This window comes from Sphingomonas sp. So64.6b (genome assembly GCF_014171475.1).
Classification (GTDB): domain Bacteria; phylum Pseudomonadota; class Alphaproteobacteria; order Sphingomonadales; family Sphingomonadaceae; genus Sphingomonas; species Sphingomonas alpina_A.
Window position 1 is genome coordinate 802574 of record NZ_CP048817.1, and the last position, 57484, is coordinate 860057.

Below are 57484 nucleotides of genomic sequence, written 5' to 3' on the forward strand. Positions count from 1 at the left end.
ACCTGCGGTCGCGACCGAAGCCTGCACTTGGCGCGGCCGCGTGCTGAAGGGGGAGGTGCATGACGAGAATTGCGCCGCGCTTGGCGGCGATGCGGGCCATGCCGGCCTGTTCGGCACCGTCGCGGGCGTACTCGATTTCGCACAAGGGCTGCTCGACGGCAGTGGCGCATCGCCTGCGATGCTCAAGGCGATCCGCGAGCCGGCAAATGGCGACCGCACCTGCGGCTGGGAACGCCGCTTCGCCGGCTGGCCCGGCGGTGATGCCTGCTCGCCCGAGACGATCGGCCATACCGGCTTCACCGGCACCGGCTTGTGGATCGATTTCGAGCGCGGCCTCGCCTGGACCCTGCTCACCAACCGCGTGCACCCGACGCGCCATCGCGACAGCGGCATCTTCGTGCTGCGACCCGAGGTCGGGGATGCGGTGGTAAACGCCTGGGACAACAGTATCTAGAGCCTTCTTTGGTTCACCCCTCCGTTCGTTTCGAGCGAACTCGAGAAACCTCACGCAGCACTTGGGCCTGTTTCTCGACTTCGCTCGAAACGAACGGGGAGTGATGGGTCAACTAAACGGAGAAGTCATCTAGTAACTGATATATAACGATATTATTCAGAATTTCTGCAGAGACGGGGGCCCGAGAGATGCGACACAACCGGTGTCCTATATCTCCGCCTCCTCTGCGCAATTCTGTCGCCACCGCCCCGTCGATGGTGGCGATTCAACCATCGCACGGGACCGGGCATATGGTCCCTTGCCGGACTTGTACCGGCGCGCTCTTTCTTAGCGTCGGAAAACAGGGTCGCCGCAGCGATGGCCTCTGGCACTCAATTCTCCGCCGCGATAAGCTCCAACGCGCGATCCACCAGCTTGGTCGCGCTGGTCCCGTCGGGCATGTCATTGGCATAGGCCGAGAAGATCAGCGTCCGCCCGCTCTTGCCGGTCATATAGCCCGAAAGCGCAGAACTTGCGTTGAGCGTGCCGGTCTTGGCGAACAATTTACGTTCGAGCATCGTGCCGTTGAAGCGCTTGGACAAGGTTCCGTCCACGCCGCCGATCGGCAGCGTTTCGCGAAATGCCACACCCCAGGGTTGGCTCGCGATCCAGCGCAGCAGGATCGTTACACCGCGCGGCGCGACGCGATTGTAGCTCGACATGCCGGAGCCGTCGGAGAAATCATAAGCGGTGCGCGGCACACCGGCGCGCTCCAGCATCGCGCGCACTTCGGCGGCGCCATCGGCGATCGATCCGCTGCCGGCGCGATGGCCGACCCGGCGCAACATCAGTTCGGCATGGAGGTTCTGGCTGACCTTGTTGATCAGCGTCAGGTCCTGGATCAGCGGTAGCGGGGTGAGCTGGGCAAGCGGCAGCTCGCGTGGCGGCTGCGGCGCCGGCGCACCCTGGCGTATCGCCGGGTCGTCGGTCGGGCCGAGCGGGCGATGCCGCGCCATCACCGCGCCCGTAACCCGCACGCCACGCGCCTCAAGCAAGCGTTTGAATGTCCAGGCGGTATAGTGCGCCGGATCGTCGATACCGAGGCGCAGCAATTCGGGCTTCGCATCGGCCAGGATCGTGCCGCTCAGGCGCAGCAGCGTGCCATTCGGGGCGCGGTCGAATTGCAGGTCTGTCTTGCCCTTGGCCACCGTCACGGCGCGGTTGTCGACGGTATAATAGGGTGGCAGGTCGAGCCGCGGTGCCGCACCGACTGCACCCGGCGTTACCTGCAATGGCAGCTCATTATCGTCGAGCGTCAGTGCCGATGTGGCCGTGCCCGAGCGCGTCGGGATGTTGTTCCAGCTCATCCCCGGACCCCAGCGCTGGTCGGGATAGATGCTGTCGTCGCCAATCACGTCATGCACCACGCGCGCCTTGGCAGCGACCGCATCGGCCAGCGTGGCGAGGCAGTCGGCGGCGCAATCGGTCGCATTGGACAGCCGCGCATCGCCACGACCTTCGAGTACTATGTCAGGCACAGTCTTGCCCGCCCGATCGAGCCGCACCGCGGTGCCGCCATCCGTATCGGGCTGGTCGAGGCCACTCAGTGTCGCGAAGGCGGCGGCGGTGGTGAAGATCTTGGTGTTCGAAGCGGGAATGAAGCGCTGGTCGGGATTGATCGCGACGATCTCGCGCCCGTCTTCGGTCGTGACGACCAGCCCGAACCGCGTGCCAGGCGCCGCTTCGGCCAGCGCCGTTTCGACGCGCTTCTTGAGCGACTGCGCGTCCTGCGCAGCAAGCGGCGAGGCGAGCGTCAGGACCAGAATGGCGGCGGTCAGTTTCGATGGCGTCATGATTGAAGCCTAGAAGGAATGGCGCGCGGAACAACCGGGTACCGCTCATACAGAGCGTTGGCGTGGCCATAACCGATGCGCATAGCCGCGGCGTTCCGCGCTTGTCGGCGGGGTGCGTGCGGGTCACAACAGGCGATATGGCATGGCAAACGGCTTTTCGACTGATCGCGTGTGCGGTCGCGTTCGCGCTGACAAGCGCCTCGACCAAACCCGACGATCTGGCGGTCGCGCTGGCGCTGCCCGTGGCTGGCGACCTGACCGGCGCGCGCGACGCGACGCGTTTCGCCTGGGTCGAGAATGAAGCGGGCGTGCGCAATGTCTGGATCGCCGATCGCGGCAAACCCGCTCGGCAGGTCACCGCCTTTGCCGGGGATGACGGGCAGCAGTTGTACGATGTCGCGCTCAACGGCGATGGCACGGGCATCGCCTTTGTGCGCGGCGGCGACGAGGAATTTCCCGACGGCTCGATCCCCAACACAAACGCCGCGACCACGCTGCCAAAACAGCTGGTCTTTGTCGGCAACGCTGACGGTGCCGCGCCGGTCGCGGTGGGCGAGGGGCATTCTCCGGTATTCACCCCAGACGGCACCCGCGTCGCTTATACTCGCAAGGGTGCGATCTGGCTCTGGGACGGGACAAAACCGCGTCAATTGGCGAGCGTCGCGGGGCAAGTGTCGCGGCTACAATGGTCGCCGGATGGCACGCGATTGCTGTTCGTCGACGATCGCGACGACCATAGTTTTGTCGGCCTGCTCGACATCGCCGGCACCTCGATCCGCTATCTCGATCCGTCATTCGGGTCCTCGGTCGAGCCGGTCTTCTCGCCCGATGGCAAGCAGGTCGCCTTCATCCACAACGTCGACCCGCCCGCAGGCGCGGCGGCGCAAAGCGGCCCTTACTGGTCACTCCGCGTCGCCGATGCCGCGAGTGGCGTGTCGCGCGTGGTCTGGAGCGCGCCCGCGGGCGAGGGCGCGCGCTTTTATGGCACGCGCAGCCGCAACCTGTTCTGGGGCGCGGACGGACAGCTTGTCTTCCCCTGGGAGCGAAATGGCTGGGTGCACCCATTCGCGATCGACGCGGCAAAGGGCGGCGAACCGCGTGACCTGACCCCGGGCGCGTTCGAAGTGCAGAGCTTCCTGCTCGGCAGGGACGGGCGGTCGCTGATTTATGCCGCCAATGCGGGCGACATCGATCGCAGGCATATCTGGCGCGTGCCGCTTTCCGGCGGCGCGCCGATCCGTGTGACGCAGGGATCGGGGATCGAAAGTTTTCCGACTTTAGGCGGTGATACGCTGGCGGCGATCGCGACCGACACGACACACCCCGCGCACCCCGTGCTGGCGGGCCGCACGCTGACGCCGCTGGGGAAGAGGGTCGAAGCACATGGTTTCGTCACGCCCGAACCGGTGCTGTTCAAGGCAGCGGACGGCGTGGAAGTCCATGCGCAGCTGTTTCGTGCCCGCGGCCCGGGCAAACATTCCGCCCTGATCTTCGCGCATGGCGGGCCGCGGCGGCAGATGCTGCTCGGCTTCCATCCCAGCGGCTATTATTCCAACGCCTATATCCTCAACCAGCATTTCGCTGCGCAGGGCTATGATGTGCTCGCGGTCAATTATCGCAGCGGCACGGGTTATGGCAGCGCGTTTCGCAACGCTGCCGACACCGGTCGCGGCGGGGCGTCGGAATATCGCGATATCCTCGCCGCTGGGCGCTGGCTCGCCGCGCAGCCTCACGTTGACCCGGCGCGGATCGGCATTTGGGGCGGCAGCTGGGGCGGTTATCTGACCGCGCTGGCATTGGCGCGGAACAGCGACCTGTTCGCTGCCGGCGTGGATTTCCACGGTGTGCACACCATGCTGCGCTCGGGCGAGAATAATCTCTCGCCTGATGCGCAGGCGGCCGCGCGCCAGCTGCAATGGAGTTCGTCGCCAATGGGCGCGATCGACCAGTGGCGCTCGCCGGTGCTGGTGATCCATGGCGATGATGACAAGAATGTCGATTTCGCCCAGTCGGTGCTGCTGGTGCGCGAACTGACCGCGCGCCGGATCCCGTTCCGCTCGCTCACCTTTCCCGACGAACGTCATGCATTCCAGCGCTACGCCAACTGGCTGGCCAGCTATCGTGCGACCGATGCGTTCCTGGCGCAGACGCTGATGCGCAAGGAATCGCTCCCCTGACCTGGCTGCGCAACACGATGGCGCTGGTCGCGGCGGTCGCCGGCGTTGGTGCGGCACGCGACCCTGATCCGCGGCGCTCGTGTATTCGACGGTACCGGTGCGCCGGCGCCGATCGAGAACGTGCTGATCAAGGGTGACCGCATCATCGCCGTCTCAATCAAAAGGCAAGCTCAGCCGATCGCTTCCAGCACCGCGGCACGCAGTTCGGGGATGCCCAGACCCGTTTCGCTCGATGTCTCGAGGATATCGGGATGCGCCGCCGGGCGCTTGCGTACCTCTTCCGCGGTTCTGGCGGCGACCTCGGCGAGTTCGGTCGGCTTGATCTTGTCCGCCTTGGTCAGAACCAGGCGATAGCTCACCGCCGCCTTGTCGAGCATCTCCATGATCTCGCGATCGACTTCCTTGATGCCGTGGCGCGCGTCGATCAGGACCAGCGCGCGCTTCAGCTCCTGCCGGCCGCGCAGGAAGTCGTTGACCAGGAAACGCCATTTCTTGACCATGTCCTTCGGCGCCTTGGCAAAGCCATAGCCGGGCATGTCGACCAGACGGAAGGCGAGCGGTTCGCCGACATCGAAGAAGTTCAGCTCCTGCGTCCGCCCCGGTGTGTTCGACGTGCGGGCGAGCGCGTTGCGTCCGGTCAGCGCGTTGAGCAGCGACGACTTGCCGACATTCGAGCGTCCCGCGAACGCGACCTCGGGCACGGTCGCGTCCGGAATGAACTGCAGCGTTGGCGCAGACTTCAGGAACGCGACCGGACCCGCAAAGGTCTTGCGCGCGGTCTCGATCAGTTCGGGGTCGAAGGCGCCGGTTTCAGGTTCTGGGGTCACTTGACCACCGCCTCCTTCAACGCCGGATGCCGCGAATAGAGCAGCTTCTGCTGCAGGATCGTCAGCACGTTCGACGTGATCCAGTAGACCTGCAGGCCAACCGCGAACGGCGCCATCACGAACATCAGCACCCATGGCATGATCGCAAAGACCTGCTTCTGTGTCTCGTCCATCGGCGCCGGGTTGAGCTTGAACTGGAAGTACATCGAGATGCCGAGCAGGATCGGGATAACGCCGATCGCCAGGAACGCCGGCGGCGTGAAGGCGAGATAACCGAACAGGTTGAGCGGCGTCAGCGGATCGTGCGCCGACAAATCCTTGATCCACAGCACGAACGGCTGGTGACGCATTTCGATGGTCAGCAGCAGCACCTTGTAGAGCGCGTAGAAGATCGGGATCTGCAGGAAGGTCGGCAGGCATCCGGCGAGCGGATTGACCTTCTCCGTCTTGTACAGCGCCATGATCTCCTGCTGCTGGCGCGGCTTGTCATCCTTATAGCGTTCCTGCAGCGCCTTCATCTTGGGCTGCAGTGCGCGCATCGACGCCATCGAGGCGAACTGGCGCTGTGCGATCGGGAACATCAGGCCGCGGATCGTGACCGTCAGCAGGATGATCGCGACGCCGAAATTGCCGACCATACGAAATAGCCAGTCGAGGTAGTAGAAGATCGGCTTCTCGACGATGCGGAACCAACCCCAGTCGATCGCCTTGTCAAAATTCTTAATACCCAAGCTTTTTTCATAGTCATCGGTAAGGCGCACTTCTTTGGCGCCGGCAAAGAAGTGCGCGCTTTGCGTGAGAATTTTACCCGGATTTAACTCAATTTCCTTTGTAGTGTAGTTGGCCTGATATGTTTTACCATTAGAAGCTGGAAAGCCGGAGTGAACAGCATTATTCTGATTCGGGACTAGAGCGGTCAGCCAATATTTGTCGCCGAAGCCGAGCCAGCCCCCGGTCGTATCGAAGTAATTTTCACCAGCTTTTGCGGTGCTTCCGAATATTTTTCCAAAGAAGCTGGGCTCCTGACCGGTAAGATTGGCATAACCAATGTCGTAGTTCGCGCCCGAGCCAAAGACTCCAATCGGACCGATGTGATTGGTCCAGGTATCAGCATCTTGTGTTATCCCCAGACGCGAGACGATGCCATAAGAGCGGATCGAGACGGGGATAGCTCCAGCATTTCCTACTTTTTGAACGATCGAGAACATATAGTTTTGGTCGACGCTAATGATGATCTGAAAGATCAGCCCTTGCGGACTCTTCCAGCTTAGCGTGACAGGTTGATTGGGTTTCAAATCTGCTCGATTGGAGGCCCATAAGGTGTCTTTATTAGGTGCGATAATCTTGCCGCCGGCCCAGCCGAACTCGGCGAAATAGTTGGCCGAGCTGCCAACCGGCGAAAGCAGGCGAATCGGCTGCGAATTTTTATCGATGGTCTCTTTGTACGTGACCAGCACCAGGTCATCGATCCGAGCGCCCCTCAAGTTGACCGATCCGTGTAGCTTGGGCGTATCGATGCGCACGCGCGGCGTCTCGGCGAGTACGACATTGCGACTGCGCACGGCGGCGGCGCCATCGGCGGCGGGGTCCGCGCCGGGGTTAGGCACGACCTTGGTCTGGCCGGCCTCGATCTTGGTGACCGGCGGGTTGGCCGCGGGGAAGAAGTGGCTCTGCAGGAATTGCGAGCCGAACAGGATCACCGCCGCGATCACCGCGAACAGGATGAAGTTCTTGTTGTCGTTGTTCACCGCGCCTGGATCCCGATCATGTTGGGGTGTTGTTCTGTGGTCAGTTCAAGGAACGGGGTCATAACCGGACCCGCCCCAGGGATGGCACCGCGAAATCCGCCGTGCCGCCAGCCACCCGCCCTTCAGCGCGCCATAGCGGCGAAGCGCCTCGATTGCATAGGCCGAACAGGAAGGGGCGTAGCGGCAGGTCGGCGGCAGAATCGCCGAAGGACCGATCTGCCAGGCACGCGCCAGCCCGATGAGCAACTTGGCGATCATCGCTTTATCTTTGCGAGAGCCTTGCCGAGGTCGGTGCGAAGCTGGGCGAAGTCGCGTTCGATGCCGCCATTGCGTCCGATCAGGACATGGTCGGCGCCGCGAATGCCCGATTCGGGAAGAAGATCGCGGGCCAGGGCACGCAAGCGCCGCTTCATGCGGTTGCGGACCACGGCGTTGCCGATTTTCTTGGTGACGGTGTAGCCGATTCGCATCGTCGCGTCGCCGTCGTCGCGATCGCGCACGAGCAGGACGAATCCCGGCATCGGTGCGCGTCTGCCAGCGTTCGCCGCGAGGAAATCGCGGCGAATCGCCAGAGTTTTCACTCCAGCGTCGCCAGCATCTATTGTCAGGCCGACAGCTTCTTGCGGCCGCGATTGCGGCGAGCGCGGATCACGTTGCGGCCGCCCGGGGTCGCCATGCGCGAGCGGAAACCGTGACGACGGGCGCGCACGAGGTTGCTCGGTTGAAAGGTCCGCTTCATCGGTCATTCCCTAAAATTCTAAACCCGGAGGGTATTCTGAATATAAAAGGGCCGCCACAGGGACGGCCTTGAAGGCGGTGCCCATAGGCAAAGCCGTGTCACAAGTCAACGCAGAGCGTCCTGTTCGGCGCGCGATCGGCGGCGTGCGCTGCTCGCCCGGCGCAGGCCGCGATCGGCGAGATCGCCAGCCTTGGGCCAGCGCCTCTTTGCACCGACGAACTGCCGCTTCGCCCAATGCGAGTTGCGCAGCATCAAGGCAAGGCCCGCGGCGAACACGACCACACCGCCCGGGCCGGGCACCAGCCCGACCACTGGCGCGGCGACGACCAGCGCGACACCGAGCGAGAACAGGCCGGTGCGCAGCATGGCGTTGCGAGGATTGGCGTCGGTCATGATGGTGATATGGGACCGCTGTATTGCCCTTGCAAGACACCATCGTAGACGGCTTTCGCGACTATTGCGGGGCCGGTCCATATCTGACAGCAAATGACGATGAGCAATTTTCCTTTTATCAGGCTGTCTCAGGCGCTCGTCCTCACGCGGATCATGACCGCGGTCTTCTTTATGGCGCATGCCGTGGTGCGGATTTCCAACGGGACGATCCCGCGTTTCGGCGCCTTCATGGAAAATGCCGGCTTTCCACAGGGTGTGACCATCGTCTGGCTGATCACGCTGACCGAGTTGATCGCCGGCACGATGCTGATCCTTGGCCTTTACATCCGCTGGACGGTAGTGCCGTTGTTCGCGATCGCGGGTACCGGCATTGTGCTGATCCATTATCAGCAAGGGTGGTTCGTCGGCGAACATGGCACTGGCGGCTCCGAATACAGCGTGGCGTTGATGGTGTTGTTGCTGGTAGTCGCGGCGGCGGACCGACCCACCAGAGCGCGGGCGTTCGCGTAGTGCGGGTTTGGTTCGAGTAGAACTACCTCCGGCGGGGGATTCCGTCCGAACCGATGCTCTCGTGACGACGCCAATCCGCCAATCGCGTCCCGTTCGGATGCTTTTTTGTTCCGCTTCGCCGCAAAGCCGTTACCAAGGGCGGCGATTGCGGGGAGGGGTGGATGGTTTCGGTCGTATCGACGGTCGCGTATCTTGGGCTTGAGGCGCGTGCGGTCGAGGTTCAGGTACAGCTGATCCCGGGGTTACCCGCCTTTCATGTCGTCGGGCTGGGCGACAAGGCGGTGGCGGAAAGCCGTGAGCGCGTGCGTGGCGCGATCGCCGCGATGGGCCTGTCGCTGCCGCCCAAGCGCATCGTCGTCAACATGTCGCCCGCCGACCTGCCCAAGGAAGGGTCGCATTTCGACCTGGCCATCGCGCTCGCACTGCTTGGTGCGATGGGCGTGGTCGATGCCGAGACGCTGGCCGATTATGTCGTGGTCGGCGAACTCGGGCTCGACGCACGGATCGGACCGTCGCCGGGCGTATTGCTCGCCGCGCTGCATGCGTCGGAGATCGGCAAGGGACTGATCTGTCCGGCGTCGCAAGGTGCGGAAGCGGCTTGGGCGGGATCGATCCAGGTGGTCGCCGCGCCCGACATCCTGTCGCTGCTTAATCATTTCAAAGGACATGGCCTGATTCCGGCAGCGCAACCGGGCGAAGCGGAAGAGGAGGCTTTCGGCCCCGACCTTGCCCAGGTGAAGGGACAAGAGACGGCCAAGCGAGCGCTGGAGATCGCGGCGGCGGGCGGGCACAATCTGGTGATGGTCGGCCCGCCGGGCGCGGGCAAGTCGCTGATGGCGGCGTGCCTGCCCGGCATCCTGCCGCCGCTCGACCCGGCGGAAGCGCTCGGCATTATGTAGCAATTGCACCAAGCGCAGTACAGACATAATCGTCTCCGATGCGTATGCTGCCGTATGACAGACTATATGGTAACGGGCCTCGTAGCGAAGCGTGCGGCGCTGGCAGGCGAGATAGAACGGGCACAGGATGCGCTGGCCAAGCTGGTGCAGGATCTGATGCATATCGACGCCACCCTGCGGATTGTCGCGCCTGACACAGCCGTAGAGGCGATCAGGCCCAAGGCGTTCCGTCCGCCTGCGGATTGGAGCAAGCGCGGCGAAATGACGCGGATGGTGCTGGATATTCTGCGCACCGCTCGCCAGCCCATGACCACGCGCGAGATAGGCGAGCGCCTGATTGTCGAGCGCGGGCTTGCGGCCGATTCAAGCATGCTCAATTCTATGGGACGTAGGGTCGCTTGCGCCTTGCGGCGCCAGCGCGATTTGGGGGTAACAACGTCTTCTGAGGGCGAGGCTGGGTTTTGGCAATTATGGACGCTAGCGCGATAGGTGGTGACAACTTCCCCTCCTGCTCCTATATCTCAGTCATGGCACTCCGTTTTCAGTTTGATGAGCGGAAAGGCACTGAGGCGCTGGCTTACATTGCGACGCAGTGGCCGGGCATCACGGTTTTTTACGCTTCCAAGGTCCTTTTCTTCGCAGAAAAGAAGCATCTCAATACGTATGGCCGCCCGATCGTGGCGGATACGTTTGTTGCGATGCCGAACGGGCCGGTCCCTTCTACGTTGTACGATTTTATAAGGGGTAATTTGGGGCTGTCGGGGGAGCAGCCCTTGGCCGAGAGAATTTCTCAGTTCATTGCTGATCAGGCCCCAAGGACCCTGACCCCTAATCAGCGGAATTTGATAATCAATAATCTTGCCGGACTTCCTTAGGCCGCCCGCTGCCAATACCCCGCCCACTTGCGCGACACCGGCGATACCATTGCAGCGCGCGTGACCATCGCGGCCTGCGACCCGTTTGCTTCGCGGCGGTTATCCTCTCGCCATGCCATCTCACCGGCATAGGCGTTCAGGTACGGGCCTGCGATATGGTGATGAACACCAACCTCTGCGCGGCGCAGGCGGCTAAAGAAGCTCTCAGCCTGATTGGTGCAAGCGCCGTCGAGCGAGTACGCCTTGCTATGGTTGATCCGCTTGGCTTCATAGCGACCGTGCAGCGCGTCCCAATGCGAAGCTTCGTCGGCGTGGATGATCGTGCCGAGCGCGACGGTTGCGACCACGGCGGCAACGCCAGCGGCTTCTGACTTGCCAACCATCGTGTTCGTGTCGCCGTTCCGCTCGCGCATCACGACGACCGACTGGCGCTTGCCCGACTGCGCCATGCGAAGGCGGCGATCGGCGCGCTCTGATTTGATGTTGGCTGGCTTCACATAGCCGCCGAAGTACGCGCCATCGACCTCTACGACGCCATCCAGAACGCGACCCTGCGCTTCAAGCTGCATTGCCTCGCGCAGCTTGTGCGAGAGGACGAAGGCGGTCTTGTACTGAACGTCGAGATCGCGCGAAACCTGGAGCGCGGAAACGCCCTTGGCACCATTTACGAAGATGACGATCGCGGCGAGCAGGTCGGTGTAGCTCAGCTTGCGGCTGGCGAAGATCGTGCCGCTGGTGACGCTGAACTGGTGATAGCAGGCAACGCACTTGAAACGCTTGCGGGTCGTGATGCTGTAGGTTTCGCAGCAACCGCAACGCGGGCACGATGCTTCACCGTCCGGCCAGCGCATCTGGCGGAACGCCTCGTAAGCCGCATCTTCGCCCATCTTGAAAACAGCCTTGAGGCTGAGAGTGCGGGCCGCTGCGGAAAGGAGGAAGTGTTGCATGTCATCGTATCCAGTGCTTATGCATCGGATATAGTGGCAATCATGCACTCTTGGCAATGGCTAATGTATCGCGTATGATGGCATTTGCGACGAACGGAGTGCTTTTGATGTCAGATACAGTTTGGGAAGCGAAAGTGAAAGGCCTGCTCAAGGCTGAGTTGAAGCGCCGGAACGTCACTTATGCGCAGCTTGTCGAAAAGCTGGCGGCAATCGGGGTAGTGGACTCAGAGCCGAACATCAGGAACAAGCTGGCGCGGGGCAAATTTACAGCGGTGTTCTTGATCCAATGCCTAGAGGCTATCGGCGCATCATCATTACGGCTGTCGGATGGCTGATTCTAGGCGCCCAGCATCCATATCCAGCCACTAATGGCCAACAATCCCAAGCTGACCCCCGTGTAGGCGATGCTCGTTCGAATGTCGCCGCGGCTTATCATCAACAGACCGAACGGGCGCAACGCCCGCCAGAACGCCAGCCCTGCGGCCCCGCCGAATACAAGAGCAATGACGAGCTGTGCGCTCAGTGGAAGGCAGCCGACGCCGCCGAAAAGGCCGCTTGGTGGGCAGCTTTTGCCGGATGGTTCGGAGGCCTCAGCTTCCTTGGTGTCTTGGCCGCCATCGGTCTGGCCTTTCACTCGAACTGGATCGCGCGCGATACGGCGAAACGCCAGCTTCGGGCTTATTTGGACATCGATTGCATAACAATCGCTAAGGGTAAACGAGATAAGGACAGACCTACAGAAACGAAATATAGCGTCAAACTCGTTCTGCGGAACTTCGGCAACACCCCAGCTAATAATGTCGTCATTATCGTCACTGGGCGACTTACTAACTTCCGCTCTGAATTTTCGACCTCCACCGAGACCGTTGATGTCGCCGTTATTTCTCCCCTCGTTAAATTTACTTGCGTGATCAACAGCAGCGCCCCTGAGGAATTCTGGCGGAGCATGACCTCCGATGAAGTAGGTGGCGGAGCCCGATACGAGGTGCTTGGACGTTACGAAGACGTGTTCCGCCAGTCCCATACGTTTAGCAGTGCCTTCGAGACCAAGGGGACCAAGCCTTCCTTTAGCTTCATTCCCGGCACTAGACATTCCACCTAGCGCCAGCAGCACCGCAAAAAAAATAGACACGCTCTATGCTCCTTTTGGAGCGGCGTTAGGAGCAACACCACCGTTTGCGATACGTTCGCCCTCGGGAGTAAGGGCGTCGGTCATCGCCTTGGTGCGTTTACTACATAATGCCGGAAGCGCTGGAAGTGTCGATGGTGGCGAGCGTCGCCGGCACGCTGAACGGCGGGCGGCTGACCCGCACCCGGCCATTCCGCGCGCCGTATCATTCGGCGTCGATGGCGGCTTTGGTCGGCGGCGGACTCAAGGTAAAACCGGGCGAAGTCAGCCTTGCGCATCTCGGTGTGCTGTTCCTCGACGAGCTGCCCGAATTCCAGCGCGCGGTGCTCGATTCGCTGCGCCAGCCGCTCGAAACCGGCTCGGTCAGCGTGGCGCGCGCCAATGCCCATGTGACCTTTCCGGCGCGCGTCCAGCTGGTCGCGGCGATGAATCCGTGCCGTTGCGGTCATCTCGGCGACGCGTCGCTGGCGTGTTCGCGCGCGCCGCGTTGCGCGTCGGACTATCAGGCCAAGGTCTCTGGCCCGCTGCTCGACCGTATCGACCTGCATGTCGATGTCCAGGCGGTGAGCGCCGCCGACCTTGTCCTGCCGCCGCCGGCCGAAGGATCGGCCGAAGTCCGCGCGCGCGTTGCCGCCGCCCGCGCGGTTCAGGCAGTGCGTTACGCCGACCATCCGGTGCGCACCAATGCCGAGATCGACGGCACGCTGATGGAGGCTGTCGCGACGCCCGATGAGCCCGGCCGCAAGCTGCTTGCTCAGGCGTCGGAAGCGATGCGCCTGTCCGCACGCGGCTATACCCGTATCCTGCGCGTTGCGCGCACCATTGCCGATCTGGCGGGGAGCGAGGGGGTTGGGCGGATCCATATCGCGGAAGCGCTGAGCTATCGGCGGCAGGCGCCGCGAAATTAAGAGCGCGCCGGCTGCGCGGTTATTCCAGCGCATGATGGTGCGGTGCTTGACGAAGTCCAGACCCTGCGATTCTGTCGACCCGCTCCATTGCCTTGCGGATTTCCTCGGCGATATTTTTCTCCTCCTCAGGCGGCGGCAAGGGGGGAGCCCAGATTCCGGGGCGGCGTGCGCGCAGCCATTGGTGCGCGGCGGTGACATCAGCGCGGACTTCGCGCTTGTAGCCCACGATCACCGGTTCTGCTGCGCCGGCCGGCAGATAGACGCGCACCGCTTCCTCCTCATAACCGATCGCGCGCTCGTACAGCGCGCGTTCGACACGGTCGTCGGCAACGGATTTGCCTAGCTTCGTCGCCTCGGCAAACTCCGAGTAGACGGCGCGCCAGCGAAAGATTGTGCTGTGCGAGACGCCGAACGCCTCGGCAAGCTCGCGATCGGTGAGTCCCTCGGCGTAAAGCTCTTTCGCCTGGCGGACATAAGCGGTTTGAAGGTTGAGGGTCGGGTTTCCATGCTTGCCGCGATAGTGCGGGTTGCGATGGGTTTGAATCGAGGTGCGCGATGAAAAGCGGGGGAGATATGGGACACCGGTTGTTGTATATCTTTAGTGTGCCTGACGAGCGCTATCGAGCAATTCTCGGACAAATAAATATATATTTATCAACTACTTAAGTGTATTTTTGAGCGTGCTCCTGCCTTTGGAGGTCGTGAGATAAGTATAGTGTCCCACAAATTAGGCGCGCTGGCCAAGCGCTCTGGGGCCGACGTAGCGAAGCCGACTTGTACACCGGCGGCGATGCGCTAGGCTGACCTTTCGTGCTGGGGCACGAGACGCAAGACGAGGCCGCGACGGATGCTGCTCTGACCGTTACGTCCATGGCATTTTCATCGCCGGCATCTTGCCGTCGATGAAATGGAGAAGGGCAAAAAGGGGAAACGACATGGAATGGATGATCCTGCCGCTCAAGAAATACTTCCAGTTCAGCGGCCGTTCGCGGCGCAAGGAATATTGGATGTGGGTGCTGTTTGTCGTGATCGCCTATGTCGTGTTGAGCATTCTCGATTCGGCGCTTGGCCTGGGCGGGCGCAGTTCGTTCAGCCCGAGCAGTGGCGCCAATCCGTACGGCGCGGGCGCGAGCGTCGGCGGGTATGTGTCCGGCGGGGTCCTGGCCAGCATCTTCGCGCTGGCCACGCTGATTCCGGGGATCGCGGTCAGTGTCCGGCGCCTGCATGATACCGATCGCAGCGGCTGGTGGCTCCTCGCGCCGGTCCTGCCTTATCTGCTCGGCGCGATCATGCTCTTCGCTGGCGCGATGGGCGGTGGCGGCTTTCTGGCGATCCTTGGCGGGATCGCGATGTTCGTCGGTTTCGTCACCGCGATTGTCCTGCTCGTCTGGTATTGCATGAACGGCACCAAGGGCCCGAACCGGTTCGGCGAGGATCCGAAGGAAGACAGCGTCGAAACGCTCGCGGATACGTTTGCGTAAGATATGTTTGCGTAACATCGTGACTTGCCCCGTCCGGCGGCCTGCCGGACGGGGAAAACCGACATGCACAGCGCCTATGGCGCGCGGGGCGCGACCGTTCCGCGCTTCGTCACCGAATGATGCCGAAAAGGGCAAATAGGGGGAAAGATCATATGGAATGGATGATCCTGCCGCTCAGGAAATATTTTCAGTTCAGCGGCCGTTCGCGGCGCAAGGAATACTGGATGTGGACCTTGTTCGTGTTCGTGATGGGCTTCGTGCTGGGTTTCGTCGATACGATGCTTGGACTTGGCGGCGACGCCGCGCCCGTCGCCAACGAGCCGCCGGCGACCGCGATCTACAATGCGCTGATATCCGGCGGCATATTGTCGAACATATTCACGGTGTTGACGATCATCCCGGGGATTGCGGTCAGTGTACGGCGCCTTCACGATGTGGACCGTAGCGGCTGGTGGCTTCTGTCCTGGGCATTTCCGGTGCTGATCGTGCTGGCATTGCTGTTTTCCGGTTACGGCCAGAGCGCCGCCATCCTGGTGATCAGCGGCATTGCGTTGCTTGCGTTCGCAATCATCGGCCTCATGATCTTCGTCTGGGACTGCACCGACGGGACGCATGGCCCGAACCGCTTCGGCGAGGATCCGAAGGACGACGGTATCGAAAGTCTCGCTGAGACTTTCGCTTAGCGCGGTCGCGCCGTGTCGGCATTAGGCTGCCGTCAAAAGCCGCCTGCCGGTGCGAGAACTGGCCGATTTGGTGGAACCCCGCCAGTCGGCCAAATTTCCGCTTGAATGGTGGAGCTGAGGGGAATCGAACCCCTGACCTCTGCAGTGCGATTGCAGCGCTCTCCCATCTGAGCTACAGCCCCGCTCCACCCGGCCCCGGTCGGGAATTGGGGCAGGAAATATCGCCTCTAGCGAGGCTTTTTCCGGGATGCAACCGGCTCTCCCGCCACCATCATAAGCGCCAATGCGCCGAGCCGCACGACGCGGGCGACGATGTGTGAAGCGGCCCCGCCAAGTACCGGAACAAAAGGTTCTTTCAGTCCTTTCTTACATGCGAACGGTCACGCAAGACGATGTGCCCGACGCCCGCAGGACGATCATCTGAAAGGACTTGTCATGGGTTATCAACGCAATCCTCGCATCGCAGGGCAGCAGGGCGAATATTACGGCGCCCGCGACCCGCAGGATACCGATCGCGGTTATGGTTTCGACCGCGGCGGCGCTTATTCCAGCGCGCGCGATTATGCCGCAGCAGGCGAATATGGCCGCGACGACGATCACTACGGTCCGCGCGAATATGGCCATTCCCGCTATGCCGAGCGCGAGCAGCGTTATGCTGGACAATCCGGGAGCCAATCGGGCTATCGCCAACAGCCTTATGGCCAGCGCGCCTACCGGCGCGATCATGGTTTCCAGGGCAGCTACGCCTCCGACGGGCATCGCTTCACCGAAACCGATCAACCGCACGATTATGGCCGTGATCGAGGCGACAATGGCCAAGGCTATGGGGGCCAAGGCTATGGGCGCCAGGGCTATGGCCGTCAGCCCCAGGGTTATGACTATGAGGAACGCGGTTTCTTCAACCGGGCTGGCGATGAGGTTCGCTCCTGGTTCGGCGATGAGGAAGCGGAGCGTCGCCGCGAACTCGACTCGCGCTATGACGAGCGTCAGGGTGGCAACTGGACCAGCCCCTATGCGCGCGACGACGATTATCACAATTGGCGTCGCAGCCAGATCGACGCGCTCGATCGCGACTATCATGAATATCGCCAGGAAAATCGTTCGAAGTTCGAGAATGAGTTCGGCACCTGGCGCAACGAACGCCAGACACAGCGTTCGTCATTGTCGAAGGTGGCCGAGCATATGGAAGTGGTCGGTTCCGACGACGAGCATATCGGGACGGTCGACAAGGTACGCGGTGATCGCATCGTGCTGACCAAGAATGATCAGGATGCCGGCGGTCGTCACCATTCGATTCCGTCGCGCTGGATCGACAGCGTCGACGACAAGATCAGGGTGCGCAAGACCGCCGAACAGGCCAAGTCGCACTGGCGTGACGAAGAACGCAATCAGGCGTTCTTCAACGAGGACCAGGACGGCAAGGCAGACGACGGGCGGATCGATGACAGCAGGGGTCCGCACGTGTTGAACAGAAGCTTTTCGGGTACTTATTGATCATCGGGCGCCCCTCTCCGACTGGGAGGGGCGAGCCACGCAACGGCGCGGGGCGAGAGTGGTTCTTCCCTTTCCCGCTCTTGCTCCGTCACCGCCTTGCGCTCCTCCCTCTCCCCCGAACGGGAGAGGGATTTTTTGCGTCAGGGACCGAGGATCTTCAGGGGGCGAGGATATTCGAAACGTCAGACTCCGAACTCAGATAGGGCCGCCGAACGTGTCGCAGGTGCGTGGGTCGCCGCTGTCGAGGCCGCGCTTGAGCCAGGCCTGACGCTGCGCCGAACTGCCATGGGTAAAGCTGTCCGGTACGACACGCCCTTGCGTCTCACGCTGCAGCGTGTCGTCGCCGATCGCCTGCGCCGCGGTCAGGCCTTCTTCCAGGTCGCCCGGATCCATCCGGTCGCGATTGCGCGCGGCCCAGACGCCGGCATAGCAATCCGCTTGCAGCTCGAGCTTGACCGAGAGCGCGTTGCCCTCGGTCCGGCTGCTGCGCTGCATTGCCGACTGGACTTGGTCGGAGGTGCCAAGCAGGTTTTGGATGTGATGGCCGAATTCATGCGCGATGACGTAATTCTGCGCGAAATCGCCCTTTGCCCCAAAGCGGTCGGCGAGCTCCGCGAAGAAACTGGTATCGAGATAAATGCCCTGGTCGCTCGGGCAATAGAACGGCCCCATTGCGCTTTGCGCCGCGCCGCAGCCGGACTGGCCCTCGCCGCCGAAGAAAACGAGCTTGGGCGCGCGGAACTCGCTGCCGAGCAATTGCTTCCATGTGGCATCGGCCGAGCTGAACGCATTGCACGCGGCGCGGGCCGACGCATCGGTGGTGCAGGCGGCAGTGGCCGTACCATCGGCAACGCGCGGTTGTGGCTGGCCGACCGGCGCGGTCGGGGCAGAGAGTTGCGATATGCTGCCCAGGCCACCGCCGAAGAAGAACATCACCGCGACCAGCACCGCGACGCCGGCACAGCCAAAGCGGCTGAATACCAGTGGAATCAGGCCGAGGAGCAGTCCACCGCCACCACCGCCGCCAAGGTTGAAGCCGCCGCCACCCTGGCCGCGTTGATCCTCGACATTGATGTTGGGATCGAAATCGTCGAGCCGCATGGCGAATGCCCCTTCGTTGCCGTTACGGCATGAATGCGCGGGCGGCGTGGTGGTTGCAAGACTTTGCCGTTTCGGCATGGTTTCGTAAGGGCGGCGATTGCGTGAAACGTGACAGCGATTTCATTAAACTGTCGTTGAACCGACGGCTTTGGCGGCCCATGTGCTGTGGCGATGGCCGACACAGAACCCGCTCCGAAGCCGCGCCGTCAGGCCAAGGCGCTGCCGTTGCCCGATTGCGTGGCGCTGGTCCTACAAGGCGGTGGCGCGCTCGGCAGTTATCAGGCCGGGGTGATCGAGGGCCTGGCGCACAACGCCATCGAGATCGACTGGGTTGCGGGCATTTCGATCGGCGCGGTCAATGCCGCGATCGTGGCGGGTAATCCGCCGGAGCGGCGGGTCGAACGCCTCAGCGCCTTCTGGGACACGGTGACAGGCGCGTTGCCGAGCTTCCCGATCTTTCCCAACGACCACTTGCGCGAATTCATCCATGAATGGTCGGCCGGATTCGTTGCGATGACCGGCGTTCCAGGCTTCTTTCGTCCACGCATGGTTTCGCCGGTATTCGCCACGCCAGGCACACCCGAAGCGATGAGTTTCTACGATTCCGCGCCGCTGAAAGAGACGCTCGACGCCCTGATCGACTGGGATCTGCTCAACCATGGACCGGTTCGGTTGTCGGTCGGCGCGGTTGATGTGGAGAGCGGCAACTTCCAGTATTTCGACACGACCGAACGAACGATCGACGCACGCCATATCATGGCGTCGGGCGCGCTGCCGCCGGGCTTGCCACCGATCGAGATCGATGGCCGCCTGTGGTGGGACGGTGGCCTGGTCTCGAACACACCATTGTCGCACGTGCTCGATCATCAGACCGCTGAGATGCTGGTGTTCCAGATCGATTTGTTCTCCGCCGCGACGGACAAGATGAAGACCATCATGGACGTGATGGCGCGCGAAAAGGAAATCCGCTTTTCCAGCCGCACGCGTGAAATCTCGACCCAGTTGATGCGCACCCGGCAGGATCGCGAGGCGATGCGCAAGGTGCTCGCGAAACTGCCCGAGGGAATGCACGACGATCCCGATGTCGTCGCTCTGACCGCGCGAGCGGCGGAGGATCCGGTCAACCTCGTCCATCTGATCTACCGCGCCAATGCGTGGGAAGGCGGCAGCCGCGATTTCGAATTCTCCGCGCGGACCATGCGCGAGCATTGGGAAGCGGGCCAGCAGGCGGTGGCCGAAACGATGGCCAATTCGCGGCTGGTCGCGGCAAATATCCAAACCGGCAAAAGCGCCGCGTTCGATTGTACCGTGCGATAAATCTAATCGAAGGAGCTTCCCGATGTTTCTCAAAGGCAAGAGCGCGATCATTACTGGGTCCACATCGGGCATCGGGCTTGCCTATGCCAAGGCGTTCGCCGCCGAGGGCGCGAGCGTCGTGATCAACGGCTTTGGCGATGCGGGGGAGATCGAGAAGGAACGCGCCGCGCTTGAAGCGACGAGCGGCGCGAAGGCGCTCTACGACGCGGCCGACATGACCAAGCCCGACCAGATCGCGGCGATGGTGGCGCGTTGCCATGCCGAGGTCGGCGGGCCGGATATCGTCGTCAACAATGCCGGTATCCAACACGTCGCCAGAATCGAGGATTTTCCGGCCGACAAGTTCGAGGCGATCATCAAAATCAACCTCACCTCCGCCTGGTATCTGATCCAGGCCGCGGTACCGCACATGAAAGCGGCGAAATGGGGCCGGATCATCTCGACCGCCTCGGCCCATTCGCTCGTCGCGTCGCCCAACAAATCGGCTTATGTGATGGCCAAGCACGGCATCGCCGGCCTGACCAAGACGATCGCGCTGGAAACCGCGACCGATGGCATCACCGTCAATTGCATCTCGCCCGGCTATGTCTGGACGCCGCTGGTCGAGGGGCAGATTCCCGACACGATGAAGGCGCGTGGGCTGACGCGCGAGCAAGTGATCAACGACGTGCTGCTCGACGCTCAGCCGACCAAGGAATTCGTGACGCCGGAGCAGGTCGCCGCTTTCGCCCTGTTCCTGTGCGGCGATTCGGCCAAGTCGATCACCGGCGCAAATCTGTCGATCGATGGCGGCTGGACGGCTGCCTGAGCCCAACTCTGAACGGGTAAATGCCTGATATGGCTTGGCAAGCCCCGTTATGGCTTGGCAAGGATCGCCAGACGTGGTTCGTTGGCCGGTAGAGGCCCGGAAAAACCGGGACGGAAAAAACTGGTCGCGTTTGCATGATGAGATTGGGGTTGGGATTGGCCGCTTGTGCGGCGCTGACGGCGTGCGGTAGCAAGGGCGATCGTCCCGCCACTGCGGCGGCGCCCGTGACGTTGGATTGGCGGCAAGTGGCGACCGATGCCGATCGCAATCGGTTGCGCAACTGGCGGCAGGCCTGGCTCGCGGCGCTGACCAAGGCGCGCGCGTCTGGCAACACAAAGGCACTCGCGGCGCAGGGGGAGTTGTTCGAGCCCGATCGTGCCCTGGCCGACGCTCTGCCGCCATCGGGCGCATATCGCTGCCGTGTGTTCAAGATTGGCTCCAATGGTACGGCGACACGCGATTTTACCGCCTATCCGTGGTTCGAATGCCGCGTCGACGCCGAAGGCGAAGTGTCGAGCTTCTATAAGACCAGCGGATCGCAGCGCCCGGTGGGGCTGGCGTTTCACGATAGCGATATGCGCGGCGTGTTCCTCGGCACGATGATGATCGGCGATGAGACCACCGCGCTCGATTATGGGCGCGACGCCGATCGCGATATGGCTGGGCTGATCGAGCGGGTGGGAGACAAGCGCTGGCGGATCGTGCTGCCCTATCCGCGCTTCGAATCGATGCTCGACGTGGTGGAGATCGTGCCGGTTAGTTAGGGCGTTTTCGGCTCGACCTTGATGCGCGGCGCGTTCTCGGCCTTTTCCGGGCGGATATAGATTGACGACAGCATCGGCTCCGCCGCCTTCAGGTCCGTCTCGATATGTTCGATCAGCGTCTCCGCCTCGCCCATCGTCACGGCATCGCAAAAATCGGCGCTGATCGCGACGAAGATCGAATTGGGTGCGGTGTGGATCGTGCGGACATGATTGACCGCAGTGACCTGCGGATAACCGTCAACGATCGCACGGACCCTGGCGACGATCGCGGCGTCGGCGCCTTCGCCGATCAGCAGCCCCTTGGCTTCGCGCGCCAGAAGGACGGCAACCAGCGCAAGCACGGCACCGATCGCTATCGAGGCGATGCCGTCGAGCCGCGCATCGTTGAAATAATGACTGGCCCAAATGCCGATAGCGGCAATGATCAGGCCGGCCAGCGCAGCGCTGTCCTCGAATAGCACGATGAAGCCGGCCGGATCCTTCGATGCGCGAACTGACTGCCACCAGCTGACCTCGCCTCGTGTTAGGTTGAATTCGCGCATCGCGATGAACCATGATGTCCCCTCCAGCGCGAAGGCGACGCCGAGAACGACATAGTTGAGCGTCGGGTTGGACAGCGCCTCGGGGTGAATGAAATGCTCATAACCCTCATAGACCGAGATGCCCGCACCGATCGCGAAGATCAGGATCGCGACGACGAACGCCCAGAAATAAAGCTCGCGACCATAACCGAACGGATGGTCCTCATCGGGCGGACGCTTGCCGCGATGCTGGCCGTAGAGCAGCAATATCTGGTTGAGACTGTCGACGACCGAGTGAAAACCCTCGGTCAGCATCGATGACGACCCCGAAATGCCCGCCGCGATAAACTTGGCAACCGCGATGCCGAGATTGGCGGCGAGCGCGGCCAGGACGACCAGATTGGAGCCGCCTTCTTTCACTGTCGACATTGCCGGCTCCCTGCTGGTGGTCCGCCTTATGCGCCGGACGGGGGGAGCGCCAACGGAAATGCCCGCCGCGATGGTACGCGGCGGGCATCCTTTCCTCCCCAGGAAACTCTCAACGACCGATGCTTGGGCGGTGGGGATTTTACAATCCGTTCAACCGCCATCGTCAAGCTCGAGGAGGAATTCGTATAAATAACCGGCATGTGCCAGCATTAACCGCCCGGGTCGAAGGTCAAGTTGTGGTCGTTGCTTGGCCAATCGCTTGTGCTCTTGTAAAGATATGACAGGGTGGCGCCGGGCGCGGGATCATGGAGTCGGGATTATGGTGGATCGCAAGCTTTTTGCCGGACATGCGGTGCGGCGGTTGCGGCGTCAGGCCGGGCTTACCCAGGCGGCGATGTCCGAGGTGCTGACGATCAGTCCGAGCTATCTCAATCTGGTCGAGAAAAACCAGCGGCCCTTGTCGGCGTCGCTATTGGTCAAGCTCGCGGAATCGTTCGATTTCGATCCACGCGCCTTGGCGGCTGGCGAGCCGGGTGGTGGCGAATCCGCGATCCGACGGCGGCTTGCCGATCCGATCTTCGCCGATCTGGAAATCGACCGTAACGAGATCGAGGAATGGTTGGCCGGCGCGCCTGGTGGCGCTGAGGCCTTTGCGCGCGCCTATGACCGGATCGGGGCGGGCGGCGAGGCTGTAGGGGCGGCAGCAGTCGATCCGTTCGCGGAGGTACGGCGCGAGATCGAGCGATGGCGCGGCCATTTTGCCGACCTCGACGGTGCGGCCGAAGGCGTGGCCGACGAATTGCGGCTTGGCGCTGGCGACCTTTATGGCGCGATCGCCGAACGGTTGCGCGTCAAGCACCAGCTGACCATTCGCGTATTGCCGGTCGACGTCATGCCGGACCTGCTACGCCGTACGGACCTTCATGCCCGGCAATTGCAGTTGAGCGAAACGCTCGATCCCGCCTCCCGCACCTTTGCCGCCGCTTATCAACTCGCGCAGATCGAAGCGCGTGGTGAGATCGAAGCGCTGGCCAAGGGTGCGGGCTTTGCCGAACGGCCGGCCGAGCGGCTCTACCGCCGTCATCTGACCGGCTATTTCGCCGCGGCGGTGATGATGCCCTATGCCCGCTTCCTGCGTGCGTGTGAGGCGACCGGTTATGATCTCGAGCTGTTGCAGCGGCGCTTCGGCGTCGGGTTCGAACAGATCGCGCACCGGTTGACAACGTTGCAGCGGGTCGGCGCGCGCGGCTTGCCGTTCTTCATGGTGCGGATCGACCGGGCCGGACAGGCCTCGAAGCGCTTTTCGGGCGCAAGCGGGTCGCCGCTGGCGGAAGCCGATGGGCGCTGTCCGCTTTGGCGGTTGCACCATGCGTTCGATCGTCCCGGCACACTCGCCGTGCAACTGGTCGAGCTGGAAGATGCGACGCGCTGGCTTACTTTGGCGCGGACGGTGACGCCGCAGGGACGGCGCTATGGTGCGGTTCCGGCGGAGTTCGCCGTTGGGCTTGGGGTCGCTGCCGAGCATGCGAGACCATTGGCTGTCGCCCGCGGCATCGATCTGCAGGGGGAGGCGGCGCTGATTGGCCTTGGTTGCCGCGCCTGTTTGCGGAGCGGCTGTCCACAGCGGTCGATGCCGCCGTATGGGCGGGTGCTGGCCATGAACGAACGCGAGCGTGGCGTCAGCGCTTTCACTTTTGCCGGAGATTGACTGGCGTTGAGAGTGTTGGAACCGATCCGGGGGCGATGACGAATTTCTCACTGACACGCGGTGGAAAACTGCTAGTCAGAGGAAATCGGGGAGAAAATCATGAAACGTCATCGGCTTGGCGCAATTCTGGGTATGGCTGCGATGGCGTCGGCCTGCGGCGGGGGTGGCACCGGGGCTACGGGTGGTTCCTCAGTCGCGACGCCGACACCCACGCCGACGGCCACATCAACGCCAACCCCGACCGCAGGGACGTGCTCGCTGCGCGATCGGCAGGATTGGGCGGCGGCTCAGCTGCGCGAATGGTATCTCTTCCCGGAAACGTTACCCGCCAGCCTCGACCCTTCACCTTATAGCACGGTCGATGCCTATATCGATGCGCTGACCGCGAGCGCGCGCAGCCAGCGGCGCGATCGATACTTCACCTATCTTACCTCGATTGCCGAAGAAAATGCATTTTACGCATCGGGGTCGAGTGCGGGTTTCGGCTTCCGTCTTGGCTTCGATCCTTCCAACCGCCTGTTCATCGCGGAAGCGTTCGAGAATGCCCCGGCCCAGCTTGCCGGTGCAGGGCGCGGTACCGAGATCGTGGCCATCGGCACGACCACCGCCAATCTTCGCTCGGTCAGCGCGATCGTCGCGACCGAAGGGGGCAACGGCATCGTCAACGCGCTTGGGCCAGACACTGTGGGCACGGCGCGCGTGCTGCAATTGTCGGGCGCGGGGGGCAATCGCACCGTTACCCTGACCAAGACCGAATATGACATTCAGCCGATATCGCCGACCTATGGCGCGCAGGTGATAAACGATGGCGGCCGCAAGGTCGGCTATGTCAATCTCCGCACTTTCATCAGCACCGCCGACCCGGCGCTTCGCACCGCCTTCGCAAATTTCCGCGCGCAGGGCGTGACCGAGGTGATTGTCGATCTCCGTTACAATGGCGGCGGCCTGGTCTCGATCGCGGAGTTGTTCGGGGACTTGCTGGGGCGCAATCGGTCGACCTCGGACGTGCTTGGCTACACCAGTTTTAGGCCCGAAAAATCGGCCGAAAATGATACGCGTAATTTCATGACACAGCCGGAATCGATTGCGCCCGCGAAGATTGCCTTTATCGGTACTGGTGGAACAGCTTCGGCCAGCGAGTTCGTGATCAATGCAATGATCCCGTACCTCCATGCCAATGCCGGCCTGATCGGCACCAACACTTATGGCAAGCCGGTTGGCCAGATTGCGATCGATCGGTCCGCGTGTGACGATCGTTTCCGTGTAATCGCCTTCGCAATACAGAATTCGGCGCGTCAGGGGGCTTATTATAACGGCCTTGCGGGCACGGTCGAGGCGAGCTGTCAGGCGCCCGACGACATCGGTTACCAACTCGGCGATCCGCGCGAGGCATCGACGCGCCAGGCGCTCGACTTCCTCGCCGGGCGAAGCTGTACGCCGATTTCGGCGGCGGTCGCGGCCACCCAGCGTGCGCAATCGGCCGAAAGCCAGCGGGAGTTGCTTATGCCGACGCGACCGAGCACCGCTCAGCGCGAAGTGCCAGGTCTGTTCTAAGGCGCTTGCTCCCTGTAAAATATTTACAACATTACGGAGAACGTTGGCTGTGCGTGACAGATAAACCCGTTCGGGCAGCGAATCTCGCTGTGGTGTGATGTAAATCTGTCTATCTTTGCGTCATTCAATGACGCGGGAAGACCTCATGACCTACCAGAACCACATCACGCAAACGGCTCAGCTGATCAAAAGCCAGAACGGCGCCTGGGACGGGATCGACGCGGAAGCCGTCGCGCGGATGCGGGTACAGAACCGTTTCCAGACCGGGCTCGATATTGCGCGCTACAACGCAGCGATCATGCGCAAGGATATGGCGGCCTATGATGCCGATCCGGCCAACTACACCCAGTCGCTGGGCTGCTGGCATGGATTCATCGCTCAGCAGAAGATGATCAGCATCAAGAAGCATTTTGGATCGACCGAGCGTCGTTATCTCTATCTGTCGGGCTGGATGATCGCCGCGCTGCGTTCCGAATTCGGTCCGCTGCCCGATCAATCGATGCATGAGAAGACCAGCGTTCCGGCGTTGATCGAGGAACTCTATACCTTCCTGCGTCAGGCCGATGCGCGCGAGTTGGGCGGCATGTTCCGAGAAATCGACGCGGCGCGCGACTCCGGTGACGAAGTGGCCGAGCAGCGACTCCTTCAGGCGGTAGAAAATTACCAGACGCACGTCGTGCCGATCATTGCCGATATCGATGCCGGCTTCGGTAATGCCGAGGCGACCTATCTGCTCGCCAGGAAGATGATCGAGGCGGGCGCGTGTGCGCTGCAAATCGAGAACCAGGTCAGCGACGAAAAACAATGCGGCCATCAGGACGGCAAAGTCACGGTGCCGCATGAGGACTTTCTGGCGAAGGTTCGGGCATGCCGCTACGCCTTCCTCGAGCTTGGCGTCGAGGACGGCATCATCGTCACGCGTACCGACTCGCTCGGCGCCGGCCTGACCAAGCAGATCGCGGTGAGCAAGGAACCGGGCGATCTCGGCGACCAGTATAATTCGTTCCTCGATTGCGAGGAGATCGATCCGAGCACGGCGCGTAACGGCGATGTGATTCTCAATCGCGACGGCAAGCTGTTGCGTCCGAAGCGCCTGCCGTCGAACCTGTTCCAGTTCCGCGCCGGCACTGGTGAGGATCGCTGCGTACTCGATTGCATCAATTCGCTGCAGCATGGTGCCGACCTGTTGTGGATCGAGACCGAGAAGCCACATATCGAGCAGATCGCCGGCATGGTCGATCGCATCCGCGAGGTCATTCCGAACGCCAAGCTGGTCTATAACAACTCGCCATCATTCAACTGGACGCTGAATTTCCGCCAGCAGGTGTTCGATGCCTGGGCTGCCGAAGGCAAGGATGTGTCGGCCTATGATCGCGCCAAGCTGATGAGCGTCGATTATGACGGCACGACACTGGGCGACGAAGCCGATGAGCGGATCCGAACTTTCCAGGCGGATTCGGCCAAGCGCGCGGGTATCTTCCATCACCTGATCACGCTGCCGACCTATCACACCGCGGCACTGTCGACCGACAATCTCGCCAAGGAATATTTCGGCGACCAAGGCATGCTCGGTTACGTCAGGGGCGTGCAGCGCAAGGAAATCCGCGAGGGCATCGCCTGTGTGAAGCATCAGAACATGTCGGGCTCCGACATTGGTGACGATCACAAGGAGTATTTCGCCGGTGAGGCTGCGCTGAAAGCGGGCGGCGCGCACAATACGATGAACCAATTCGCCGCCTGACGGCGACTGGGAACCAGTTCGCATCATAAGCGAACGGTACATCTCCTCGGGAGAGGATGGGGAGGCCCGGTGCGAGAGCGCCGGGCCTCTTGCGTTCGATAACAGCGCTGTGAAGCCTTCGCGGTCGAGCCTCGAATGGGTCGCCGCTGGCCCTGCGATGTGACTTGATTGCCACGCTCTCAGCAATCTTTCGTTACACGACCGACCTGTCACGAATAGGTCATAATCGCGGCCTAGCGGCTCGATCGAGCGAGAGGTTCACAACTGCACGAGACGGTAATGTCCTGCGGGAGGCCATATGAAAGTGGCTTTCACGCTGGCGTATCCGCGCGTGCCGTCTGGGCCTTAGCGATCCGTCATTTTCCTGGTTAGGGGTCCTTCAGTGTCCAAGGTCATTTTCGCGCGCAAGTCATTGTTCCTCGGTGCTGCGGTCGGTGCGTTGCTCTGCGCGGGCGTCGCGTCGGCGCAGGATGCGCCCGTCGCCGCCGCACCGGAAGCAGCGTCGGGCGATGGTCTCCAGGACATCGTGGTCACCGCCGAGCGTCGCTCGGAAAACCTCCAAAAGGTGCCGCTCTCGGTTGCAGTCGTCGGCGGCGAGGAATTGCGCAATTTCCAAACGGGTGGTGAGGACATCCTGTCGCTCGCCGGGCGCGTTCCCGGCCTGTATGCCGAAACCACCACCGGCCGTATTTTCCCACGCTTCTACATTCGCGGTCTCGGCAATATCGATTTCTACCTCGGCGCGTCGCAGCCGGTGTCGATCATTCAGGACGATGTCGTGCTCGAGCATGTCGTGCTGAAGTCGAACCCGGTGTTCGACGTCAATCAGGTCGAAGTGCTGCGCGGTCCGCAAGGGTCGCTGTTCGGCCGCAATACCACGGCGGGTATCATCAAGTTCGATACGATCCGCCCATCGAATGAATTCTCCGCCCGGGCTTCGGCATCGTATGGCAGCTACAACACTGTGACTTTCGACGGCGGCATCGGTGGCCCGATTGCCGGTGACGTGCTCTCGCTGCGCATCTCGGCGCTATACCAGCATCGCGATGACTGGGTCGACAACACCTATGTCGCTCCAGCGACCTTCCCAAGCACTGACGGCACCGTATCGCCGAAGAAGAACGCGATGGGTGGCTTCAACGAAAAGGACATTCGTGTCCAGTTGCTCTACACGCCGGACAGCGACTTCTCGCTGCTGCTCTCGGCGCATAAGCGCGATTATGACGGCACCTCGACCATCTTCCACCGTGGCGCGCTGAAGAAGGGTTCGAACGACATCTCGGCCGAACCGCGCGACCGCATCGCGCTCGACGAAGCGCAGAACAATCCGCAGGCCTACAAGACCTCGGGCGGACAGCTGAAGATGAACTATGACTTCGGTCCGGTCGCGCTCACGTCGATCACCGCGGTCGAAGGCGCGCTTGGTTATAGCCGTGGTGATACCGACGGCGGTGCTGGCGTAAACTTTCCGTTCAGCGTGGCTCCCGCGGTGCCCGCACCCAACGGCTTCGGGCAGAGCCAGGGCAATCTGCGCGGGCTCACTCAGTTCACGCAGGAACTGCGTCTCGCCAGCGACGGCGACGGCCCGTTCAAATGGCAGATCGGCGGCATGTATTTCGATCAGCGCGACGTAACCGAATTCTATCAGCGCACCTACTTTCTGCTGCCGAATCAACCGACTTATAACCCGAACAATTTCGTCCGGCTGCACGATGTAAACACGTCATGGGCGATATTCGGCCAGGCGAGTTATCAGGTGACTCCGGCGCTCACCATCACCGCTGGCGGCCGCATCACCGAAGACAAGAAGCAGACGCGGCTGGTGCGCAGCGTTTTAAATGCGACCGGCAAGACCGACATGTTCCCGGTAACCGCGCCGCGCTTCGTCGAATTGAAGGACACTCAGCCAAGCTGGGATATCTCGGCTCTGTATGAGGTCAGCCCGGACTTCAGCATCTACGCCCGCGTCGCTCGCGGTTTCCGTGGTCCGACCATTCAAGGCCGTTCGGCGGTGTTCAATTCGGCCTTCACGACCGCCCAGTCGGAGACGATCGTTTCGTGGGAAGGCGGCTTTAAGAGCAAGCTGTTCAACGATACGCTGCGCTTCAATGCCAGTGCGTTCTACTATACCGTCAACGACATTCAGCTGAACGGCAACGATTCCAACGGTAACGGGGTCCTGTTCAATGCGGACAAGGCCAAGGCTTATGGAATGGAGGCCGATCTCGACTTGCGTCCGATCCGTAACCTCACCCTGACGGCGGGTCTCAGCTTGCTGCACAGCGAGATCAAGGACAAGCGCGTCTTTGCTCAGGCTTGCAGTCTGAACGGTGTGCTTGTCTGCACCGTCCAGGATCCGATCGTTTCGCGTAACCCGGCAGACGGGAAGACCACGCCGGGCATTACTTACTACGGTCCGAACACCACATACTTCGCGCAGATCGACGGCAATCCGCTGCCCAACGCGCCGAAATATACCGTCGATTTCACCGGCCGCTACGACCTGCCGATCAGCGACAGCGGCAAGGTGTTCATCGCGACCGACTGGAATTTGCAGGGCTACACCAACCTGGTCCTGTACAAGACCAAGGAATTCTACGCGAACGGCAACTTCGAAGGCGGCGTGAAGGTGGGATACACCGGCGGCAATGGCGACTGGGAAATCGCGCTGTTCGGCCGCAACATCACCAATGAGAAGAACCTCAAGGGCGTGATCGAGAATTACATGGCGGCGGTGTTTAACGAACCCCGCGTCGTCGGCATCTCGTTCAGCGGCAAGCTGCACTAAGGCCCGACCGACCTTTCGTTTACCGGTCCGAAAGGCCCGCGATGCCAATCCGGCGTGGCGGGCCTTTTTCGTGCTCGGGACAGCGTCGGAAAGTTTCGTTCGCGTCACGATCGATCGATGTTATCGTGCCCCTGCGGAAATGCGGTGATCGGGAGTTGCTGATGAGCATCAATCTGAACTTCATAAATCGGTCGAGCGACACCAACAATTCGTCGGTGGTCATCTTCGGCCAGGTCGTGACGACCAATCTCGACGAGCCGGGCGCCGCGCTGAAGGTGATCGACCTTCGTGACGTTGGTGACGGTCACGCCTTCACGATCCCGGCGGAAAGTGATGATAGTCCACTCGATCTGATCTGGGTCGGCGCCGCCATGGCCTCGGACGAGGCCTGCTCGCCGACCGGCGATATCACCGTGGAGGAGGCAACGCCCTTGTCGCTCACCGGCGTGACCAGCGCCAGCATCGTCATGACCGGTGGTGACGGTGCGCCGCTGGAGTTTGCTCTGGCGGACGTGGTGACGGCTGGAAGCTAGGTGTTTGTTGTCGGAATTGGTGGGTAGGATCTCGGCGAGATCGACGTGGATTCCTGCGTTGATGTCCGCCTTTGATCGAGGCAGAGCACATACCGCCGGAGGTCGATCCGCGCGGGTCCTGAACCGCTGAACGGCGGTTCAGAACTGGAAGTAGATAAAGGCGCTCTTGACCTCGAGCATCACGAACACAATCGCGATCGCCACGGTCAGATAGGCGGTCTTCGCGACGACCAGCGGCGTACCGTTGGCGGCGAAGCGTGGCACGATGCGGTCGCGGACAAACCAGACGATGAACATCGACACCGTGAGTGCCGCCGCCATCATATAGCTGTTCGGGGCGAGCCCGAAGGCGTGATATTGGCGCGGATCGAGCATCTTGCCCCACAAGGTGAAAGTATCGTGCAGACTGACCGCGCGGAACGGGATCCATGCTGCCATCATCAGGGGCAAAGTGATCGCGACGCCGATCAGCGCACCGATCACGCCACCGGGCATGCGGATGCGCGGCGAGATGACGCGCTGCGCCCAGACCATTGCCGCGTGGTAGACGCCCCACAGGACGAAGGTCCAGTTGGCGCCGTGCCACAGGCCCATGATCGCCCAGGTGGAGAAGAGCGCGCGGGTGCGCTTGCCCTCGGTTACCTTGGCGGCGCCCGGTACATTCTCCGAGCTCTCGGCCAGCGTGTCCCAGGCGCCATGCCCGGGCTCGCGGTAGCGGCCCATCAGCGGGATATAGACATAATCGCGGATCCAGGTGGACAGCGAGATATGCCAGCGCTTCCAGAATTCGCGCGGCGAGGTAGCGACATAGGGGAAGTTGAAATTCTCCGGCACATAGATGTTCATGATCATCGCCGAGCCGATCGCGATCGACGAATAGCCGGCGAAATCGAAATAGATCTGGAAACCGAACAGAAAGGCGAGCGTCCAGGCGTCGAACGCGCTCATTTGCGCGATATTGCCGCCAAAACCCTGGTCGACGAACCCGGCGATCGTGTCGGCCAGCACGACCTTGAGGAACAGGCCGGCGATGATGCGTTCGATGCCGCGGCGGACCTGCTGGCCATCGAATGGGGCAGGGTCCTTCAACTGCGGGATCAGAATGTCCGGGCGCATGATCGGCCCAGCGACCAGATGCGGATAGAAGGTCACGAAGGTCAGGTAGCGCAGCATGTTGCGCTCCGGCGGCAGATCGCGGCGGTAAACGTCGATCGTGTAGCTCAGCGTCTGGAAGATATAGAAGCTGATGCCGAGCGGCAGGATGATGTTGATCGTGGTGAAGCTGGGATGGAAGCCCAGCACTTCGGCGAGCGAGAAGACGCTGTTGCGGAAGAAGATGAAATATTTGAAGAATCCGAGAATTCCGAGATTCACCACAAGGCTGACCTGCATCAGCCGCTTGCGCTTGATCGGATCCTCCTGCCGGTCGATCAGCAGCGCGAGATAATAATCCATCACCGCACTGCCGAGCATCAGCGGCACGAATTCGATTCGCCAGAAACCATAAAAGGTCGTGCTGCCGAGCAGCAGCAGCCAGAGCCGGGCGTTACCCTTTAACTGCCAATACAGGATGCAGATGATCGGCAGGAACAGGCCGAGAAAGGTGACTGAATTGAACAGCATCGATCAGTATCCCATCCGGCGCGCGGCCTGGTCGATTCCAGCGGCGAGGCGTTTGTGGCCGGCGGCGGTGAAGTGCATGAAATCGGCCTCCTTGAAGCCGAACAGCTCGTCGGTGACGGTCGCCCATTCGGGCCCCGGCACGACCGGGTCGATATCGACGAACCCCGCGCCGTGGCGTTCGGCGAGCGCCTTCAACTCGGCCTTGAACTTGCGGTACTGCGCCATCGGATAGGGGCCATCGATGTCCTGGCGATAGGGCGGCACATAGAGCAGCACATCCGCTCCCTGCGCCCGCGCATCGGCGACCATGCCGTCAAGCAGTTCCATGCGGTCGCGATAGACATTGGCATCGACCGGCCGCTTGCTGGTCGAATGGATGCCGAGCATCTGGTTGCGCAACGTGTGGACCGCGAAACCAAGCGTGCCGCGTAGCGAAGGCTTGGACCGCCAGAGCGGCCAATGCCGGGCCAGGAAGCGCGTTGCTTTACCCTCTACTCTGGTCTGCAGCGATTGGTGGCTTTCGGCCGCCTGAGGCGACGACGCTTTCAGGCTTTGCTGCATCGAAGGAGCGATGACGGGCCAATAGGGTCGCGATTCGAGGCTGGCGGTAACTTCAGGGCGTTCGGTGAAGTCGCCGATCGTATCGCGCACGCCGAGTTCGCGGATATCGTCATAGCATACCGGCAGGATGAGCAGTTTCGGACGGTATGTCGGGGCGACCGCATTCCAAACGATCGCTTCTTCGGTCAGGTTCGCATTGGGCTGGCTATAGGTGACGAGATATTTGCCGCGCTCGGCCAGCGCACGACGCAGCAGTTCAGGTGCGTTGACGTCGCCCGGTTGATAGCGATTGATGCCGGAGAGCTGCGAATTGCCGAACCACAGCACTGTCGGTGGCTTGCCGGCCTTGGTCCAGGTGGCGACACACCTGTTGCTGTCGACCGCATCGCTGCATTGCGTGATTTGACCGCGCTGCGCGAAGCCGGCAGTTTCCGCGCCAAAGCCCGCATCCGCCAGTTTGATCAGGATATGGGTGCGGGCATATTCGAGTGACCCCAGCGCGAGCACCGCGCCGATCAGCAGCGGCAGCCAAGCTTTCAGCCTTGCCTTTGGCAGTGCAGGCGGGGGCGGGCGCGATCGGGTCGGTCATAGGGATCTTCCGATGAAATCAGGTCGCGGAGGGGTGGGGGCGGTGATTTGCATCCGCCGCCACGAATAACGTTTTTTCACGCGCAGCATCGGCTGTTCGAGGAAGCGCCAGGACAATTCGGTCACGATCAGCGAGAGCGCGACCTCGACGGCCACCACCAGCAGGTAATTGGTCAAATTGCCCGGCTGCCGATATGCCTCGGCGGCGTGGAAGATCGGATAATGGTAGAGATAGAGGCCATAGGAGCGGCGCCCGAAATAGCGCGCGACCGGGCTGGCAAAGGCGCGGCGCAGCGGGTCGCCATCGGCCAATCGTGGGACGGTGAAGATCAGCGCGGCGGCGAGCAGCGCGAACAAAGTAAAGGCGGGTGCGACCTCCTGCATGAAATCGCGCTGCGCGAAGAATAGGGTTGCGACGATTGCCACGAAACAAGCCCAGGCGAGCGGCCGGAGCAGGCGTTGCGGCACGCGCGCGCTCAGCGCTGTCTCGGTGATCGCCAGCAGGCAACCGAGCATCAGCCCGTCGGTCCGCGCCGGCGTAAAGGTGTAGAGCAGGACCGGTGGATATCCGGCCGCAAGCATGGCGAAGCGGATCGCGACCGCCGAGACGATGACCAGCGCGGCGATGATCGCCGCCGACTTCGACACACGGTGCGACGCGAGAATGAAGACGATCGGCCAGACGACGTAAAATTGTTCCTCGATCGCAAGCGACCAAGTGTGGCCAAGGCTGCCGAGCATCTCCGCAGGCAGAAAATTGGCGAAGAACGCCATCACCGCAACCGCGACGGGCAGGCGGTCGGCAAGCGTTCCCGTCCATAACAGCATCGCCAGGATCAGGCAGGCGAGTAGCGGCGGGATGATGCGAAAGACGCGGCGCAGATAAAATTCGCGCAGGTCCACGCGACCGGTCGCCGCGCGTTCGAGCATCATCAGGCGCGTGATGAGATAACCCGAGATGACAAAAAAGATGTCGACGCCGAGAAAGCCGCCCTGCAGCCGGCCATAGCTGGCATGGACAAGCAGGACGAAGCCGACAGACAAAGCGCGCAGGCCGTCAAGCTCGGGGAGATAATCCCGTCTGCCGGCCGCTTCAGTCACACCATGCCCCTCACCGTGCGGCGCCGTGGCGCCGCGATCCGATCCCCGGAAAACTGCCTTGTCAGAAGTTGCACGTCCGGTCGAGGCTCTATGAAGGGCGACGCAGAATGGTGACCGACGCGGCCGACAGCTTCCGGGTCAGCGCGCTCGGCAACATGGCGGTAACGCCTTCCACCGCCCCAATCAGTGCGCCAGGGAGGATGCGGTGCAGTCGTGCCGTCTTGGCATGGCCGGCAGAAAGCGGGTTGGTGAACATCTCGTGTCGAACCAGCTCCAGGCCGGCGCGTTTGCTTAGCGTGGCGATCTCGTCCTGATGCAGCAGGAAGATATGCCCGTCGGAATCGGGCTTGAACTGCTGATCCTCATAGATCGAAGCATCGGGGCAGTCGGAGAAGCGCGGCAACCGGTTGAGGAAATAACCGCCATTGGGGGTCGAGATGATCAGATGCCCGCCGGGTTTTACCACTGTCGCGAGTTGCGCGAGAAACTGGTCGGGATGGGCGACATGCTCGACCACTTCGAGTGCGAGCGCGACATCGAAAGCGCCGGCGAACCGGTCGCCGAGTTCAAAGATGTTGCCGGGCACGAACTCGATCCGTTCGGCCAGCGGCGATTTGAGCTTCACATAATCGACCAAGTCGGCGCGCGGGTCGTTCCCAGTGATGTGATAGCCCATTGCCGCGGCGGCAAGCGTGTAATTGCCCTGCGCGGCTGCCAAATCGAGCAGCTTCGCGCCCGGGCTGGCGACGCTGCGCAGCGCGTCGAGTACGCGGCGGCGGCGCTGGTCGTACATCTTCGCATAGCCGCGATCGGATGTGCCGCGCCAAATTTCGACATCGTCATGATGGTGCGAGATTCGCCAGCTTTCCGGCCAGCGGGCACGAGCCTCGATCCGAGATGTTTCGAGCGCGAATGACGGCATAGGTATTGCCCTCTGATATGTGCTGCGACGCGGCGGCATGTGCGTGACGAATGATGTTTCGAATTACAAGCGGAGCCGATGTCCCGTCATGGGTCGAGGATGGCGGCATCGAGCGCCGGACGAAGCGGTCCGGCGAGCGTGGCGCTCCCGATCGACGACAGATGATGATCGTCGGCAAACAGCACGACGCCGTCACGCATCGGCGCACAGCTGCCCGTCGCGCAAAGTAGGGCGCCAGGGTCGAATATGCGGATGCCGGGATTGCGACCGGCCAGTGCTGAGATGGCGCGGCTGGCATCGTCATGGTCGCGTTCTGCCACGGCGCGGGAGACGGCGCAGCGATCATCGGCGCGCCGTGCAAGGCAGCGTGGAACGTGATGCGGGAAGATCGGCGTATCCTCGACCAGCACCAGCCGAATTCCATTCTCTCCGGCGACCCGGCTCAGCCGTGCAAGACCCGCCGCGAAGCCCGATCGCACCTCGGCGAGCGGGCCGGGCAGGGTGCCCATAATATCCGCATCCGGCCAACGCGACGACGCGACGATCGCCACGACCCGCCCTGATTGGGCCAGTAGCCCGACCTCGGCCAGCACCGCATCGCGGAAGCGGGCGCATTCGGCGAGATAGGTCGTACTGGCGACGATACCGACGACCAGTGCTTGCCCGTCGAGCGGCCGGCATCCACCGCGTGTGCGGGGAAGGACGGCGACATGCGCGGTCTGGCCCCAGCGATCGAGCATCGGAATCAGATGCGCGGCGTGGGAATCGCCGACCAGGATGATCATGCGTTTCGCCGTGCGGTCGCCGATCAGACAGGAGTCGACCGGTGCGAGCGTGTCGAAGACGATCCGGTAATTTCCGCATTTGGGTGAGATGGCTGGGTCGGCCTGTTTCGTCCCGGCCGCGAAGACCGCCTGAAGGCGTGGCGAGCCGGCGAGTTGGTGGTTCGCGATGGTGATCGTGATCCCGGCGCCCACAGCGCCGATCAGCAGCAGCATGATTCCGGCAACCAGGCTCTTGCCCGTGGTCCGGAACATTGATGGCTGCTGATGACGAACCGGGGTTTCGATCAGGTGATAACTTGCCGAACTGAGCAGGAAGGAAACAACCACTGCGGCAATCAGCGCAGCGGTGCTCGGCGCGCCCAGCGCATCGCCGCGCACGAACGCGAGCAGCGGCCAATGCCAGAGATACCAGCCATAAGAGAGCTTGCCGATATAGACGGCGGGCGAGGTCGCCAGGAGGCGTGCGACCGGGTTTGCCGGCGCGATGGCACCCGCCGCGAGCAGTGCCGCCGCGCCAAGCGTCGGCAGTAAGGCGATCCAGCCTGGAAAGGGCGTGTCATGGTTAAGCGTCCACAGTGCAAGGCCGATCAGGATCAGGCCGATCGCCGAAAGGACGGTCGCGCCGTGTTTCCAGCGCGGCCGGTCGCCACGGATTGCCAGCGACAGCATTGCGCCGATGGCGAATTCCCAGCCGCGAAATGGGGTGAGATAGAAGGCCCAGGTCGGACGCAACTGGGTGCCCACAACGCTGACCGCGAGCGAACTGATGAACACCGCGCCGAACAATATCCACAGCGCGCGACGTCGCGCGAGACCGGCGCGCGCCGCAATCCAGCCGGTCAGCGGGATCAACAGCGGCCAGACGATATAGAATTGCTCTTCCACCGCGAGTGTCCAGGTGTGGAGCAACGGATAGGTTTCGGCCGCGGCGGCGAAATAGCCCGACGGCTGAAGCGTGAAAAAGATGTTCGAGGCGAAAAACAGTGCAGCAAGCGCCGACTGGGCGAGCGATTGCAGTTCACCGGCCGGCGGCACCAGCCACAGGCCCAGTCCGAGGGTGGTCGCGATCACCGCGAGCAGGGCGGGAAGCAGTCGGCGCACGCGGCGGGCGTAAAATTCGGCGAGGTTGATCCGTCCGGTCCGCTCATGCTCGCGGACCAGGATGCCTGTGATCAGGAAACCCGAAATGACGAAGAAAATGTCGACGCCAACGAACCCGCCTGGCACCAGCGCAGGAAAGGCATGGTAGGCGACGACCGAGCCGACCGCGATCGTCCGTAGCCCGTCGATATCGGGGCGATAGGCAATTGTTGCGCTCATCGAACCGAGGTCAATTCGCGGCCTTGCGTTCGATCAGTGTGTCGCCGAGCACCAGCACGTCCATTTTGGTGCGCAGGAAGCAATCCAGCGCTTCTTCCGGGCGACACACCACCGGCTCATTCTCGTTGAACGAGGTGTTGAGTAGCATCGGTACGCCGCTGATCTCTTCGAACGCCTCGATCAGATGGAAATAACGCGGGTTGGTGCTTTCATTGACCGTCTGCAGCCGGCCCGATCCATCGACATGCGTGACGGCCGGGATCAGGTCGCGCTTCTCTTCGCGGATCTGGAACACCTGCATCATGAAAGGCACGCTATCCTCTTCTTCGAACCAGCCGGGAACCCCACGATCGAGCACCGAGGGCGCGAACGGGCGAAAGCTTTCGCGCCGCTTGATCTTGAGGTTGAGGATTTCCTTCATGTCGGCGCGGCGCGGATCGCCCAGGATCGAACGGTTACCGAGCGCGCGCGGCCCCCATTCCATGCGGCCCTGATACCAGCCGATCACCTTGCCTTCGGAAATCGCGGTAGCGGTGCGGCGGCACAGTTCGGCTTCGTCGACGATCGTCTCGATCGTACAGCCGGCCGCCTTTATCTCCGCCTCGCGCGCGATCATCAGTCCTTCGACTTCGGCGGCGGGGACGTGCGGACCCCAATAGGCGTGATCCATAATAAAGCCGCGCGGCTTGCCCTGCTTGTGCCAGTACGCGAACGCCGCGCCGATCGCACCGCCGGCATCGCCTGCCGCCGACTGGACATAGACATGGGTATAGGGCGTACGACGCCGCACCTTGCCATTGGCGACCGAATTATTGCCACAGCCGCCGGCGATGGCCAGATGCGGGACCTTGTGCTTGGCGTGCAGCATGTCGAGCAGGTTGAAGAACGCTTCCTCGTACATTGCCTGGATCGACTTGGCCAAGTCGCGATGGCTCTGGGTCAGCTCACCCTTGGGGTCGCGGCGCGGGCCGAGCAATTCCTCGAGCTCGGGCGAGAAAAGATCGCCGATCTCGGGAATGCCGTCGGTCCACTGATATTGCGTACCTTCCTTGTGATGCTTGAAATATTTCAGGTTGAGTTCGAAGCTGCCATCGCCCTTGAGCTTCACGATCTCGCGCATCGCGTCGATCTGAGTCGGCTCGCCATAGGGCGCGAGGCCCATCACCTTATATTCGTCGCCATAATGCGGGAAGCCGAGATACTGTGTCAGCGCCTGGTAGAAGATGCCGAGCGAATGCGGGAAGAACACTCGGCCCTGGATATCGATCTCGCTGCCATGGCCGATCGCCCAGGCCGCGCTGCTGAAATCGCCGAACCCGTCGACCGACACCACGCTCGCGTCCTGGAACGGCGAGACGTGGAAAGCCGATGACAGATGCGCGAGGTGGTGCTCGACCGGCGCGTGGACGCCCTTGAAGGTTTCGCCAGGGAAACTCTCCTCGAGATATTCGGCGATGCCCTTGCGCGCCTTGCGGTTCTTCAGCCGGTCCATGACGAAACCGAGATCGGGCCGCTTGGTCGCGACATAGGCGATCTTGCGCAGCAGATTGGCGCGGCTGTCCTGATTGACCGCGATGACATCGACGTCGCCGAGCGTCAGCCCTGCCTCGGCAAGGCAGTAGCGGATCGATTCGGACGGGAATCCCGCCCAATGCTTGATGCGGCGGAAGCGTTCCTCCTCGGCGGCCGCGATCATTACGCCGTTGCGCACCAGACATGCGGAGGAATCGCCGTGAAAGGCGTTGAGGCCCAGGATGATCAAGCAAAAGTCTCCGTGGCTCGGCCGACGCTGGCACGCGGCATTACGATGTGGTGCGACCCCTCGCTTGGGTGGGCTTATACCGAAAATGTTGCAGTACGGAAGAGATCACAAATACCCAATTATCTCTTCGGGATATGCAGGGTTTTCAGGAACAGGCTGCGAACGCGACCGGTGTTGCGCTCGAACAGCCACCACATCGCGGTGGCATATACCAGGGCAGCCACGATCAGACCGGTGGCGGCGGCAAAGCCTGTGGGGCCGATCGCGAACTGTGCCGGTGCGAGCAACGCGAACCATAACAAGGCGATCAGTGGGAAATGTACGACGTATAGCGTGAAGGAGATTTCGGAGAGCCAGAAGGAGAAGCGGCCATAGATCCCACCGGGGTTGGCCAGTCGCGCAAGGCAGGGCAGGGCGGCAGCGCAAGCGACACCGAGCAGGATGTCGGTGGGCAGGCCCGGCCGGGCGAGCGATGCCGCGAGCCCGACAAGGAATGCCAGTAGGATTGCGACGGCGAGGAGGCGGAAGCGTCCCTCTGGCATCGCGCGAACACCGTCGCCAAGCGACCAGGCGAGCGCGCCCATTACCCAGATGCTGCCGAGCGCGAGGATGGCGAATGGCAGAAAGGCCAGAATGGCGAGGGCGAAGATCGCTGCCGCCGCGCGGGCGCCGGGCGAGACATCGCGCCCGGCCAGCGCCAGCCAGGCAAACGGTACGAGGAAATAATACCAGAACTCGTTGGCCAGCTCCACAATGGTCCATTTGTGCCGAAGACCGGAACCGCGATCGTCTGGAGAAAGGCGATATTGCCGCGAAAGACGGCCAGCGTCGGGGTAGGATCGCTGCCCGGATAGGGGCCGCTTGAGAGGATGTTCCAATATTGCGCGCCATAGCCGCTCAGGCGAAGCAGATCGCGGCCAGCCCAGTCGAGCAATGCGGTGGCGATCAATGCCGGGATCAGGGCGGTCCATAACCGTGCGAAACGGTGCACGGCATAATCTGGCAGGTTTCATTTCCCCTGACGAATCTCGCGCATCGCTCGCCCGCCGACCAGAAAGCCGCTCAGCGCGAAGAACAATATCACCGCCTGATGACCGAGCCCACCGATCACATAGAGCGGCGCGAAGGGGAGTTTCGAGCCGGTCAGATCGGAATAGTCGACGAACACGAAGCCGCGGACATGGCCGACGAGCACCAGCAACGCGGCAAGACCGCGAACCATGTCGAGATGTTCAAAGCGGCGCGCGCGCGGCGTGCGATGACTGGTCGCCTCGCCCTGATCTGACGTCACACCTGTCCCCCGAAGATCTGCCCCGAAGATCTGCCGGCGTCGTCAAAACAGCACGACGCGGCGCGACCAAGGCTTGATCGAGCATCGTGATGCCTATAGCCGCGCAGTCGAAGGGGCAACCTTATGAATCGCGTAGTAGTGACCGGCGGCGCGGGATATATCGGCTCGCACGCCTGCAAGGCGCTCCGGGCGGCCGGATGGGAGCCGGTCGTCTACGACAATCTTGTCTATGGCCATCGCGAGGCGGTGAAATGGGGCCCGTTCGAGCAGGGCGACATTCTCGACGAGGCGCGGCTGGCGGAGGTGTTCGCGGCATATCGGCCGGTGGCGGTGATGCACTTTGCGGCCTTTGCCTATGTCGGTGAATCGGTCACCGACCCGGAAAAATATTACCGCAATAATGTCGAGGGTACGGCCGCACTGCTGCGCGCGATGCGCAAGGCAGAGATCAGCCGGCTGATCTTCTCCAGCAGCTGCGCGACCTATGGCATGGCCGAGACGATCCCGATTTCGGAAACCCAGCTGCAGGCGCCGATCAACCCCTATGGCCGGACCAAGTTGATCGGCGAGCAGATCGCGCGCGATTATGCGCATGCCTATGGTTTCGATTGCATCGCGCTGCGCTATTTCAACGCTGCCGGCGCCGACATCGATGGCGAGATCGGCGAAGATCACGACCCCGAAACACACCTGATCCCGTTGGTGCTGCAGGCAGCTGCGGGAATCCGGCCCGCGATCACCGTGTTCGGCGACGACTACGACACGCCCGACGGCACCTGCATCCGCGATTACCTGCACGTCGCGGACCTTGCCTCGGCGCATGTCGCGGCGCTGGAGAAACTGGGTGCCGGGTCAACGGGTTTTACCGCGCTCAATCTCGGCACGGGGCAGGGGACCAGTGTGCGCGCGATCATCGAAGCGGCGGAACGTGTGACCGGGCGGTCGATCCCGGTAACGATGGCGGCGCGGCGCGAAGGCGATCCGGCGGCGCTGGTTGCCGACCCGAGTGCGGCGAACGAGGCACTTGGCTGGATTGCACGACACTCGGACCTGGACACGATCATTTCGACCGCGTGGAACTGGCTTAACGTGACGACGCAGAATGTTGCGTCCAGAGGAGACGCGCACCGTGCTTGATCAGATCACGCCGATGGTCATCACATATAACGAGCAGCCTAACATCGCGCGCGTGCTCGACCGGCTGACCTGGGCGAAGCGCATCTTGGTCATCGATAGCGGCAGCACCGATGAAACACTGGCGATCATCGCGCGCTATCCTCAGGCGCAGGTGGTGACGCGCAAATTCGACACCTTCGCCGGTCAGTGCAATTTCGGCATGGGGCTGATCGAAACGCCGTTCGTGTTGTCGATGGACGCCGACTATGTCCTGTCCCAGGCGTTGATCGATGAGATCGCACAATTGACCCCGGCGATGGCGGTGTCGGGTTATCGCGCCGCGTTCCGTTACTGTATCTACGGGCACCGGCTGGCGGGGACGCTTTATCCTGCGCGAGTCACGCTTTATCGGCCCGAGCGTGGCGAATATGCCGATCTCGGCCATGGTCACAAGCTGGCGATCGAGGGCGCAGTCGTGGATTTGACCGCAACGATCGACCATGACGACCGCAAGTCGTTGCGCCGTTGGCTCGCATCGCAAGACAAATATATCGTGCGTGAAGCCGATCACTTGCTCAGCATGGATCCGGCCAAGCGCACGCGAATCGAGAAACTGCGCGCGATGGCGTGGCCGGCGCCCTTTGCCGCCCTGTTCTACACGCTGATCATCAAGCGCTGCCTGTTCGATGGCTGGCCGGGCTGGTTTTACGCGCTGCAGCGCAGCTATGCCGAACTGTTGCTGTGCATGGAGATCGTCGACCGCAAGCTGGCGGCAGGTCAGCGCGAGGCCGACAGGCCCTGATAGGCGGCGATCATGCGCGCGGCGATCGCGCGCCAGCCGAAATGGGCAAGCGCCGCCTCACGGCCAAGCACGCCCATCGCCTGCGCCCCGGCGGGATCATCAGCAAATTTGCGCATCGCCGTTCCCAATGCCTGCGCGATGGGCTCGGCGATCAGGCCGCATGCCGCCAGTTTCACCACCTCCGCGACGCCCGCGCCGGTCGAAACCACCACCGGCTTGGCCCGCACCATTGCCTCAAGCACGGTGTTGCCGAAATTCTCGTTGAGTGAGGGCAATACGAACTGGCCGCACTGCGCGAACAGCCACTCCTTGTCGGGGCCGGTGACGTTGCGATCGATCAGGACGACGCGGTCGGCGACTTGCGCTTTGGCGATTGCCGCACGCAATTCGCTGGAGTGAGCTTCGTCATCGGTGCCGGCAATGATCAGCCGTGTGGCCGGAGCAAAGGCGAGCGCGTCGATCAGCGCGACGAGGTTCTTCTTCCAGTTGAGACGGCCGAGATACAGCGCGTAGCCGGGCTGCGCCGTCGCTTCGGCGATATCGGGCGAAACCGTGTCGGGCGACACCGGGGTCGGTTCGTCGACCCCGTTGGGAAGGATCAGCTTGTCGGCAGCCTTCAGCCCGAGCGCGTCGAAATCGAGCGCTTCGCGGTCGGCGGTGAAATGGATCGCGGCGGCCTCGCGGATCGTCCGGCGTTCGAACAAGGTGAGCCAGGCATTCTTGATGACGCTCGATTTGGCGCGGATCAGGTCGGCGACGAGCATGCCGCGCGGCGACAGGACGAACGGTGTGTCGGCCTTTTTCGCGGCGCGGGCCGCGGCGAGGGTCGGCCATAGGAATACCGAATGCAGGTGGATGATATCGAAATCGCCCGCTCGCGCGCCGAGTGCGGCGCCCATGGTCGGGGCGCGGTACAGGCGGCGTGGGGATCCGACCTCGAAATAGGTTATGGCGACCCCGTCCATCATTACCGGCGTCGATACCGGAACCGCCGAGACGCCGGGGCCATCGGCGTTGGTCGTGAAAACGCTGACTTGATGGCCGAGCGCGGCCTGACCTGCGGCAAGGCCGTGGACGGAATAGATCGGGCCGCCATAGCGAACCGCGGGGAAGTAACTTGGAACGACGTGAAGGATTTTCATAACGGTTCCTCCCAGCCCAATATCCCGGCCACGGTGCGTGCGACACGCTGCCGGTAATGCGCCCATTCCGCACCCTGTGCCGACGCCAGCGCGGCAGGCCGCATGGCGCGGACGATGGCCGGATCGGCGGCATATTTCGCCAGCGCACCGGTTAACGCATCGGCGTGGTTGAACGGGATCACATCGCCATTTTCGCCGGGCACGATGAAGTCGCTCGCGCCGACATGATTCGAGGCCAGCACCGGCAAACCACACGCCAGCGCCTCCGGTACGACCAGGCCGAACGAATCAAAGCGTGATGGCATGACGAGCAGATCGGCCCAGCGATAGAGCTCGGCCAGTTCGTCATGCGGCACCTTGCCCAGCAATGTCGCGCGGGCGTCGAGCCGCGCGACGAGATCGGGCTGGCCGTCGGCGCGAGCAGCGGCGATACGACAATCATAGGCGATGCCGCGTTCGGCCAGATTTTCGAGCGCGGTGGCCAGCAAATCCGCTCCTTTCACGCCGGTGAAGCGGCCGACAAAGGCGAGCCGAAGCGGGCCGTCATATGGGGGCTGGTCGGTGCCGGGGCCAAACGATCCGGGTTCGAAGCCAAGTGGCACAGCATGGACCCGGTCCGCCGGCACGCCGGCATCGATATAACTGTTAGCCGCGAGGGTCGAGCAGCACAGGATATGATCCGACAATGCGATCTCGGCGTCCTTGCGGGCATTGACACGCTCGCGAAACGTCGTGCCGATATCGCTCAAGCCACCCTCCGCCTGCATGCGGTGATGCACGCTTGCGGCATCAAGAATGGTCGGGAGCCCAAGCGCCTTCGCGGCGCGCAATGTATCGAGCGCGCCGTTTTCATAGACGATCACCGCTTGTGGTGCGATCTTCGGCAGCATGCGCGCGACGTTACGGTCGAACAGCGCATACATGCGGTGCGCGAGCCGATAGGCGAGCAGCAAGGGCAGGACCTTGTTGCCGGTACGAAAGATCAGGCCGACCAGCGAATGGAGCCGGTGATGCCCGGCCAATATTTCCGCCAAAGCCGGCCGAATCGGGCTCGCATGATGCAGGGTTGCGTTCCAGCCGGCCTCGACCAAAGCTGCGGCGAGCTGGTCGGCATGCTGCCGCCCGGCGATGGCGATCAGGATGTCGCGCGTGCGACCCCCGCCTTGGCCATCGCTTCGCGGATTCCGTCCAGGCATTCGCGGTAACTCCAGTGATCGATGATCCGGCGGCTGGCCGCGCCCATTGCCATGCGTTTGACCGGATCGGCAAGCACGCTGCGGATCGCGGCGGCCAGCGCGCCGATATCGCCGGAGGGATAGGTCGCGCCGTTGACGCCGTCCTGTACCAGATCGCGGACGCAACCGACCTCTTGCGAGACGATGACGGGCAGCCCGGCGCACATCACCTCGTTGACGATCAGGCCCCATGGCTCGTTTTCGGAAGGCAGTACGAACAAATCGCTCGCGGCATAGACGCGCGGCAAGTCGCTCTGGTTGAAGAACCCGGGGAAATGCACGTTCCGATCGGCGGCATCGCTGGCGAGCTGGTGCAGCTCGGCTTCGAGTTCGCCCGACCCGACCATCACGAGATGCGCGTCCAGGCCATCACGGCGAAGTTGCAGGAAGGCCTTGAGCAGGTCGCCCGGCCGCTTGCGACCCTGGAATTTCGAGGCGAACAGGATGATCGGCGCGTCATCCTCTACACCGAGCCGTTTGCGCCAGTCCTCGCGCTCTCCTGGTGTGATTCGGGCGGCGGCGATGAAGCGGTCATTGTCGACCGTATAAGGGACGAGCGAGATGCGTTTATCGTCAACGCCCATCGCACGATAAAAATCACGATTGGCGGCACCGATCGCGAGCACGCCGGTACATTGGCGATAAAGCGCCCCCATCATTATACGGCGGGCCGCGGCCTTTGCCCGGCTGATGCCAAGTCCGAGATGGGTTTCGCCGCGCATGAAGACGGGGACGCCCTTCAATCGCCCGGCGGCCAGTGCGATCATCTTCGCAGCATAACCATGACCGTGAATCCACAATGCATCATAGCGTTTTGGCGAAATCTCCGCGAAAATCTCCGGCGAGACGGTCGAGAAGAAGCCATAGGGTTCGATCGTGCCGAGATTCTTGCCGATGAAGCGCGATTCGTAACCGGCAAGCAGATCGACGTCCCAGGTCACCGCTTTCCCGAAATCACGATCGAGCGCGCCGCGCAGCGAAAAGTCGGAAAGGTACAACGCCGTGATTTCCAGATCGTCGGCGCGGTTGAGGGCGGCGTAGAGCGGCGCGAAATACTGGATCGGGTGCGTGTTGACGACCGCGACTCGTATCGGCCGTCCGGCATCGCCGGTAGCCGGGATCATGCGAGCGCCACATCCCCGAGCGGATAGCCGCGCTCCAGGTAGAACTCCTGCTGCGAACGGCTTCGCCGTTCGGCCATCTCGATGCGGAAAGCCGCGATCGAGACACCGACGATCGTCCAGTACATCAGTCCGCCGGTAGGATTGTTGACGGTGAACAGCACGAGGTGGACCGTGACGAAGATTAGGCTCGCCATGTGCGCCGCGATCATTAGCGGCGATTTCGATTTCCGCAGATGCCCGAGCACCAGAAAGATGACGAAAAGCTTGGGCAGGAACACCAGAGTGAAACCGACAAAACCCATTTCCTGCATGACGCGCGCGGTTTCCATTTCATAGGCGTTGCCATTGAGCCACCAGAGATAATCGCCGCCGATTATCGACATCGCCGCGTTGGAATTGCTGCCGATTCCCGTACCGATCAGGGGCGATGTTTTGAATGCGTCAGCTGCCTCGGTGATCGGCGTAGCCACTCGCTCGACCGCGCTATCAGAGTTGTTCGCGCGATACTCCAGCGCGGAAAAGGCGGTGCCGAAAAGCGACACGGTGACGATGCCGACAATGGCCAGGCCGACCGCAAATCTGAGTGCGGTCTGAAACGGCAATAGGCCTTTCCAGCCGCCGATCAATAATAGCAACGGGCCGGCAAAGGCAAAAACTACCATCGGTGTTCGCGCGCCGGTGGTCGCGGCACCGCCGATCGACAGCGCCAATGCGGCCGTGACGATCAGCAATGTCCGTCGCTTGGGGATCGATCCCAGCAACAGCGACGCCGCTAGTGGTACCGACAGCAGCAGGAAAGTCGTGAACCCGCCAATATAGGAAAACGTACTCGACGTTCTCGCCCGGCCCAGTTTGAAGTCACCTTCGCCCTGCTCACCGAAAAGAGATACCACGGCTTCGACGCCTTCTTCGTGGCTCACATACTGATTGATCCATGATGTCGGCGGCTGAGAAAATTGATACAGTCCGAGCAACGCGATCGGGATCGAGAGATAGCAGATCCGGATCATGATCTTGCGCAGCTGCAAGCGATCCTTGATGATGTCGGGGATGATGAATGCGAGCGGCAAATAGATCAGATAATTCTTCAATCCGAACAGGCTCAACAGCGACGATGGCGAGTTGGGATTGATCAGCTGAATGGCGCAATAAACCGCTTCGAGCAGCAGCAGAAACAGCAAGGTTCCGCTTTTCGGCCCAAGATCCTCGCTGCTGCGTGCTGAGATGAAATATCCCAAATAGGCGAAGAGCAGGATGAAATCCTTGACCAGCAGCAACTGTGACTGAAATCCCGGCAGGACCCATTTGCGGACAGCTCCCTCGAACATCGCCCAAACAAGCACGCCGATGATCGCGACACCCCAAAAGCGTATCGCTGCCACACAAAGCATGACGATGATGGGCAGAAGCGGGATGAAATTCAGAAGCATCTCAAACGCGCTCCGTGGTCGCTGATGATTGCCGCAGCAGCCGGTCGATCACGTCCGCACTACCTTTCAGCGAGTGCGGCTGATACCAGTTTTTTGCAGCCTGCTGCAACGCCCCAAGCGCGGTGTTGTCCATAACCGGGATCTTGTCGCTTTCGCCGAGCTTGAGATAATTCTCTCCCGGTCGAAGTCCGTCGTTTGTGCCAGTCGCTTCACTCAGGCAAATCGGGATTGCGCCATGGGCGCAATAGGCCGCGAAAATCGTCGATTTTGCGAGGCGGTCTGCGTCATAGTCGAGCAGCCCAAAACGTGCGCCACCCAGTTCCTTGCGGAGCGTAGCGATCGATGCCTGACCGATGCTACGGACCCGCGCGGCGCCGATCATCGCCGGCGGCTGCTCGGTGCGACCGCCCATATCGACGATCTCACCTATCTTGTTGGCGGTGACGAAGGCTTCGATCTGTGCGACGCGCTCGCGATAGACCGCATCATAGATGCCGGCCCGGCCGAAGATTGCCAGCGAAGCGGATCGCTCCGTCGCCGGAACCGTATCCTCAAGATCGCCGATCGTCGAAAAGACCGGCAGCGTGATGGCCGATCCGCGCTGCCCGCCGTGCCAGTGATCGAGTAGTGCGGCATAGGGGCCGGTGGTTGCGATGCCGGCCGTACTGATCCGCTGTATGCGCCGCGCTACCCAAGCCTGAAGTGGGCCGACCCAGAACGCACTGCTCCAGATCGGGCCGGTCGCGTACAGTTCGTGGAATATCGTAACGAGAGGCAGTGCCGAATTCTCGCGGTGCCAGCATTCCAGCCCTTTTACGAGCCATAGCGGCACCCCTTTGCGCTGATAACCATAGGCCGAAAGATGCAATAGGATCGGTACGGAAGCGCCCCGGGCGACGCGATCCAGCGTTTCCAGCAGCGCCCCCGCACTCCGTTCGGCAAGCTCGAGCGTTTCCCATTCGTCGTGCAGCTGTTCGTCCGGCGGCAGCGGCGAGCCCGAAATGAATACAGTTCGAATGTCATGATCGCGCAGCAGTTTTTCAGCGATCAGGCGCGCATAATCGCCAACGCCCTCGGGCGAGATGGAACGACGCGGAACGATCTGGATCAGCGTGCTGGTCATGCCCGTGCCTTGACGAGGGCGGGGCGGTACGAGCCTATGATGCCGATCACCAGCCCCTGGAGCAGCAGCGAGCCGCTGAGCGTCATGCTGAGCAGCAGCACCGACAAGGGGTGCGTGAAATCCCAAAATGGTGTGACAGCGGCCAGCAAGCTCAGTTGTACGAGCGCAACCAGGGGATCGAGCCGCACCCAACCCTTGGCGCGGTTGAGCAATACGGTGAGCGTCAAGACGAGCGCTATTGCCGACGTGGCCAGCGCGACGAGCAATTCGCGATTGAGGTGCGCATATTTCGGGCCGAGCAACCACAGGATAGGACCTGGTAAGGTGGCGCCGATCGCGATTACGCACAGGCCGACCGCGACCATCGCTGCCTTGGCGATCCAGCCCGCCCGGATGAAGCGGCGCAAATCGGTAATGCCGGCCAGGCGCGGGACAATCACGGTGACGGAAAAAGCCGAGAGAATCCCGACAATCGCGGTGATGCGGTTGACTGCGAATACCGAGGCGACCACTTCCGGCCCGCCGAAGCGTGAGGCGAGCCAGAGAATGACGCTGTCCTGCAAGGCAAAGGCCAGCACCGCGGGGGCGGCGGGCCCGACATAGCGCATGATCGATTTGAACAGTCCGGGCACGGCTACGCGTTGCCGTTCGATCTGCCCGCGCAATACCCAGCTACTCGCGCCGAATGTGACCGCGGAGCACACCAGCCCACCAAGCAGCGCCATCCAATAGGAGCGCGAGACACCGAGAACCATGACGATTGCCGCGAGAACGCGCATCGATTGCCCGGCGATGTCGCAAAGGTAGGAGCGCCGGAACCAGCCAAGCAGGCGCATGACCTGCAGATTGATTCCCGCACTCATCAGCAGAAAGGCGCTGCCGAGCAGCAGCGCAAGCGCGATCAGCAGGTCATCGAGGCTGTAGTGGGATCGAGACCCAACGGCGGGAAAGATCACTGCGGCGATCAGCCCCACACCGATGAACAGCAGAAAGCGGAGGCGGCGGATGCCCGACAGATAATCGCCGAACGCGACGCCGCCGACCCGCGCCTGCCGCCAGAAATAAGTGATCGAACTGCCCAGTCCGAGATCGCTGGAAATCGAAACGAACGTCAGCGTGGTCGCAGCCAGTGCATAAAGTGCATAATCCGCGATCGGGAGGTAGCGAACATAAACCAGCCCGGAGATCATGCCGATCGCCTGAGCGAAGCCGCTCGACAAACCGAATTCGAATAGCAAACGGAACCAGGATAGGAGGCGTTGGCGCAACATGGCGAACGCTCAGGCCGCCGGTGCGATATGCTCGGCCGCGATCAGGCGGCGGAGCAGGTCGTCGAAATCGACTGTCGAGCGCCATCCGAGCAACTGCTCCGCCTTCCCTGGATCACCATAGCTTGTTGCGATATCGGTCGCGCGCATCAGGTTCTGGTCGACTTCGACATGATCGCGCCAGTCGAGATTCTGCAGTTCGAAACAGCGCTGCACGAAATATTCGAGGCTATGGCTTTTGCCCGTCGCGACGACGAAGTCGGTCGCATGGTCGAGCTGCAGCATGCGCCACATCGCGTCGACATAATCCTCCGCCCAACCCCAGTCGCGCACGACGTTCAGTGCACCGAGCTTCAGTCGCTCGCCTGATCCCGCGGCAATGCGCGCGGCGGCGCGGACGACCTTGCGCGTGACGAAGCGTTCCGGGCGCAACGGCGATTCATGATTGAACAAGATGCCTGAGCTGGCGAACAGGCCATAAGCCTCGCGGTAATTAGCGACCTCCCAAAAGGCGGTCGCCTTGGCGACGCCATAGGGACTGCGTGGGTGGAATGGGCTCTCCTCGGTCGCGGGCTTTGTCTCGGTCGTTTCCCCGAAGCACTCGCTGGACGCGGCGTTGTAGAGACGTGTCTCGCCGCCCATGAAGCGCAGCACTTCGAGCAGGTTGAGCGTGCCGAAGGCGATGCTCTCGAGCGTTTCGACCGGCTGCGCGAAAGAGAGGCCGACCGAGCTTTGTCCGGCGAGGTTGTAGACTTCGTCCGGCCTGGTTTCCGACAGCACCTGCAATACGCTGCGGAAATCGGTCAGGGTCATCGACAGCGGGGTGACGCGATCGAGGATGCCGAGCTGCGCGAGATTGGAGAAGCGGGACACTTCCGCATCCCGCGAGGTGCCAAATACGCGATATCCCTTGTCGAGCAGCAGCTTCGCCAGCAGCGCGCCGTCCTGGCCCGAAATTCCGCAGATGAGCGCGTGCTTGGTCAAGACCTACCTCGTTGTTGCGCCCCAATTGTTGCGCCCCAAATTGTTGCGGATGCGAAGAGCATGATTTGCCGGGCGAGGAAAGGCGTAAATGCATGGCACGAGCCTGGCATTCGTCGAAATCGCTCCTTGTCAGCCGGCCGTATGGTAATGGTCGAGGAGGTAGCGCGACCATTCGCGCGACAAGAGGCCGTAGCTGCCTGCGGCATTAGCGCTGCGCCGTTCGAGACCTTCAACCCCTCCCATCCAGCTCGCATAGGGGATGGCGAAACCGGTCTTGCGGCGATGACGATGCCATTCGGGCAGGGCCGAGGCCGGCGCATTGGCAAGAAGCTTTTTGCCCTCGCCGGGTTTCAGGTGACCGATCAGCGGCGCCAGTTCGCGGAACAATGCGATATCGACCAGCGGTGTGCGGATTTCCACGCTATGGCGCATCCCCGCCCAGTCGGCGTCGCGCAACAACTGGTTGCGCATGTAGAAGCTGAGCTCGAGCAAGGTGACAGCCGCCTGATCCGAATCTGGCATCGGATCGAGCACGTCGTTCATCCGTGCGACGACGCCGAGCCGCGTGAGGCCGGCTTTGACGAAATTGGGATCGAGTATGCCGGCGAAGTCGTCAGGCAGTCGCAACGACCGGCGCACCAGATACGCGCCACCCAATGTTCCAGTATATCGCAGCAGTCCGGCCGCCTTGGGATTGTGGGTGGCGAAACGCGGCATCGCCATTTTGAGCAATCGCCCCGCCGCTGACCCAAGCCCGGGCAATCGCGCGATTCGTCCATAGCGTGCATGCCAGGCGGGGACGTCGACGAAGCTAGGATATCCGCCGAGCATTTCGTCGCCGCCGACTCCCGACAGGGCGACCTTCAGCCCCTGTTCGTGCGTCGCCTTGGCGACGAACCAGGTATTGATGCCATCGATCGAGGGTTGATCCATCGTGGCGAGAATCTGGTCGAGATCGGAGAGGAACTCGTCGCGACCGATACGGCGGACACTGTGTTGTGCGCCATAATAAGCGGCGATCCGTGCGGCGATCGGTACTTCGTCGTTTTCGCTGCCCTCGAATTCGTCAAAGCCGAGCGTGATCGTGTGAAGGGGGCGGGTCGATGCCTCCATCGCGACGCCGAGGATCGCGGCGGAATCGATTCCTCCCGACAGGAACAGCCCCACGGGCACGTCGGCAAGCAGATGGGCTTTGATGCTGTCGCGCACCGCATCCTGTGCGCGACGCAGCGCCACTGCATGATCGATATTCTCACGCTCCGCGGCAACGAGAATCTCCCCTGCGCTGACATAGCGACGCTGGCTGACGCCTTTAGCATCGACCGTGATGCAATGACCTGCGGGAAGCGATGCGATATCGGCGTACCAGGTGAACGGTTCGGGCACGCTGCCGAGCAACAGGAAGCCAACCACCCCGGCCGGATCCTTCTCGCTGCTGATGTCGCTGCCTGCGCGAAGCGCGCGGACCTGCGACGCAAAGCGGAAAGTGCCGCCTTTGTCGGCATAGAATAACGGCTTGATGCCGAACGCGTCGCGCGCGAGGAACAGGGAGCGTTCCCGGCTGTCCCAGATCGCGAAGGCGAACATGCCGCGCAACGCATCGAGCATCGCCGGGCCGCGATGTTCGAACAGGTCGAGCAGGATTTCGGTATCCGATGTCGTCGTCAGCGTGCGGCCGGCGTCGAGCGCTGCGGCGCGCAGTTCGGGGTAATTGTAGATCTCGCCATTATAGACGATCGTGTACCGTCCATCGCGACTGACCATCGGCTGGAGTGCGCGATCGGATAGATCGAGGATCGACAGGCGCCGATGACCGAGCACGCAACGGCCGTCCTCACTTGCCCACAGCCCTGCGCCATCGGGGCCACGGCTGGCCATGACGTCGCGAACTGCCACAACCTCTTCGCGCGTCGGTGCCGGCGCGTTCGAGCGATAGGCAAAAATGCCGTTCAAACCACACATTAAGCGGTTGATCCCCCCAGACCAACAGAGTGATATCTACATCAAGTTACTGAAAAAATGGTCGCTTTCGTCCAACGTCGCGATCTGTATCGTGACCGAAATGCTAGCACCGCGCCAGTGCCGATCGAGATGATTCAGATCAATTTTCCGATGACAGCTTACTGGTCTCTAGCCAAACAACATTTCACCTAAACGACGTCCGAAATTCGGAAAGGCGAAATATGCTAGCCCGGCCGGAATTTGCTTGCCACGCGACAGCGCCGTGAAGATCGCATTTTCCAACTCGTCCTGGCTCGACGGATCGATGGCGATGCCGATCGCCCCGTCGCGTATCGCCTCGAATCCGCCATCGCTATGGCTGGCGACTGCCGGCACGCCGCACGCCATCGCCTCGAGAAAGACAAACCCGAATCCCTCGCCACGGCTTGGCATGGTGTAGACGTCGGCAAGGCGGAAATAATCGGCCTTTCGGTCTTCGGGGACCATCCCGGTGAACACGACATGATCGGCGACGCCGAACTCGACCGCCTTCGCCTTGAGCCGGGCCATGTCGTCGCCCTTGCCGGCCGCGATGTAGATGAAGGATGGATCCTTCGCGCGGAGGCGCGGCAGGATCTCGATCATCTCGTCGAACCCCTTGGCGCGTTCCTCGCCGGCCATGCGGCCAAAGGTCATCAATACTTTGCGATCCGCCAGGCCGTATTGCGCGACCAGGTCGTCGGCCTTCGGCGCCATGCCATAATGTTCGAGATGGATCGCGTTGGGCAATATCGCCGTGCCCAGGCGAGGGGCGGCGGCCCAGGCCATATAACGCTCCAGCGTCACCCGGCTGATCGAGATGACGGTATCGATCCGCGACACCCAGCGATCGACCAGTCTGCGCGCCGTCGGCTGCCAGACCTCGATCCCGAAGATCAGCATCACCAGCTTCGCCCGGCGCAGGGTCGCGATCAGCACGCAGAGTGGCAACAGGTTGATATGGCCACAAATGACGATGTCGGGTTTTGGGCCGGTCAAGCCGCGCTTGAGCGCGGCGCGGGTAAAGCGTGCGATGCCGCCAAGGCCGTCGAGGTTGAACACCAGCCTGGTCGGCAGATCGCCGATCGGCGGGACGGCGATCCGCGGCAATGCTTCCACGCTGCCGACCTGAGGCAGTACGCACAAAGCGTCGAGAAAGTCGCGGTTATACTGTGAAATACCGCCGAAACCGCCATAGGCGTCGGACAGCAACATAAGGACGTGCGCACCCTTCGGCGCCGGACCGGTCATCGCGTTGCGAACACCGCCAGATGCGGCGCCTCGCGGTACAGATTGGGACCGCTCGAAGCCATCGTGCTCATAAAGCGCAGGGTGGGGAATTTCGCACGGACGACGGGAACGTCGTTGAACACCGAATAGCTGTAGAAGACGCCGTCGCCATCGGAATAGTGATAGCCCTTGCCGCGTGTCATCGCGAGGTCAAACAAGCGCCACAGGCCGACCGCGTTGATCGCCTGCTTGATCACTCGGTTGACCGCCGGGCCCTGGCCGAAATTGTTCGAATCGGAAATGAACACGCCCTTTTTTGCGACGCGGCACATCTCCGATACGGCGCGCTTATGGTTCTTGATATGATGCAGCACCCCGAATTCGCAGACCAGGTCGAAGCTGTTGTCGGCAAAGGCGAGGTTGAGTGCGTCGCCATCGACTAACTCGTCGGCCGACAAGCCCTTTTCATGCCCCTTGTCGCGCAGCGCCGCGACCGGCTCGACGCCAACATAGCGGATCGGATGGCGCTCCTTCAGATAGAGGATGCCGCGCCCGGTGCCGCTACCGATATCGAGGATCGATTCCACGCTCTGCTGACGAATGATGTCCGACAGCCAGTCGAGCGCGAGATAATGCTCGTCGCCGTCCGCGACGTGCATTTCGTCGTAGCGTTCGGCGGTCTGTGTATAATAATCGCGCTGCGCTGAGACTTCGGACATCGGCCTTTCCTCAGCGATCGCGGTTGGCGAAGAAATCGATCGTCGATTTCAGGCCTTCGGCGAGCGGTACTTTGGGCTGCCAACCGAGAATCGTCTGTGCCTTGGTAATGTCGGGCTTGCGTTGTTTTGGATCGTCGGCGGGCAGTGGCATGCGGATCAGCTTGGAGCGCGAGCCGGTCTGTTCGAGCACCAGTTCGGCCAATTCGATCATCGTGAATTCGACCGGGTTGCCGAGATTGATCGGTCCGGTCACGTCGGGCCCGGTATCCATCAAGCGGATGAAGCCATCGACCAGGTCATCGACATAGCAGAAGGAGCGGGTCTGTGATCCGTCGCCATAGATGGTGATCGGCTCGCCCCGCAGTGCCTGGACGATGAAGTTCGATACGACGCGTCCATCGGCCGGATGCATGCGCGGGCCATAGGTGTTGAAAATCCGCGCGACCTTGATCTCGAGCGCATGCTGGCGGTGATAATCGAAGAACAAAGTTTCGGCGCAGCGCTTGCCTTCGTCGTAACAGGAGCGCGGGCCGATCGGGTTGACGTTGCCCCAATATTCCTCGGGCTGCGGGTGAACCGACGGGTCGCCATAGACTTCGCTGGTCGAGGCCTGGAAGATCTTCGCCTTCACGCGCTTGGCCAGGCCGAGCATGTTGATCGCGCCGTGCACCGAGGTCTTGGTCGTCTGCACAGGATCGTGCTGATAATGGACCGGTGAGGCGGGGCAGGCGAGGTTGTAGATCTCGTCGACCTCGACATAGAGCGGCAGGCACACGTCGTGGCGCATGAATTCAAGCCGCGCATGATTATGCAGATGTTCGATATTGCGCTTGGCGCCGGTGAACAGATTATCGACGCACAGCACCTCGTGACCCTGTTCGAGCAACCGGTCGATCAGGTGCGAGCCGACAAAGCCGGCGCCGCCCGTTACAAGAATACGTTTTCTGCTGTCGTAAAGACGTGCCACGAAAGTCCCCTGATTACAGTGCGGTGCCAGCGACGCTGAAGCGTCGCGCCGAAACCACGCGTTTTTCCACCACATCCGTATTGCGGACGAACAGGCGATTGGATGCGCCCGAGCCGCTGCTGGCGGTGGTCAGAGCGCGCTTGAACGGATCATAGAAACGCTCGACGAACCCGGCCGCCGAGAGTTGCGCAAGGATTGCCGGATCGACAGTTTCAATTTCGATCGCCAGTAGCGACGGCTTGGCAAGCGTTGCTGCGGCGCCAGCGAAGACTGCGGGCTCGTGCCCTTCGACATCGATCTTGAGCATGATCGGGTCCGCTTTGCCAACTGCCATATCGAGTGTGGTCAGTGCGACCGCCACTGTTCCCGCACCGGCGTGATCGACAAGCTGATTCATCGTATCGCGGTCGCCGGTCAGCGTGCCGGTGCCGGCGGCATCGCTGAGCGCAACGCGTTGGACAGAAACCTTTGCGCCGATCGCGTTATGCTCGATATTCGCATCGAGCCGATCAGCGGTTGCGGGATGGGGCTCGATCGCGATCACGTCCGCACCAACGACTCTCGCAGCCAGCACGGTGTAACTGCCCACATTAGCGCCGACATCGACCAGCAAGTCGCCCACGCGCAGGAAATGTAACAGAAAACCCATATCGGCGAATTCATGCAGCCCGAAATAGAGGTTGCCTGTCGCGCCGGTCATTCCGCGCTCGATCAGCAGCCGTGCGCCTTCGATCCAGCTTTTGTCATGGATGCCGGGCTTCAGCCGGCTTTCGATCTGCCAGCGTGCGATGCGCGACAACGTCCTGATCGGCGCGCGCCGTCCAAGCGGATGGTCCAGCGCGTAGCCGACAAGATCGCTCATCGCGCTCATGCTGCGGCGCGCTCGTGCCGTGCGTCAGGGCCGTTGTCGAGGAACCAGCGATAGACTTCGGCGATGCCCGTGCCGAGCGGCACCGAGGATTCCCAGCCAAGCGCCTTGAGTTTGGTGGTATCGACCAGCTTGCGCGGCGTACCATCGGGGCGGGTCGCGTCGAATGCGACCTTGCCCTGGAAGCCGACCGCCTCGGCAACGAGATGGGCGAGGTTGGCGATACTGACCTCGTCGCCAGTACCGATATTGACAAACTCGTCGTCGGAATAGTTGCGCGCGAGGAACACCAGCGCGTCGGCGAGATCGTCGACATGGAGGAATTCGCGTAGAGGGGTGCCGCTGCCCCAGACCGACAGCGTATCCGCGCCCGCCAGCTTGGCCTCATGCGCCTTGCGCATCAATGCAGGCAGAACATGGCTCGATTCGAGATCGAAATTATCGAACGGGCCATAAAGGTTGGTCGGCTGGGCAGAGATGAAGTCGCAGCCATATTGCCGGCGATACGCTTCGCACAGTTTGAGCCCGGCGATCTTTGCGATGGCGTACCATTGATTGGTCGGCTCGAGCGGCCCGGTGAGCAAGGCGCTCTCGGCCATCGGCTGGGCTGCCAGTTTGGGGAAGATACACGACGATCCGAGAAAGACGAGTTTGGCCACCGCGGCGCGGCGCGCGCCCTCGATCACGTTCGTCTCGATCATCAGATTGTCGTAAAGAAACTCGCCCGGCCGGTCGTTATTGGCCGCTATTCCGCCGACCTTGGCGGCGGCGAGGAAGATCAGATCGACCGGATTCGCCGCCATCCAGGCGAAGGTCGCCGCCTGATCCCGCAGATCGATGCGGGTGTCGGGCGAGACGATCGTGCAGCCTTCGCTCGCCAGCCGCCGCACGATCGCGCGTCCGACCATGCCGCGCTCGCCCGCTACCCAGATTTTCTTGTCCTTGAGGTCAAATTTCAGGTCGGACATCGGTTTAGCCGGTCTTTTTGCGATAGGTGACGACCATCGACTTGGCGAGGGCGGGGACGCGTCCGACCCGGTCGAAGCCAATCTCCTCGAAGCCGGCGCGCGAGAACAACCTACCGAGCGTTGCGCGGCTCCAGAATTTGATATGCCCGCCTTCCCACAACGCGGTGAAGTGATTCTCCATCTTGCCGCTGGCAGCGAGGACGAGGTTCTTCAGA

The 57484-nt window shown here is 62.1% G+C and carries 53 protein-coding genes, 1 tRNA gene and 2 pseudogenes (2 of these 56 cut by a window edge); 21 read left to right on the top strand and 35 right to left on the bottom strand.

All coding sequences use genetic code 11. The features are described 5' to 3' along the window. A protein-coding gene (locus G4G27_RS03690; RefSeq protein WP_183112100.1) for a serine hydrolase crosses the window boundary here: on the top strand, positions 1 to 454 show its final stretch. It extends 566 nt beyond the left edge of the window; only the last 454 of its 1020 coding nucleotides appear in the window; its start codon lies beyond the left edge, outside the window; the stop codon is at positions 452 to 454. Positions 455 to 825: 371 nt separating this feature from the next. On the opposite strand, the gene dacB is transcribed toward G4G27_RS03690, so the two are convergent. Next, the gene (gene dacB, locus G4G27_RS03695) at positions 826 to 2286 is read right to left on the bottom strand and encodes a D-alanyl-D-alanine carboxypeptidase/D-alanyl-D-alanine-endopeptidase (protein WP_183112101.1); all 1461 of its coding nucleotides are present in this window, start codon (positions 2284 to 2286) and stop codon (positions 826 to 828) included. Positions 2287 to 2423: 137 nt separating this feature from the next. Between dacB and G4G27_RS03700 the strand changes: the two genes are divergently transcribed. Further along, on the top strand, positions 2424 to 4463 hold the full coding sequence (locus G4G27_RS03700; RefSeq protein WP_183112102.1) for an alpha/beta fold hydrolase: 2040 nt from the start codon (positions 2424 to 2426) through the stop codon (positions 4461 to 4463). 170 nt (positions 4464 to 4633) lie between these two features. Here G4G27_RS03700 and yihA read toward each other — a convergent pair whose 3' ends face one another. The 6 genes from yihA to G4G27_RS03730 form a co-directional block, all read right to left on the bottom strand. Next, positions 4634 to 5290 (bottom strand): ribosome biogenesis GTP-binding protein YihA/YsxC, encoded by a 657-nt coding sequence (gene yihA / locus G4G27_RS03705; RefSeq protein ID WP_183112103.1) that lies wholly within the window; start codon positions 5288 to 5290, stop codon positions 4634 to 4636. Then, positions 5287 to 7038: a membrane protein insertase YidC gene (gene yidC, locus G4G27_RS03710; RefSeq protein WP_183112104.1), complete on the bottom strand. Its 1752-nt coding sequence runs from the start codon at positions 7036 to 7038 to the stop codon at positions 5287 to 5289. Before yidC ends, yihA begins: the two co-directional genes overlap by 4 nt. A gap of 45 nt (positions 7039 to 7083) precedes the next feature. Continuing rightward, positions 7084 to 7296, bottom strand: coding sequence for a membrane protein insertion efficiency factor YidD (gene yidD / locus G4G27_RS03715; protein WP_183112105.1), 213 nt, complete (start codon positions 7294 to 7296; stop codon positions 7084 to 7086). Continuing rightward, complete coding sequence (rnpA, locus tag G4G27_RS03720) at positions 7293 to 7559, bottom strand: ribonuclease P protein component (RefSeq protein WP_244624544.1); 267 nt, start codon at positions 7557 to 7559, stop codon at positions 7293 to 7295. The genes yidD and rnpA overlap by 4 nt, the downstream gene beginning before the upstream one ends. An 83-nt stretch (positions 7560 to 7642) precedes the next feature. After that, complete coding sequence (gene rpmH, locus G4G27_RS03725; RefSeq protein ID WP_010162954.1) at positions 7643 to 7777, bottom strand: 50S ribosomal protein L34; 135 nt, start codon at positions 7775 to 7777, stop codon at positions 7643 to 7645. A 105-nt stretch (positions 7778 to 7882) separates the two neighbouring features. Further along, complete coding sequence (locus G4G27_RS03730) at positions 7883 to 8170, bottom strand: hypothetical protein (RefSeq protein ID WP_244624545.1); 288 nt, start codon at positions 8168 to 8170, stop codon at positions 7883 to 7885. A gap of 99 nt (positions 8171 to 8269) precedes the next feature. On the opposite strand from G4G27_RS03730, the gene G4G27_RS03735 reads away from it, so the two are divergent. From G4G27_RS03735 to G4G27_RS03750, 4 genes and pseudogenes are all read left to right on the top strand, one after another. Then, positions 8270 to 8680: a DoxX family protein gene (locus G4G27_RS03735; protein ID WP_183112106.1), complete on the top strand. Its 411-nt coding sequence runs from the start codon at positions 8270 to 8272 to the stop codon at positions 8678 to 8680. A gap of 161 nt (positions 8681 to 8841) precedes the next feature. After that, a pseudogene (locus G4G27_RS03740) lies at positions 8842 to 9567 on the top strand (magnesium chelatase domain-containing protein); the annotation flags it as partial. A 66-nt stretch (positions 9568 to 9633) separates the two neighbouring features. Beyond that, positions 9634 to 10068 carry a hypothetical protein gene (locus tag G4G27_RS03745; protein WP_183112107.1) on the top strand — a complete coding sequence of 145 codons (435 nt, stop codon included), beginning with the start codon at positions 9634 to 9636 and terminating at the stop codon, positions 10066 to 10068. Positions 10069 to 10106: 38 nt separating this feature from the next. Continuing rightward, positions 10107 to 10454 (top strand): Panacea domain-containing protein, encoded by a 348-nt coding sequence (locus G4G27_RS03750; protein ID WP_183112108.1) that lies wholly within the window; start codon positions 10107 to 10109, stop codon positions 10452 to 10454. On the opposite strand, the gene G4G27_RS03755 is transcribed toward G4G27_RS03750, so the two are convergent. Beyond that, the gene (locus G4G27_RS03755; RefSeq protein WP_183113597.1) at positions 10451 to 11401 is read right to left on the bottom strand and encodes an IS1595 family transposase; all 951 of its coding nucleotides are present in this window, start codon (positions 11399 to 11401) and stop codon (positions 10451 to 10453) included. The two genes, G4G27_RS03750 and G4G27_RS03755, sit on opposite strands and share 4 nt — an antisense overlap. Before the next feature lie 107 nt (positions 11402 to 11508). Between G4G27_RS03755 and G4G27_RS03760 the strand changes: the two genes are divergently transcribed. Next, positions 11509 to 11736 carry a DUF6471 domain-containing protein gene (locus G4G27_RS03760; RefSeq protein ID WP_183112109.1) on the top strand — a complete coding sequence of 76 codons (228 nt, stop codon included), beginning with the start codon at positions 11509 to 11511 and terminating at the stop codon, positions 11734 to 11736. 2 nt (positions 11737 to 11738) lie between these two features. Here G4G27_RS03760 and G4G27_RS03765 read toward each other — a convergent pair whose 3' ends face one another. Then, positions 11739 to 12533 (bottom strand): hypothetical protein, encoded by a 795-nt coding sequence (locus G4G27_RS03765; RefSeq protein ID WP_183112110.1) that lies wholly within the window; start codon positions 12531 to 12533, stop codon positions 11739 to 11741. 113 nt (positions 12534 to 12646) lie between these two features. On the opposite strand from G4G27_RS03765, the pseudogene G4G27_RS03770 reads away from it, so the two are divergent. Next, positions 12647 to 13438, top strand: a pseudogene (locus G4G27_RS03770) (ATP-binding protein); the annotation flags it as partial. A 19-nt stretch (positions 13439 to 13457) separates the two neighbouring features. On the opposite strand, the gene G4G27_RS24120 reads toward G4G27_RS03770, so the two are convergent. Continuing rightward, complete coding sequence (locus tag G4G27_RS24120; protein WP_244624546.1) at positions 13458 to 13706, bottom strand: hypothetical protein; 249 nt, start codon at positions 13704 to 13706, stop codon at positions 13458 to 13460. A gap of 667 nt (positions 13707 to 14373) precedes the next feature. Between G4G27_RS24120 and G4G27_RS03780 the strand changes: the two genes are divergently transcribed. Next, the gene (locus G4G27_RS03780) at positions 14374 to 14919 is read left to right on the top strand and encodes a DUF805 domain-containing protein (RefSeq protein ID WP_183112111.1); all 546 of its coding nucleotides are present in this window, start codon (positions 14374 to 14376) and stop codon (positions 14917 to 14919) included. Between the two features lie 152 nt (positions 14920 to 15071). Beyond that, positions 15072 to 15602: a DUF805 domain-containing protein gene (locus tag G4G27_RS03785; protein WP_183112112.1), complete on the top strand. Its 531-nt coding sequence runs from the start codon at positions 15072 to 15074 to the stop codon at positions 15600 to 15602. 106 nt (positions 15603 to 15708) lie between these two features. On the opposite strand, the gene G4G27_RS03790 is transcribed toward G4G27_RS03785, so the two are convergent. Then, positions 15709 to 15784 (bottom strand) — tRNA-Ala (locus tag G4G27_RS03790). A gap of 253 nt (positions 15785 to 16037) precedes the next feature. On the opposite strand from G4G27_RS03790, the gene G4G27_RS03795 reads away from it, so the two are divergent. After that, positions 16038 to 17096, top strand: coding sequence for a DUF2171 domain-containing protein (locus G4G27_RS03795; protein WP_183112113.1), 1059 nt, complete (start codon positions 16038 to 16040; stop codon positions 17094 to 17096). A gap of 195 nt (positions 17097 to 17291) precedes the next feature. Here G4G27_RS03795 and G4G27_RS03800 read toward each other — a convergent pair whose 3' ends face one another. After that, a complete protein-coding gene (locus G4G27_RS03800; RefSeq protein WP_183113599.1) occupies positions 17292 to 18197 on the bottom strand; it encodes a neutral zinc metallopeptidase in 906 nt (301 codons plus the stop codon). 171 nt (positions 18198 to 18368) lie between these two features. On the opposite strand from G4G27_RS03800, the gene G4G27_RS03805 reads away from it, so the two are divergent. The 3 genes from G4G27_RS03805 (at position 18369) to G4G27_RS03815 (ending at position 21086) form a co-directional block, all read left to right on the top strand. Then, a complete protein-coding gene (locus tag G4G27_RS03805) occupies positions 18369 to 19514 on the top strand; it encodes a patatin-like phospholipase family protein (RefSeq protein ID WP_183112114.1) in 1146 nt (381 codons plus the stop codon). 22 nt (positions 19515 to 19536) lie between these two features. Then, positions 19537 to 20322, top strand: coding sequence for a 3-hydroxybutyrate dehydrogenase (locus G4G27_RS03810; protein ID WP_183112115.1), 786 nt, complete (start codon positions 19537 to 19539; stop codon positions 20320 to 20322). Between the two features lie 149 nt (positions 20323 to 20471). Then, positions 20472 to 21086 (top strand): DUF4893 domain-containing protein, encoded by a 615-nt coding sequence (locus tag G4G27_RS03815; protein ID WP_244624547.1) that lies wholly within the window; start codon positions 20472 to 20474, stop codon positions 21084 to 21086. Here the strand turns inward: G4G27_RS03815 and G4G27_RS03820 are convergent. Continuing rightward, positions 21083 to 22036, bottom strand: coding sequence for a cation diffusion facilitator family transporter (locus G4G27_RS03820; RefSeq protein ID WP_183112117.1), 954 nt, complete (start codon positions 22034 to 22036; stop codon positions 21083 to 21085). The genes G4G27_RS03815 and G4G27_RS03820 overlap by 4 nt on opposite strands. Before the next feature lie 319 nt (positions 22037 to 22355). On the opposite strand from G4G27_RS03820, the gene G4G27_RS03825 reads away from it, so the two are divergent. The 5 genes from G4G27_RS03825 (at position 22356) to G4G27_RS03845 (ending at position 30360) form a co-directional block, all read left to right on the top strand. Further along, complete coding sequence (locus G4G27_RS03825) at positions 22356 to 23744, top strand: short-chain fatty acyl-CoA regulator family protein (protein ID WP_183112118.1); 1389 nt, start codon at positions 22356 to 22358, stop codon at positions 23742 to 23744. Positions 23745 to 23843: 99 nt separating this feature from the next. Beyond that, positions 23844 to 25298 (top strand): S41 family peptidase, encoded by a 1455-nt coding sequence (locus G4G27_RS03830; RefSeq protein ID WP_183112119.1) that lies wholly within the window; start codon positions 23844 to 23846, stop codon positions 25296 to 25298. 145 nt (positions 25299 to 25443) lie between these two features. Next, positions 25444 to 27039 carry an isocitrate lyase gene (locus tag G4G27_RS03835; protein WP_183112120.1) on the top strand — a complete coding sequence of 532 codons (1596 nt, stop codon included), beginning with the start codon at positions 25444 to 25446 and terminating at the stop codon, positions 27037 to 27039. Positions 27040 to 27421: 382 nt separating this feature from the next. Continuing rightward, on the top strand, positions 27422 to 29827 hold the full coding sequence (locus G4G27_RS03840; RefSeq protein ID WP_183112121.1) for a TonB-dependent receptor: 2406 nt from the start codon (positions 27422 to 27424) through the stop codon (positions 29825 to 29827). Between the two features lie 161 nt (positions 29828 to 29988). Beyond that, the gene (locus G4G27_RS03845) at positions 29989 to 30360 is read left to right on the top strand and encodes a hypothetical protein (protein WP_183112122.1); all 372 of its coding nucleotides are present in this window, start codon (positions 29989 to 29991) and stop codon (positions 30358 to 30360) included. A 138-nt stretch (positions 30361 to 30498) separates the two neighbouring features. Here the strand turns inward: G4G27_RS03845 and G4G27_RS03850 are convergent, their stop codons facing one another. The 8 genes from G4G27_RS03850 to G4G27_RS03885 form a co-directional block, all read right to left on the bottom strand. Next, entirely contained in the window at positions 30499 to 31983 is a 1485-nt protein-coding gene (locus G4G27_RS03850; protein ID WP_183112123.1) for an MBOAT family protein, read from the bottom strand. Positions 31984 to 31986: 3 nt separating this feature from the next. Then, on the bottom strand, positions 31987 to 33051 hold the full coding sequence (locus tag G4G27_RS03855) for an SGNH/GDSL hydrolase family protein (protein WP_183112124.1): 1065 nt from the start codon (positions 33049 to 33051) through the stop codon (positions 31987 to 31989). 78 nt (positions 33052 to 33129) lie between these two features. Continuing rightward, positions 33130 to 34233, bottom strand: coding sequence for an acyltransferase (locus G4G27_RS03860; RefSeq protein ID WP_183112125.1), 1104 nt, complete (start codon positions 34231 to 34233; stop codon positions 33130 to 33132). 88 nt (positions 34234 to 34321) lie between these two features. Further along, complete coding sequence (locus tag G4G27_RS03865) at positions 34322 to 35155, bottom strand: methyltransferase domain-containing protein (protein WP_183112126.1); 834 nt, start codon at positions 35153 to 35155, stop codon at positions 34322 to 34324. Positions 35156 to 35241: 86 nt separating this feature from the next. After that, the gene (locus G4G27_RS03870; protein ID WP_183112127.1) at positions 35242 to 37260 is read right to left on the bottom strand and encodes an acyltransferase family protein; all 2019 of its coding nucleotides are present in this window, start codon (positions 37258 to 37260) and stop codon (positions 35242 to 35244) included. Positions 37261 to 37270: 10 nt separating this feature from the next. Beyond that, positions 37271 to 39022 carry a carbamoyltransferase C-terminal domain-containing protein gene (locus G4G27_RS03875; RefSeq protein WP_183112128.1) on the bottom strand — a complete coding sequence of 584 codons (1752 nt, stop codon included), beginning with the start codon at positions 39020 to 39022 and terminating at the stop codon, positions 37271 to 37273. Between the two features lie 119 nt (positions 39023 to 39141). Then, positions 39142 to 39774 carry a hypothetical protein gene (locus G4G27_RS03880; RefSeq protein ID WP_183112129.1) on the bottom strand — a complete coding sequence of 211 codons (633 nt, stop codon included), beginning with the start codon at positions 39772 to 39774 and terminating at the stop codon, positions 39142 to 39144. A gap of 257 nt (positions 39775 to 40031) precedes the next feature. Continuing rightward, positions 40032 to 40313: an acyltransferase family protein gene (locus tag G4G27_RS03885; RefSeq protein WP_183112130.1), complete on the bottom strand. Its 282-nt coding sequence runs from the start codon at positions 40311 to 40313 to the stop codon at positions 40032 to 40034. Between the two features lie 123 nt (positions 40314 to 40436). Here G4G27_RS03885 and galE point away from each other — a divergent pair, with 123 nt between their 5' ends. Both galE and G4G27_RS03895 read left to right on the top strand, forming a co-directional pair. Beyond that, entirely contained in the window at positions 40437 to 41450 is a 1014-nt protein-coding gene (gene galE / locus G4G27_RS03890; RefSeq protein WP_183112131.1) for a UDP-glucose 4-epimerase GalE, read from the top strand. Then, the gene (locus tag G4G27_RS03895) at positions 41443 to 42231 is read left to right on the top strand and encodes a glycosyltransferase family 2 protein (RefSeq protein ID WP_202049656.1); all 789 of its coding nucleotides are present in this window, start codon (positions 41443 to 41445) and stop codon (positions 42229 to 42231) included. The genes galE and G4G27_RS03895 overlap by 8 nt, the downstream gene beginning before the upstream one ends. Here the strand turns inward: G4G27_RS03895 and G4G27_RS03900 are convergent. From G4G27_RS03900 to G4G27_RS03965, 14 genes are all read right to left on the bottom strand, one after another. After that, positions 42207 to 43373, bottom strand: a complete 1167-nt coding sequence (locus G4G27_RS03900; protein WP_183112133.1) for a glycosyltransferase — start codon at positions 43371 to 43373, stop codon at positions 42207 to 42209. The two genes, G4G27_RS03895 and G4G27_RS03900, sit on opposite strands and share 25 nt — an antisense overlap. Continuing rightward, positions 43370 to 44569: a glycosyltransferase family 4 protein gene (locus G4G27_RS24125; RefSeq protein ID WP_183112134.1), complete on the bottom strand. Its 1200-nt coding sequence runs from the start codon at positions 44567 to 44569 to the stop codon at positions 43370 to 43372. The genes G4G27_RS03900 and G4G27_RS24125 overlap by 4 nt, the downstream gene beginning before the upstream one ends. Beyond that, on the bottom strand, positions 44509 to 45732 hold the full coding sequence (locus G4G27_RS03910; RefSeq protein WP_183112135.1) for a glycosyltransferase family 4 protein: 1224 nt from the start codon (positions 45730 to 45732) through the stop codon (positions 44509 to 44511). Before G4G27_RS03910 ends, G4G27_RS24125 begins: the two co-directional genes overlap by 61 nt. Then, on the bottom strand, positions 45729 to 47162 hold the full coding sequence (locus G4G27_RS03915) for an O-antigen ligase family protein (RefSeq protein WP_183112136.1): 1434 nt from the start codon (positions 47160 to 47162) through the stop codon (positions 45729 to 45731). The genes G4G27_RS03910 and G4G27_RS03915 overlap by 4 nt, the downstream gene beginning before the upstream one ends. A 1-nt stretch (position 47163) precedes the next feature. Continuing rightward, positions 47164 to 48285, bottom strand: a complete 1122-nt coding sequence (locus G4G27_RS03920; RefSeq protein ID WP_183112137.1) for a hypothetical protein — start codon at positions 48283 to 48285, stop codon at positions 47164 to 47166. Next, positions 48282 to 49556 (bottom strand): hypothetical protein, encoded by a 1275-nt coding sequence (locus G4G27_RS03925; protein WP_183112138.1) that lies wholly within the window; start codon positions 49554 to 49556, stop codon positions 48282 to 48284. Before G4G27_RS03925 ends, G4G27_RS03920 begins: the two co-directional genes overlap by 4 nt. Positions 49557 to 49565: 9 nt before the next feature. Continuing rightward, a complete protein-coding gene (locus tag G4G27_RS03930; RefSeq protein ID WP_183112139.1) occupies positions 49566 to 50537 on the bottom strand; it encodes a GDP-mannose 4,6-dehydratase in 972 nt (323 codons plus the stop codon). Positions 50538 to 50666: 129 nt separating this feature from the next. After that, positions 50667 to 52490: an asparagine synthase (glutamine-hydrolyzing) gene (asnB, locus tag G4G27_RS03935; RefSeq protein WP_202049657.1), complete on the bottom strand. Its 1824-nt coding sequence runs from the start codon at positions 52488 to 52490 to the stop codon at positions 50667 to 50669. A gap of 177 nt (positions 52491 to 52667) precedes the next feature. Continuing rightward, positions 52668 to 53732, bottom strand: coding sequence for a glycosyltransferase family 4 protein (locus tag G4G27_RS03940; RefSeq protein ID WP_183112141.1), 1065 nt, complete (start codon positions 53730 to 53732; stop codon positions 52668 to 52670). A 32-nt stretch (positions 53733 to 53764) separates the two neighbouring features. Further along, positions 53765 to 54466 (bottom strand): class I SAM-dependent methyltransferase, encoded by a 702-nt coding sequence (locus G4G27_RS03945; protein ID WP_183112142.1) that lies wholly within the window; start codon positions 54464 to 54466, stop codon positions 53765 to 53767. A gap of 10 nt (positions 54467 to 54476) precedes the next feature. Next, the gene (locus G4G27_RS03950) at positions 54477 to 55433 is read right to left on the bottom strand and encodes a UDP-glucuronic acid decarboxylase family protein (RefSeq protein ID WP_183112143.1); all 957 of its coding nucleotides are present in this window, start codon (positions 55431 to 55433) and stop codon (positions 54477 to 54479) included. A 13-nt stretch (positions 55434 to 55446) separates the two neighbouring features. Next, positions 55447 to 56295: an FkbM family methyltransferase gene (locus G4G27_RS03955; protein ID WP_183112144.1), complete on the bottom strand. Its 849-nt coding sequence runs from the start codon at positions 56293 to 56295 to the stop codon at positions 55447 to 55449. 5 nt (positions 56296 to 56300) lie between these two features. Then, positions 56301 to 57269: a GDP-L-fucose synthase gene (locus G4G27_RS03960; protein WP_183112145.1), complete on the bottom strand. Its 969-nt coding sequence runs from the start codon at positions 57267 to 57269 to the stop codon at positions 56301 to 56303. Between the two features lie 4 nt (positions 57270 to 57273). Further along, positions 57274 to 57484, bottom strand: the end of a protein-coding gene (locus G4G27_RS03965) for a methyltransferase domain-containing protein (RefSeq protein WP_183112146.1). Its footprint extends 422 nt past the window's final position; the window shows 211 of its 633 coding nt (coding positions 423–633); the start codon falls outside the window, past its right edge — the gene reads right to left on this strand; its stop codon occupies positions 57274 to 57276.

What these genes read in the sequence shown, in the direction of transcription:
- dacB (WP_183112101.1), bottom strand. Translation starts at nt 2,286, where the DNA reads ATGACGCCATCGAAACTGACCGCCGCCATTCTGGTCCTGACGCTCGCC.
- G4G27_RS03700 (WP_183112102.1), top strand. Translation starts at nt 2,424, where the DNA reads ATGGCATGGCAAACGGCTTTTCGACTGATCGCGTGTGCGGTCGCGTTC.
- yidD (WP_183112105.1), bottom strand. Translation starts at nt 7,296, where the DNA reads ATGATCGCCAAGTTGCTCATCGGGCTGGCGCGTGCCTGGCAGATCGGT.
- rnpA (WP_244624544.1), bottom strand. Translation starts at nt 7,559, where the DNA reads ATGCCGGGATTCGTCCTGCTCGTGCGCGATCGCGACGACGGCGACGCG.
- rpmH (WP_010162954.1), bottom strand. Translation starts at nt 7,777, where the DNA reads ATGAAGCGGACCTTTCAACCGAGCAACCTCGTGCGCGCCCGTCGTCAC.
- G4G27_RS03730 (WP_244624545.1), bottom strand. Translation starts at nt 8,170, where the DNA reads ATGACCGACGCCAATCCTCGCAACGCCATGCTGCGCACCGGCCTGTTC.
- G4G27_RS03735 (WP_183112106.1), top strand. Translation starts at nt 8,270, where the DNA reads ATGAGCAATTTTCCTTTTATCAGGCTGTCTCAGGCGCTCGTCCTCACG.
- G4G27_RS03745 (WP_183112107.1), top strand. Translation starts at nt 9,634, where the DNA reads ATGACAGACTATATGGTAACGGGCCTCGTAGCGAAGCGTGCGGCGCTG.
- G4G27_RS03750 (WP_183112108.1), top strand. Translation starts at nt 10,107, where the DNA reads ATGGCACTCCGTTTTCAGTTTGATGAGCGGAAAGGCACTGAGGCGCTG.
- G4G27_RS03755 (WP_183113597.1), bottom strand. Translation starts at nt 11,401, where the DNA reads ATGCAACACTTCCTCCTTTCCGCAGCGGCCCGCACTCTCAGCCTCAAG.
- G4G27_RS03760 (WP_183112109.1), top strand. Translation starts at nt 11,509, where the DNA reads ATGTCAGATACAGTTTGGGAAGCGAAAGTGAAAGGCCTGCTCAAGGCT.
- G4G27_RS03780 (WP_183112111.1), top strand. Translation starts at nt 14,374, where the DNA reads ATGGAATGGATGATCCTGCCGCTCAAGAAATACTTCCAGTTCAGCGGC.
- G4G27_RS03785 (WP_183112112.1), top strand. Translation starts at nt 15,072, where the DNA reads ATGGAATGGATGATCCTGCCGCTCAGGAAATATTTTCAGTTCAGCGGC.
- G4G27_RS03795 (WP_183112113.1), top strand. Translation starts at nt 16,038, where the DNA reads ATGGGTTATCAACGCAATCCTCGCATCGCAGGGCAGCAGGGCGAATAT.
- G4G27_RS03800 (WP_183113599.1), bottom strand. Translation starts at nt 18,197, where the DNA reads ATGCGGCTCGACGATTTCGATCCCAACATCAATGTCGAGGATCAACGC.
- G4G27_RS03805 (WP_183112114.1), top strand. Translation starts at nt 18,369, where the DNA reads ATGGCCGACACAGAACCCGCTCCGAAGCCGCGCCGTCAGGCCAAGGCG.
- G4G27_RS03810 (WP_183112115.1), top strand. Translation starts at nt 19,537, where the DNA reads ATGTTTCTCAAAGGCAAGAGCGCGATCATTACTGGGTCCACATCGGGC.
- G4G27_RS03820 (WP_183112117.1), bottom strand. Translation starts at nt 22,036, where the DNA reads ATGTCGACAGTGAAAGAAGGCGGCTCCAATCTGGTCGTCCTGGCCGCG.
- G4G27_RS03825 (WP_183112118.1), top strand. Translation starts at nt 22,356, where the DNA reads ATGGTGGATCGCAAGCTTTTTGCCGGACATGCGGTGCGGCGGTTGCGG.
- G4G27_RS03830 (WP_183112119.1), top strand. Translation starts at nt 23,844, where the DNA reads ATGAAACGTCATCGGCTTGGCGCAATTCTGGGTATGGCTGCGATGGCG.
- G4G27_RS03835 (WP_183112120.1), top strand. Translation starts at nt 25,444, where the DNA reads ATGACCTACCAGAACCACATCACGCAAACGGCTCAGCTGATCAAAAGC.
- G4G27_RS03845 (WP_183112122.1), top strand. Translation starts at nt 29,989, where the DNA reads ATGAGCATCAATCTGAACTTCATAAATCGGTCGAGCGACACCAACAAT.
- G4G27_RS03850 (WP_183112123.1), bottom strand. Translation starts at nt 31,983, where the DNA reads ATGCTGTTCAATTCAGTCACCTTTCTCGGCCTGTTCCTGCCGATCATC.
- G4G27_RS03865 (WP_183112126.1), bottom strand. Translation starts at nt 35,155, where the DNA reads ATGCCGTCATTCGCGCTCGAAACATCTCGGATCGAGGCTCGTGCCCGC.
- G4G27_RS03870 (WP_183112127.1), bottom strand. Translation starts at nt 37,260, where the DNA reads ATGAGCGCAACAATTGCCTATCGCCCCGATATCGACGGGCTACGGACG.
- galE (WP_183112131.1), top strand. Translation starts at nt 40,437, where the DNA reads ATGAATCGCGTAGTAGTGACCGGCGGCGCGGGATATATCGGCTCGCAC.
- G4G27_RS03900 (WP_183112133.1), bottom strand. Translation starts at nt 43,373, where the DNA reads ATGAAAATCCTTCACGTCGTTCCAAGTTACTTCCCCGCGGTTCGCTAT.
- G4G27_RS24125 (WP_183112134.1), bottom strand. Translation starts at nt 44,569, where the DNA reads ATGCCTGGACGGAATCCGCGAAGCGATGGCCAAGGCGGGGGTCGCACG.
- G4G27_RS03910 (WP_183112135.1), bottom strand. Translation starts at nt 45,732, where the DNA reads ATGATCCCGGCTACCGGCGATGCCGGACGGCCGATACGAGTCGCGGTC.
- G4G27_RS03915 (WP_183112136.1), bottom strand. Translation starts at nt 47,162, where the DNA reads ATGCTTCTGAATTTCATCCCGCTTCTGCCCATCATCGTCATGCTTTGT.
- G4G27_RS03920 (WP_183112137.1), bottom strand. Translation starts at nt 48,285, where the DNA reads ATGACCAGCACGCTGATCCAGATCGTTCCGCGTCGTTCCATCTCGCCC.
- G4G27_RS03925 (WP_183112138.1), bottom strand. Translation starts at nt 49,556, where the DNA reads ATGTTGCGCCAACGCCTCCTATCCTGGTTCCGTTTGCTATTCGAATTC.
- G4G27_RS03940 (WP_183112141.1), bottom strand. Translation starts at nt 53,732, where the DNA reads ATGTTGCTGTCCGACGCCTATGGCGGTTTCGGCGGTATTTCACAGTAT.
- G4G27_RS03945 (WP_183112142.1), bottom strand. Translation starts at nt 54,466, where the DNA reads ATGTCCGAAGTCTCAGCGCAGCGCGATTATTATACACAGACCGCCGAA.
- G4G27_RS03955 (WP_183112144.1), bottom strand. Translation starts at nt 56,295, where the DNA reads ATGAGCGATCTTGTCGGCTACGCGCTGGACCATCCGCTTGGACGGCGC.
- G4G27_RS03960 (WP_183112145.1), bottom strand. Translation starts at nt 57,269, where the DNA reads ATGTCCGACCTGAAATTTGACCTCAAGGACAAGAAAATCTGGGTAGCG.